Annotated in this window: 34 protein-coding genes and 7 pseudogenes; 12 read left to right on the forward strand and 29 right to left on the reverse strand. The window is 32.5% G+C overall.

What is annotated here, in order from left to right:
• Positions 1-107: 107 nt before the first annotated feature.
• Complete coding sequence (locus tag ABH960_RS28115; protein ID WP_404449698.1) at positions 108-1,487, reverse strand: erythromycin esterase family protein; 1,380 nt, start codon at positions 1,485-1,487, stop codon at positions 108-110.
• A gap of 451 nt (positions 1,488-1,938) precedes the next feature.
• Here ABH960_RS28115 and ABH960_RS28120 point away from each other — a divergent pair, with 451 nt between their 5' ends.
• A complete protein-coding gene (locus ABH960_RS28120; RefSeq protein ID WP_404449700.1) occupies positions 1,939-2,253 on the forward strand; it encodes a hypothetical protein in 315 nt (104 codons plus the stop codon).
• 155 nt (positions 2,254-2,408) lie between these two features.
• Here ABH960_RS28120 and ABH960_RS28125 read toward each other — a convergent pair whose 3' ends face one another.
• Complete coding sequence (locus ABH960_RS28125; protein ID WP_061689708.1) at positions 2,409-2,645, reverse strand: hypothetical protein; 237 nt, start codon at positions 2,643-2,645, stop codon at positions 2,409-2,411.
• 362 nt (positions 2,646-3,007) lie between these two features.
• Here ABH960_RS28125 and ABH960_RS28130 point away from each other — a divergent pair, with 362 nt between their 5' ends.
• Positions 3,008-3,313 carry a hypothetical protein gene (locus ABH960_RS28130; RefSeq protein ID WP_061689707.1) on the forward strand — a complete coding sequence of 102 codons (306 nt, stop codon included), beginning with the start codon at positions 3,008-3,010 and terminating at the stop codon, positions 3,311-3,313.
• A 394-nt stretch (positions 3,314-3,707) separates the two neighbouring features.
• Here ABH960_RS28130 and ABH960_RS28135 read toward each other — a convergent pair whose 3' ends face one another.
• The 14 genes and pseudogenes from ABH960_RS28135 to ABH960_RS28200 all read right to left on the reverse strand — a co-directional run bounded on the left by ABH960_RS28135 (position 3,708) and on the right by ABH960_RS28200 (position 13,841).
• A complete protein-coding gene (locus tag ABH960_RS28135; RefSeq protein ID WP_404449702.1) occupies positions 3,708-4,466 on the reverse strand; it encodes a DUF975 family protein in 759 nt (252 codons plus the stop codon).
• A gap of 309 nt (positions 4,467-4,775) precedes the next feature.
• Positions 4,776-5,408 carry a type 1 glutamine amidotransferase family protein gene (locus ABH960_RS28140; RefSeq protein ID WP_404449704.1) on the reverse strand — a complete coding sequence of 211 codons (633 nt, stop codon included), beginning with the start codon at positions 5,406-5,408 and terminating at the stop codon, positions 4,776-4,778.
• A gap of 74 nt (positions 5,409-5,482) precedes the next feature.
• On the reverse strand, positions 5,483-6,445 hold the full coding sequence (locus ABH960_RS28145; protein ID WP_404449706.1) for a helix-turn-helix transcriptional regulator: 963 nt from the start codon (positions 6,443-6,445) through the stop codon (positions 5,483-5,485).
• Between the two features lie 63 nt (positions 6,446-6,508).
• Positions 6,509-6,766: pseudogene (locus ABH960_RS28150) on the reverse strand (helix-turn-helix domain-containing protein); the annotation flags it as partial.
• Between the two features lie 238 nt (positions 6,767-7,004).
• Entirely contained in the window at positions 7,005-7,139 is a 135-nt protein-coding gene (locus ABH960_RS28155) for an aspartyl-phosphate phosphatase Spo0E family protein (RefSeq protein ID WP_404449708.1), read from the reverse strand.
• 378 nt (positions 7,140-7,517) lie between these two features.
• A pseudogene (gene tnpB, locus ABH960_RS28160) lies at positions 7,518-8,639 on the reverse strand (IS200/IS605 family element RNA-guided endonuclease TnpB).
• Between the two features lie 142 nt (positions 8,640-8,781).
• A pseudogene (locus ABH960_RS28165) lies at positions 8,782-9,161 on the reverse strand (hypothetical protein).
• A 68-nt stretch (positions 9,162-9,229) separates the two neighbouring features.
• Positions 9,230-9,829 (reverse strand): hypothetical protein, encoded by a 600-nt coding sequence (locus ABH960_RS28170; RefSeq protein ID WP_071680161.1) that lies wholly within the window; start codon positions 9,827-9,829, stop codon positions 9,230-9,232.
• A gap of 222 nt (positions 9,830-10,051) precedes the next feature.
• Positions 10,052-10,846, reverse strand: a pseudogene (locus ABH960_RS28175) (RNA-guided endonuclease TnpB family protein); the annotation flags it as partial.
• Between the two features lie 89 nt (positions 10,847-10,935).
• Positions 10,936-11,130 carry a hypothetical protein gene (locus tag ABH960_RS28180; protein ID WP_404449710.1) on the reverse strand — a complete coding sequence of 65 codons (195 nt, stop codon included), beginning with the start codon at positions 11,128-11,130 and terminating at the stop codon, positions 10,936-10,938.
• Between the two features lie 234 nt (positions 11,131-11,364).
• The gene (locus ABH960_RS28185) at positions 11,365-11,556 is read right to left on the reverse strand and encodes a hypothetical protein (protein ID WP_404449712.1); all 192 of its coding nucleotides are present in this window, start codon (positions 11,554-11,556) and stop codon (positions 11,365-11,367) included.
• Between the two features lie 360 nt (positions 11,557-11,916).
• A pseudogene (locus tag ABH960_RS28190) lies at positions 11,917-12,195 on the reverse strand (hypothetical protein).
• Between the two features lie 548 nt (positions 12,196-12,743).
• On the reverse strand, positions 12,744-13,115 hold the full coding sequence (locus ABH960_RS28195) for an ArpU family phage packaging/lysis transcriptional regulator (RefSeq protein ID WP_404449714.1): 372 nt from the start codon (positions 13,113-13,115) through the stop codon (positions 12,744-12,746).
• A 138-nt stretch (positions 13,116-13,253) separates the two neighbouring features.
• Positions 13,254-13,841: pseudogene (locus ABH960_RS28200) on the reverse strand (Holliday junction resolvase RecU).
• A gap of 129 nt (positions 13,842-13,970) precedes the next feature.
• Between ABH960_RS28200 and ABH960_RS28205 the strand changes: the two are divergent.
• Positions 13,971-14,267, forward strand: a complete 297-nt coding sequence (locus ABH960_RS28205) for a hypothetical protein (protein WP_404449716.1) — start codon at positions 13,971-13,973, stop codon at positions 14,265-14,267.
• Between the two features lie 1,602 nt (positions 14,268-15,869).
• Here ABH960_RS28205 and ABH960_RS28210 read toward each other — a convergent pair.
• Positions 15,870-16,172 (reverse strand): hypothetical protein, encoded by a 303-nt coding sequence (locus ABH960_RS28210; protein WP_404449718.1) that lies wholly within the window; start codon positions 16,170-16,172, stop codon positions 15,870-15,872.
• A 239-nt stretch (positions 16,173-16,411) separates the two neighbouring features.
• On the opposite strand from ABH960_RS28210, the gene ABH960_RS28215 reads away from it, so the two are divergent.
• The 3 genes from ABH960_RS28215 (at position 16,412) to ABH960_RS28225 (ending at position 19,117) form a co-directional block, all read left to right on the forward strand.
• Entirely contained in the window at positions 16,412-17,197 is a 786-nt protein-coding gene (locus ABH960_RS28215) for a sulfotransferase family 2 domain-containing protein (RefSeq protein WP_404449720.1), read from the forward strand.
• Positions 17,198-17,562: 365 nt separating this feature from the next.
• Positions 17,563-17,664 (forward strand): YjcZ family sporulation protein, encoded by a 102-nt coding sequence (locus ABH960_RS28220; protein WP_000505688.1) that lies wholly within the window; start codon positions 17,563-17,565, stop codon positions 17,662-17,664.
• 892 nt (positions 17,665-18,556) lie between these two features.
• On the forward strand, positions 18,557-19,117 hold the full coding sequence (locus ABH960_RS28225; protein WP_404449722.1) for a helix-turn-helix transcriptional regulator: 561 nt from the start codon (positions 18,557-18,559) through the stop codon (positions 19,115-19,117).
• 87 nt (positions 19,118-19,204) lie between these two features.
• On the opposite strand, the gene ABH960_RS28230 is transcribed toward ABH960_RS28225, so the two are convergent.
• A complete protein-coding gene (locus ABH960_RS28230) occupies positions 19,205-19,747 on the reverse strand; it encodes a GNAT family N-acetyltransferase (protein ID WP_404449724.1) in 543 nt (180 codons plus the stop codon).
• A gap of 190 nt (positions 19,748-19,937) precedes the next feature.
• Complete coding sequence (locus ABH960_RS28235; protein ID WP_000875167.1) at positions 19,938-20,120, reverse strand: hypothetical protein; 183 nt, start codon at positions 20,118-20,120, stop codon at positions 19,938-19,940.
• An 839-nt stretch (positions 20,121-20,959) separates the two neighbouring features.
• Here ABH960_RS28235 and ABH960_RS28240 point away from each other — a divergent pair.
• Entirely contained in the window at positions 20,960-21,406 is a 447-nt protein-coding gene (locus ABH960_RS28240) for a CPBP family glutamic-type intramembrane protease (protein WP_404449726.1), read from the forward strand.
• An 81-nt stretch (positions 21,407-21,487) separates the two neighbouring features.
• On the opposite strand, the gene ABH960_RS28245 is transcribed toward ABH960_RS28240, so the two are convergent.
• Both ABH960_RS28245 and ABH960_RS28250 read right to left on the reverse strand, forming a co-directional pair.
• On the reverse strand, positions 21,488-21,682 hold the full coding sequence (locus tag ABH960_RS28245) for a hypothetical protein (RefSeq protein WP_098883859.1): 195 nt from the start codon (positions 21,680-21,682) through the stop codon (positions 21,488-21,490).
• Positions 21,683-21,775: 93 nt separating this feature from the next.
• Positions 21,776-22,117, reverse strand: coding sequence for a DUF4257 domain-containing protein (locus tag ABH960_RS28250; RefSeq protein ID WP_000961794.1), 342 nt, complete (start codon positions 22,115-22,117; stop codon positions 21,776-21,778).
• Between the two features lie 689 nt (positions 22,118-22,806).
• On the opposite strand from ABH960_RS28250, the gene tnpB (ABH960_RS28255) reads away from it, so the two are divergent.
• Positions 22,807-23,928 (forward strand): IS200/IS605 family element RNA-guided endonuclease TnpB, encoded by a 1,122-nt coding sequence (gene tnpB, locus ABH960_RS28255; protein WP_404449729.1) that lies wholly within the window; start codon positions 22,807-22,809, stop codon positions 23,926-23,928.
• Between the two features lie 418 nt (positions 23,929-24,346).
• On the forward strand, positions 24,347-24,883 hold the full coding sequence (gene lepB, locus ABH960_RS28260) for a signal peptidase I (protein ID WP_404449731.1): 537 nt from the start codon (positions 24,347-24,349) through the stop codon (positions 24,881-24,883).
• 149 nt (positions 24,884-25,032) lie between these two features.
• Here the strand turns inward: lepB and ABH960_RS28265 are convergent, their stop codons facing one another.
• The 5 genes and pseudogenes from ABH960_RS28265 to ABH960_RS28285 form a co-directional block, all read right to left on the reverse strand.
• Positions 25,033-26,901, reverse strand: coding sequence for an adhesin (locus ABH960_RS28265; RefSeq protein WP_404449733.1), 1,869 nt, complete (start codon positions 26,899-26,901; stop codon positions 25,033-25,035).
• Between the two features lie 16 nt (positions 26,902-26,917).
• A complete protein-coding gene (locus ABH960_RS28270) occupies positions 26,918-28,345 on the reverse strand; it encodes a hypothetical protein (protein ID WP_404449735.1) in 1,428 nt (475 codons plus the stop codon).
• Between the two features lie 699 nt (positions 28,346-29,044).
• Positions 29,045-30,015 (reverse strand): annotated as a pseudogene (locus tag ABH960_RS28275) (sigma-70 family RNA polymerase sigma factor).
• 22 nt (positions 30,016-30,037) lie between these two features.
• Positions 30,038-30,268, reverse strand: coding sequence for a hypothetical protein (locus ABH960_RS28280; RefSeq protein WP_000533695.1), 231 nt, complete (start codon positions 30,266-30,268; stop codon positions 30,038-30,040).
• A gap of 272 nt (positions 30,269-30,540) precedes the next feature.
• Complete coding sequence (locus tag ABH960_RS28285; RefSeq protein WP_404449737.1) at positions 30,541-31,854, reverse strand: DNA primase; 1,314 nt, start codon at positions 31,852-31,854, stop codon at positions 30,541-30,543.
• A gap of 2,877 nt (positions 31,855-34,731) precedes the next feature.
• On the opposite strand from ABH960_RS28285, the gene ABH960_RS28290 reads away from it, so the two are divergent.
• Positions 34,732-35,481: a MerR family transcriptional regulator gene (locus tag ABH960_RS28290; protein WP_404449739.1), complete on the forward strand. Its 750-nt coding sequence runs from the start codon at positions 34,732-34,734 to the stop codon at positions 35,479-35,481.
• A 25-nt stretch (positions 35,482-35,506) separates the two neighbouring features.
• Here the strand turns inward: ABH960_RS28290 and ABH960_RS28295 are convergent, their stop codons facing one another.
• From ABH960_RS28295 to ABH960_RS28305, 3 genes are all read right to left on the reverse strand, one after another.
• Positions 35,507-36,955: an FtsZ/tubulin family protein gene (locus ABH960_RS28295; RefSeq protein ID WP_404449741.1), complete on the reverse strand. Its 1,449-nt coding sequence runs from the start codon at positions 36,953-36,955 to the stop codon at positions 35,507-35,509.
• Entirely contained in the window at positions 36,955-37,389 is a 435-nt protein-coding gene (locus ABH960_RS28300; protein ID WP_064472955.1) for a hypothetical protein, read from the reverse strand. Before ABH960_RS28300 ends, ABH960_RS28295 begins: the two co-directional genes overlap by 1 nt.
• A gap of 575 nt (positions 37,390-37,964) precedes the next feature.
• Positions 37,965-38,651, reverse strand: coding sequence for a hypothetical protein (locus ABH960_RS28305; protein WP_404449743.1), 687 nt, complete (start codon positions 38,649-38,651; stop codon positions 37,965-37,967).
• A gap of 488 nt (positions 38,652-39,139) precedes the next feature.
• Here ABH960_RS28305 and ABH960_RS28310 point away from each other — a divergent pair, with 488 nt between their 5' ends.
• Positions 39,140-40,690 carry a replication-relaxation family protein gene (locus tag ABH960_RS28310; RefSeq protein WP_404449745.1) on the forward strand — a complete coding sequence of 517 codons (1,551 nt, stop codon included), beginning with the start codon at positions 39,140-39,142 and terminating at the stop codon, positions 40,688-40,690.
• Positions 40,662-43,736, forward strand: coding sequence for a type IV secretory system conjugative DNA transfer family protein (locus ABH960_RS28315; protein WP_404449747.1), 3,075 nt, complete (start codon positions 40,662-40,664; stop codon positions 43,734-43,736). The genes ABH960_RS28310 and ABH960_RS28315 overlap by 29 nt, the downstream gene beginning before the upstream one ends.
• Positions 43,737-44,028: the final 292 nt, after the last annotated feature.

Consider the following 44,028-nt stretch of genomic DNA (forward strand, 5'->3'; position numbering starts at 1 on the left):
CTCCGATCCCAATTTTCTCTCATTATACAAGAAATACCCTATAGAATAGACTTTTTTTTCAGTGTCTATTCTATAGGGTACATTTTATAGTAAGGATGCTCTTTTATTTATTTCAGTAAAGAAGGCGTCGTCTTTTCTAACCAAAGAATGCCATCATATTGTTCTGTCGGAACCATGATTTCTTCTTGTTCTTTGTCGCCCCAATAACTTGACGCAGTAGGAGTAAACATCCATGACGTTTCTGGTCGATTACTTTCTTCCTTTAGGCTAACAAACACGTTGGGGCTTCCCACCGTGCTGATTATTTTTTCAACACTTTGTTCTTCGTGTTCGTTATGTACAGTAATAATATCTTTATTGTTAGAACCCCAACTGCTTCCACTATAGGCAAATACGCCAATCGTGTACATTTGGTTTTTGATGCGCTGCGGAAGGTAATCCATCATATTTGGGGCTACATAATTGTATTGTTGTACCTTCATAAAATCTAATAACATTTTCGAATTTTGTTTTCGAATATGATAATTATGCCCCCATACAATGATTTTTTTGTTTTTATACTGCATTTCAGTAAGCCATGCTAAGTTTTGTGCCATTTTTTGATCTCGGATATAAAAAGAGTAGTCTGTAAGGGTAGGCGAGAGGATACCGCCTCTAGCTTTCATATCGGCATCTAAATGCGTTTTTATCGCATCAATTCGTATACTAATTGATTTTTCAAGGAAATTCACATCATACGTAGAATGAGGTGCAACCTGAGTCAATTCTGCTTTATGATTTTGAATAAACGTTCTTACGCTTTCAAATTTGTTGATTACAGGCTGTATGTCTCTTTTATATTGATCATAGGGATAGGTACCCTTTAAATTATAGTAATACTTATCTAGTCTAATCAACTCTGTTACTGCTGTATCAAATTCAGATGCCACTTCAGGGCTTAGTTTTTGCAACCATTCTTTTGCATAGGGATAAAAGGGTGAATCATAAAACAGATTTATATCAAATCCAGCTAATGTGAGTGGCGTTCCTTTTTCTTTTTGTTCTTTCATATAGATAAACAATTGTTCAATTTCCTCTGTTTGCCATACACCTTCTAACGATTGCTTCATTGCTTCCGTAGCGGTTAAGCGGTCAAAATTTTGCTGAACAGCTGATGCTTCCGCCAACCCTGATTCAAATGCAATCACATCATATCTCATTTCCTCATGTAAGTACTTAATCATTCGTATTTTGGATTGATTAATTTCTTTCGCACCATGTGTACTCTCGCCAAGTACAACAATACGCTTGTCTTTTACCACCTCTTTAAGAAATGATAAATCTTCTGTTGTTTGGGAAGTGGGTTCATGTAATTTTTTTGCATGCTCATGTAACCATTCCTCCCACTTTGGTTGATCAACTGGTTTTTCTGCGGCAAAAGCGACAGATGTAAAGGTTGTACAGGCTAGAAGTGTACTCATTAGCCCAAGTTTCCATTTTTTACGCACAACAACGCCTCCAAGAATCATTTTTTTAGAGATTGAATAGAATGAATATCAAAAATTAACTAATATACCATTATTTATAATAATACATATGCAGATACCGAACAATATAAATATTCTAAAAAATTAAAAATAAACTTCATATATATTGAAGAAACCTTCTATATATAGGTCGCACCCCATTAAGAAGAACAAGCGTAGAAATTTAATCTTTCTACGCTTTTAAAATTATTCAACTCCAGAAAAAACTGTACCTTTTCTTCTAGAGATACTAATTTTCTAGTTTTGATGTATTTATTCACCTTAGCTTTCTTCTGTTGTGGTGAAAAACCATTTTTAAATATAGATTCCAATAGAAATTTATATCACTCCTTCAAATAAATACAGAATTTGTAGCAAAACCATATATACTATATGAACGTATCAATTAAACATACTTAATGGAGAACAGAACATGATAAAACATATACTCAGTTTCATACTTGGAACATTTGTTATGTTAATTGGTTCTTTTTGGGTTATTCCCTACACCCTCGAAACCATTGACAGTAATGTAAGCTATATTACTCATGAAAAAAAGTATTTTAGTAAGCTATATGACTATGACATTAACCTTTGGTTGATTGCAATGTTTATATTTTGCATTTTTTCTGCGATTTCTGTTCTTATATTAAAGTTACCTAATTATAATAGGGGCAAAAACACTCATATAAAAAAATATAGTCAAACAAATCAGCGAAAAAAAGCAAAGAGAAGGCGTCGTAAATAATTGTGTTCTTGTATTAGGGTTTTTACTTCCAAAAATATCTTAGCGTATAATATCCGTGTTTTGACGTCGGTACCCCTTGATGGGACCCCCTATACTTAGTTAAAAACTCATCAATTACTTTAATTTCGCATTCTTCGTTTATAGTATCCATTGTCCTAGTGGAAATTTTCCGAATATGTACGTTTGAAAACATCACGCTCTGGAATGTGTTTGTATAGCATGTTTTCTTCTTTGACAAGAATATCATAAGAATGATAGTCGTGTTCAATCGAACCGCCAATATCTCTAATGTCAATTGTTCCAATGAGCATCTTATTTCCGAATTTAAACAATACTTTTTCACCTAATTGGAACTTCATTGGTGGAAAAGCTCTATCTTTTTTCCAATACATGTGTTTAACTCCTATCATTTTTTAAAAGCCAGGATACCGATATTAGATAAGCTGGTGGGATCCCGTAAAGAAATATTAAGGTTGTTTAATTTCGATAAGCGAATCGTTAACCCTAATTCAGCGATTATTTTATATTCTCAAGAGATATTCCCCTTCACTGCAACTCATTGCAATATGTCTACTTCTGTGAGACATTACACAATTGTACAGAGATAATAAAGTAATATGAAAAATAATATAAAGATTTTAATTTAATCCTATATATTTTTTATAAATTCTAAAAGTGAATTCCCTATTTTTTGTATAATAGATAGAGACTATTTAATTTCTTATGGATATTCTTGAAAAGGGAGTAATGCTGTATGAAATCAATAAATGTAAATGGGAATATATATTATATTGAATCTGTTCCTTTTGAAGATAAGAGTGAGCAGGATGAAGAGGGATACTACGAATATTTTTACAAAGGAGTCGATTTATCATTTCACTGTGGCAAAGAAATAATTAAAGCCCGAATTTATGATGATGAAGAAATAATATACTTCTTAAAAAATCCATCTCTTGCTTTTAGTAAAGATTTTGAAGCGATAAAAGCATATATAATTAGAGAATATAATGTAAATAAATTTAAGATCCCAGGTGGCGAAAAAGCCTATATAGAAATATAGACATAATCGATCTTTGTCTTTATCATGATAAATTAAATGCAAAAGGTAGGTAGTTATATGATTCATAAAGCTGAACTAAAGGACAATAATATAATTGAAAATCTAGATTAAAAAATTGGTTCTTCCCCAAAACGACAAAAATGAACTAAATGATCATAAATAATTGTAAAGAGATAAAAAATTTTGTTTAGGCAGACTTCATTACCGTAGCTTGAAAGCGATGTGGTGCTACACCTATTTCATCCAACTTGCAACATGTTTGCAGTACTCTTGCTCAAATCATAATAAACGTGATACATCCGCTTTTTAACATAATATTAAAAGCGGATATACTTAATTGCATATCCACTATCAAGAAAGTATATATTTTACCTTATACATACTTACTTCTTATTTATATACTTACCTTCGCTTCTCCAACATCCTGTTTTTTTATTAAATCTAAGTAAAAATGTGAGACAGTTGTGTTGTAATAAGGAGAAATGAAAATAAATGATAGATTAAATGTAAACATTCCTATAAATGCGGCTAATAAAAACCAACCAATAAATGATAACCAAAGAACAAATAACTTTAACTTTTGTCCTTTCATTATCCTTTTACTTTCTCTCAATGCTTCACTTGCTGTATAATCAGGATTCTCTACTAATATGTAATACGACATGGAATAAGAAAAATATTTTATAATACCAGGAACAATTAATAAGAGACTCCATAAAAAAAGAAAAATAGCTTGCAACAGGCCCAATTTTATTGATCTAAACAAATTGCTTTTTTTAAACCCTAGAAATACATCGTCCACTTTAGCGTCTTCATTTTCCCCTAAATGTAAGGTGAAAGCAGAATATCCATAATTAAAGATGCCTTGTATGGAGCTGTAAATTAAGAAACAAATAAGTCCTAAAAAAATATAACTTAGAATAAGTAAAACTAGTGCAGTAGGGTCTACTTGGGGTTGCCCACTAATTGAATAAACAAAGATTACATCCAAACCAATTACTCCAATAAACAGGCCAACTATTAAATACATGAATGTCGCGATTGCTGACGCACTAAGAGTAGGTACAAAATAGTTTAACGCTGATACTCCTATACTTATCCCCCATTTACCATCTAACGAATTAAGTGCTGCTTTCTTTAAATTTCTTGTCATACTTGTATTCCCTCCTTTTTTCTTATTTTCCTTTACTGAAAAAACAAAAAAACTTGTAGCAGGCCCCGCTACAAGTTCTTTTAGCTAAATACTTTAGCTCATCAAAACAAATTATTTATTCTACACAATCGGGGGTAATGCCTAAAATATGGTTTGTTAACATTATTATATAACATCATTATGAATTTTTGTTAAAAATTCTATATATTCAGACGGATAATTATCCGTTTTTTACTTTTTTGATTTTCATGTAGTTTTATCTATATTTTTATTTGAACTAATATAAAACTGCTAAGTTGATTTTTTAGCTCAGCTATTTATTGAATTCATTAACTGAAAGAAGTATTCAGGTTTATGAGTCTTATTTAGGTTATACCATGAATGTAATGTGTCGGGTGCAAATACATCTAATTTTTTCAGTACTTCCATCGCAAATTCTAGAGGAGCTATTCCTGATGCAGTAACTAAATTCGCATCAGATACCGCAGATCCCAACTCATAGAACTTTTCTCCTTTATAGTTAGGACATACCATTTTAGTGTATTCTAAATTATTACTTGTATGCTTTCTAGTATCTAAGTATCCCATATTTGCAAGTGCCTCAGTTGCACCACAAATTGCAGCAACAATAGTGCCAAGCTTTAAAGCTTGGCCAATTCTTTCCAAGATAGGTTGATGAATTTCTTCACTCCAAGTACTCCCTCCTGGTAAAATCAAAAGATTTTTACTCTCAAGAGTACATTCATCAAGGGAAATATCTGGTTTTATGCTCAGTCCTCCCATAGTAGTAATCATTTCTTTATTAGCTCCTACTGTAATTACTTTTAAAGGTGCTAAATCTTTTTTGAAATATCTTCCTGAGTTTAGTTCAGCAATTAAATATCCATATTCCCAGTCCGACATTGTATTAAATACATATAGAAAAGCTTTTTTTGTTTGCATCCAATAACACTCCAATCACAATTGATATGGCTATTATAATATAACTTCCCTGACAGTTAACGTCAGGGAAGTTATCATACTTGATGAAATTTTATTAATTCCGACAGAACTTCAATAAGTCTTTTCTTAAGACTTATTGGCTCAATAACTTTAATAGATTTATTGTACGGTAAAAGTAAATAAGGTACATATGTATGTATCATATCTTTTTCAAGAAGAAAAACTGCTTGATTTGAAGTCCGTTCTTGTAAATAATGTCCTAAAAACCAATGTTGGCAAATATCAGCCAATACACTTTTATCCCCATGAATAACCAAAGAAATAATCCCTTCCTTATCTTCTATAGTTGGAAGAAGATTTTTTATAAAAAAGTCACGTGCTGAAAAATTTACTGGCCGGTTAAACTTATTTTCGGTTAGCATTAGACTTTCAATTCGATCTACTCTAAAACTACGGATATCATTCCTAAGATGACAAAATCCAATTACATACCACTTATTATTCCAATAGATAATTCTGTACGGATCGACCAATCTATAATTTAATTGCTTTTCGCCACTTTTATAGTAAAGAATTTTTACTGAGTACCCGTCAGCTACAGCCTGCTCCAACTCCTTCAAAAAAGGTTCCATAGAGAGTGAACTTAATCGACTTATTACTTCTAGACTAGTTAAATGTTGGTTTATCTTTGCTTCCTGCTCTTGATTTGAGTATTTACTTAGTTTTGAAATGGCCCTATTTAGTGCTTCACCTCCATAATATCCGGCTTCTTCTGCAAAAACAGCAGCGTGAAATAGTGAAGTTTGCTCCTCAAAATCAAAAAAAAGAGGAGCCTCAATAAAATTGTTCAATAAAGTGTATCCACCGTTATGTCCTGGTTCTGAAATTATAGGTACGCCACTTGTTGAAATTGTATCAATATAACGATACACAGTCCTTATATTCATCTCTAACTTTTCTGAAATTTGTTTTGCAGTAATTTTTTTACCTGAGCGAAGCATCCATAGAATTGCTAACATATTGTCAATTTTAGGCATATAATTCCACCTCTATATGGAATTTATTTTCTATTATATATTTCTGATTTTTGGTATAACTCATCAACTGTTCCTTTCCAATAGCTTTCTATATAATGAGGCCCTAGACACATTTGTAATTTCACAAATGTGATTTACAGTCATATCTCCCTCTTTATAAAACTTTACTGCATAATTCTTTCCTGCATGATTTTTATGGTACTTCTTTAACCGACCTTTAAACTTTTCTCCTTTCTTAGCCAGTTCAATCCCTTCACGCTGCCGCATACGGATAAGATCACGTTCTAATTGGTTTACACCCGCCATAATCATAATTAAGAATTATTGGTGTCTTCTTTTATATGAATTAGTTTAACTGCTTTCTCTATTAAATCTGTTCTTAATTTTATAATAGTAATCACATCACTTTTCAAACGAATATAATTAATTAAGGTTTTAAACTTTCTCAATATTACAGTATCAAATTTCTTATATAATTAAATTATTCTCTTTATTTATTTTATGTATCTGTTCCCTTTGAACCCTACCATTATAGGGTTCCTTTTTTATAATCATATATTTATTTATTAATTAATTTATCAATTTCCTGACTTAAATAGAGGACTTTCGTATGACCAAAGCCATGGTTATTTACCAGTTCTATTAATTCTAATTTTTTATTTTCTATTAGATCATTTAACTTCGCCACTAACATAAACTTTTTTCTTTCACACTCCCCCTGAGCAAAATAAAAAGAGCTGCTCCCAGCTCTTGTATACTAAAAATCTTTATTATTGCAGTGTAAAATTTCCATATTCTATTATACATTAATATACATAAAGCCAACAACAAAAATTTTAGTGTATTAAGAAATAAAAAAGCAGCAATATTTCATTACTGCTACAACTTCTTTATAAATTCATTATTTATAAAAACATATTCTTCCGGTCCATCAGCTTCACCATACCAAACTTCCAGCTTTATAATATGTTCTGCTACTTCTTTTAATATCACATTCTTGAACTACCCCCACTTTTACTTCGTTTAGAAGAGGGGGATTTCTAAGTAAAGAGTTCTATTGAACTCTAATTTATTAGGCTATCTCCGCAGTCCTTGCGGTTAGAAGCCTTATCGCTTCATTCTTTAGATTGATACTTGCGTTAATATCCCTATCATGGTGTGTAAGGCAAGAAGGGCAGTCCCATTTACGTAGGTTTAGATTTTTAACGTCTTTGTTTTGATATCCACAACAAGAACATAATTGGCTTGAAGCAAATGTTTTCGATACGACAATGATTTGTTTGCCGTACCATTTCGCTTTATATTCCAACATGGTTCGAAACTGTGACCATGATACCTCACTAATTGCTTTTGCTAACTTATGATTCTTTAACATATTCGATACTTGCAAATCTTCTATACCGATAACATCGTGGTTTTTGATGATTTCAGTTGAGATTTTGTCCAAGTAATCTTTTCTGGCATTTGCCATGTATTCATGAATTCTAGCTACCTTTACTCGTTGTTTATTCCAGCGAGAAGATCCTTTCATTCTTCTAGAAAGAACACGCTGTGCTTTTACCAACTTCTCTTCTAACGATCGAAAAAACTTTGGATTTTTATAGATTGTTCCATCTGACAAAATGGCGAAATCTTTTAGTCCTACATCCATTCCAATGTAAGAATTTGTTTTCGGAAGTTCTTGTACTTCTGTTTCAACTAACAATGACACAAAGTATCTGCCAGAAGGGTTTCGTCTAACTGTAGCATTTAAAATACGTCCCTTTACTTCACGACTTTTGGCAAATCGAACAAGACCGAGTTTTGGCAATTTCATTTTGTTTCCTACAACGGCAATGTTTTCATTTGTTTGTTTTGTGGTGTAAGATTGTACGTTGTTTTTCTTAGATTTGAAATGCGGGGCACTGTTTTATTTTTTGAAAAAGCGTGTATAAGCATCCGCAAGGTTGCGAACAGACGACTGAATCGCAATACTATCCACTTCTTTTAGCCAAACAAACTCTTTCTTCATGGCAGGAAGTTTGGCAGAGCATGTCCCATATGTCAAACCTTTTCCTGTTTCTTTGTATGCATTATCCCATAGAGATAGGAAATGATTGAATACAAAACGAGAACAGCCAATCGTTTTATTGATTAGGATCGCTTGTGCTTTATTTGGATAGATACGAAATTTATATGCTTTATTGATTATCATTCGTCCCACTCCCATTTCGATATGTGTCTATTATACAACAAACGTATATTCGATAGGTAGTGAAGTAACAGTTTATGCATGTCGAACAATTAAGATGGCTTCCTGCCATCCCCTGTCCGAAGCCAATTCATCTCCCACCTACTCACTTCGCGTTCCTTGAGGAAGGAGTCTTCTTGGCTAAAATGATAAATGATGTAATAGGTGTCACGTTATGTTCTGTATCCCTGTAATTCTTTAGATTGGCTATAAATGACCATTCAAACCTTTTAAATTTGTATAATAGTCAGTCTCTTCTTCCCAGTTGCCTACGTGCCACCTCATATATAGAAAATCATCTTCTGCTAATGCTTCATTTATCTGTCCCTTTGTAAATGGAATGTCTTTACTTTGATTAACTTTTATATATTCTTTAACGAATGGAAACTTTAAAGCTGCTTCTTCCCAGCTTCCTGTATTTATCAATTCCACTAATCCTTTATATTCATCCTTTATAATTACTTTAACTCGAAAGGCTGTATACATTTCAAAAGACAATTTTTTCACCCTCTTAAATTCATTATGAATTTAATTAACCTATCCTATATACTTAACTACACAATAGATGGTTTTAGAAATCGCACTACGTTTCCCTTTTCACTAAATTCACTCTCATTGTTACAATTCTTTGAGGTAAGATCCACTATATAACTCTCTGAAATTTTAAAAGTTCTTTCCTCATTAAACATTGTCAAAGGAACTGATACTCCAACATTATTATCTAAATGACTTAGTACCATTACAGGGATAGTTTCTCCTTTTAATAAATCAACATATGAGGTCTTAACTTTATAATAATGCCCTTCTAAAAAATGCATTTTTCCGTTTATTAAATCCACTGCAACTCCGTTATTACAGTACGCTAAGCTTTGATTTGAAAAATGGATGTCATCCGATACTTTAATAAATTTCATCGTTTTATTATCAAATATATAGTAACCCTCTCTTACTACAAAGAGATTATGCGGATTGATAAACTCTAGCAAATAATGTGTGATTTCAAAGCTAGTATCTCCCTCAATCATTTCTCTGTATTCTACATAAAGTTTCTCTAACTTTTTAAATGTACTTAGTTTGATCCCCTGATTTGGTCTTGATGCAAGTGTTAAGTCATCTAATACCCATTTAGCCACGTATGTTGACGTTGGAATCATTTACAATATACCCCCTTCAAAATTCTATATATGAACATATAAACTATTTAAATTTAATAAATTGGGCTCTACTTAAAGTATAGGCAGAATCTGTTTAATAACTAAGATAATTCTCTAACTTTTTCATATTTACTTCTTTTGAACTACTCACCACTTAACATCCTCACGGACTGTTTGAAGTGGGAGATTCCTAAGTACAGAAACCTAACGGTTTCTAATTCATTAGGCTATCCCCGTAGTTCCTACGGTTAAGAGACGAATTGCTTCGTTTCTAAGATTGAGCGCTGCATTTCGATCTCTATCGTGATGTGCGCCACAAGAAGGGCAATCCCACTCACGAATTTTTAGATTTTTAACGTTTTTGTTTTTGTATTCACAATTGGAGCATAATTGACTAGAAGCAAATGTTTTAGATACTATAACAACTTGTTTGCCATACCATTTTGCTTTATATTCCAACATAGTCCGAAATTGTGACCAAGATACTTCATTAATCGCTTTTGCAAGCTTTCTATTTTTGAGCATGTTACTGACTTGTAAGTCTTCCGTACCGATAACATCGTGGTTTTTGATGATTTCAGTAGAAAGTTTATGTAAGTAATCAGCTCTTGCATTTGCAATATGTTCATGGGTTCGTGCAACTTTCACACGTTGTTTATTCCAGTTCGAAGAACCTTTTGTTCTTCTAGAAAGGAAACGCTGTGCTTTCGCTAACTTTTCTTCTAATGTACGGAAAAATTTAGGGTTCTTGTATGTTGTGCCATGAGAAAGAATGACAAAATCTTTTAATCCAACATCAATTCCACAAGTGGATTCAGCTTTTGGAATTTCTTGTACGTTTGTTTCAACAAGGATAGATACAAAGTATTTACCACTTGGGTTACGACGAATCGTTGCATGCAAGATACGTCCTTCTAATTCACGACTTTTAGCAAAGCGAACAAGGCCAAGTTTCGGTAATTTTATATTGTTGCCTACAATTCCAATATTTCCGTCCGTTGTGTTCGTTTGTTTTGTTAGTCCTTATCCTTCCTCAACAAATAAGACCAGAAAATCCATGTACAAAAAAAAGAGCGCTTTTCTTCAAAGCCCTCTCCAATAGGAATTTACCAATCCTTACGCTTATCACAATCACAATCACAGTCACGATCATGATTACGTCTACGACGACATTCATCACAGTCACAGTCACGTCTACAACGACGGTCATCACAATCTCTATGTCTGCGTCTGCAGAACATTAAATCATCCCAAAATCTATTACAATCTCTGCAATGTCTGAAATTACAATTACATCCCATAAATATGATTACCTCCTCTTAACTTTAAGATTCATCATATCTTATGCTAAAAAAAAAACAGCTTGTTTACTAGTCTACTTTCTGCATTTTAAAGTAATAATATTATTATCTAATCTTTAAGCTTCAAATCCATTTCACCCCTTATCTTTCCTTAACAACAAACAAGACGCCACCCAGATTACGGCAGCGTCTACGATAATTGCTATTGGTTTAATCGATTTATTTACCCTCACGTCATTTATTTCTTTGCTTCCATACCCCATTCTCTTTACGATAAGTATTCTTACCATTCATGAAGTCAGCTGTATTACCAGGAATGCTATATTTTTCATTGTTTTTCTTAGCCTTCTTCTTCAGCCTCTTCTCTTCTTGAACAGCTCGCAAATCCGCCTTCCATTGTTTCAACAAATCCTTTTCACGCCGCATCGAATTTGTACCCCTTGGATTAAAATGTGAATCAAATAATTAGATTCTATCTATTTATATAATCATTTAATTCAAATGTCCATTTTGTACAAAATAAAGAGCACCTTACGATTGCAGGTGCTCAAATATATGAAGTGGGGCTACCCCATACTCCAATATATGCTTGTCCTTATAAAAGGTGCAAAATAAAAAGAGTACCCGTCCATTAGGTACCCTTCAACAAATAAGTATGGCGCTCCAAGTTTCACCTCATATGATAACTCGTCCCACGAATTCATCATATGCTTGTCTTATTAGAATTTTCACTGTTTTAATGTGTAATTTTTATACAACAAAGAAAAAAGCATCCATTTCGGATGCTTAATGTGCACTAATATTAATATTGAATAGCTTTATTGATAGACTTTCTAGAACAATGAATATACTAGCTGAAGCTGATCAATATCCAATATTTTTTCCTGTAACATTAATAGTAATCTCCGCTAAATGGGTTTGCACATCATCTTTTTCAAAAATTTTATCTTCAACCTTTTCAATTATTGCTACATTATCTACTTCTTTAAAAGTTTTCAGCAATTTTGTTTCTAATAAAGTAAAATCAAAATTTTCATCTTTAACCACATCAAATTTAATCTTCATTTTTCTTTCCCCATTTTTAACTAGTTAATATATTAACATTAATATAATTATATATATTTTTATTAAGTAATTCAAAAGTTATGCTTTACAAAACTCCCCATAGTTCACATATCTAATGGAGAGAAATAAAAAAACAAATCGTAAAAGTTCCTCTTCCAAGGTCAAGATAACTCTCAACCTTCTCCAAGCCACCGCAACACTATATATTAGCTACACGCTTCACATTTGGTTAGTTCGGTGACTGAGAGAAGACTAAGAATCTTCTCGTTTATACTCCGTGGAGCCGGCTCAAACAAAGAGTGGAAGCTCTCTGCTCGTTTAATCATTTAAGAAGAACAATCTGACTTACATTAGTTATTGTTGTAAAATATAAATAATTTCGGGAAGCTCTTATTCCCTCTAGCCTCCGCGTCACCGAGTAACGTTATTATAATGGGAACGCTATCCCAAAAACGTATTCTTTTTTCAAAGAACTGTTTATAGGAATAGCTTATAATTTTTACGTTTTTATTTAGTCCCCCAAAAAGTTCGCGTTTTGTTCGCACTTTTTAGATTATTCCCAGCGCTGTAGCAATCAACTTAACCCCACTCTGCTTCTTCTCATAGAAGTATGTCTTCTTGAGTAATAGATTGTGATAAACATCTGAATCCTTTACTCTCTCATTTGTCAGCAACTTTCGCTCTACAATATTACGCTCATCCTCATCTAATAAGTTATTAAGTGCCTTTTCAACCTGCTGCACCTTCCATTTACTCGTATTCCTTGAATCACGTAACTCAGGAAACAAACTGATCCCTTCTTGCTCCACGTCATTGCTGAATCGCATTTTGATTGCTCTGTATTCCTTTAATACGCTTACTACTTCCTTCGGTACTTTCTTATCATCGATATTCGGTGACAAAGTCAATTGTCTCTCCAAGTTGGAATCCTCCTATTTCAAATTTCGGTTTTTACATTTCCATCAGGTACGTGAAATTTTACTGTCAAACTACTGAATAAGGGAATGATGACTACAATACAGCCCCCACCACACTGTTAGTCATTGTTCCGCTATCCATTAAGCCTTTAGCAATTTACGTTTCTTGTTATTTATCTTCTCTTTTGCTGCCTCAATGTTATTTGCTACCCTTGTATGGTCCTGATCAATTTGAATCATGCCCTCTAACATTACTGGAATTAATCCTTATTCATCGATGTATTGTAAGTAATCTACAGTTGCTCGCTCCGTCTGATTTACCAGGTACCCATAAATATCAAAGTCTGCTCTTGGTATCGACTTCTTACCTTTTGGCTGCTGTGACATCCTTACATAAGCTTGAATGACTGATAGTGGTACCAGAAATACTGACTTGTCCTTGCTAAATTCAATAAGGAAGAAACAAACCGCTCCCATCTTCTCTGCTTTCTTTAGGTAATCCAACTGATGCTGAGCAATGTTCTTTAAATCAAATCGTGTAGCATTCTCTGTAGACTTCGCTTCAAACGCAATAGCTCGTCCCTTATAAACGCCATCATAGTCCACTGTACTTTTAGCTTCATAGAATCCATTTAATACACGGACACCTTTACTCTTTAACACCTTTACAGGAGTCGGACGCTTGTTTATAAGCATTTCAAATGCCATTTCACGGTTTCCTAGTCCCATTGTTATTCCTCTCTTTCTATTCAGAGGATTATTTTGTTAAAAAATTCATTTCGATTTATAACCGCTATCTTTTTCTTTAATTTCCCAGTAAAATTAAATGGAAATATTTTAATAACATAGGAGGAAGCAATGAAGTATAACATCAATCTATGGTCCTTTATATGTTCTTTGATTTGCGTTGGACTATTCTGTTTATATTTTGAAATTCCACTTGAACTATTCAAATTTTTCACGGATTCATTACACATTCACCCTTTATTTATATTACTAGTTTTAACAATAGGAACTTTTTTTGCTGGCATTATAGGATTTTCTAAGATGAATAATTGGATTGCGATGCTTAGGAGTATAGCAACAGTCTTACTAACATTGTTATTATCAGTGTTTTTAACACTAACTTTGATTGTGCGCTATGCATTAAGTTAAACGTAGTTTTTTATGAATAAAACTCAATATTCCGTCAATAATATAGATGACATTAGATTTTTCTCCTTGTTCCCCCTTGGAGAACCGAGCAGTTAGCTTTTGCTAGCTGCTCTTTGTTTGTAAAAAGCACTCAATTAATTGGGCATACATATAATATTCTGTGTTCCTTTCTCTATATATTGAAATAGTCTTTACAAATGGATAATCTCGTCACGAGAGCACTTTATTAAGTGCTCTTTTTGGGTTTTAAACTAATACAAAATGAAATTTTTGTTTTAGTTCCCACTCCTCCAGCATATTTTGTACCGAAGGGTGTTTACCTAAAAAGTTACCTCCTTATCGATGAGCACTCACTTATGTAGTGCTCCTTTTCATGTTGTATAATTCTGTTTTACTTGTATAAACTACAGATAGTTTCTTTTTTGAAACTCCCACATTCTTTCTTTACAAGTTGCAATGGAACAGTTAGATTTTTTCTAACTGTTCTTTTGTTAGTTGTCACTTTTTAGGCAAACGTTCATATATTAACTGTGAACAACGGCCGATAGAAGATTGACCCTACCTCTCTAAGAGCACTTTTCACGGTGTTCTTTTTAAATAAACAAATTAGATACCAAATAGCGTTTTTGTTAAATTTCTTTCACCTTTTAACTGGACGAGCATATGTTATTGTATAGAGATTCTCCACTCATAGATTCCTACCTTTCTAAGAGTACGCTTAAGAGTGTGCTCTTTTCATTTGTTACTGTTGCGATAGGTAAGACTTTGAAGTTATCTCCATCTTTTCCCCCGCTTAACACTGTACGTGCGACTTTCATCGCATACAGCGCCCCATCTTATTCTTCTATACTAAAGCAACTAGATTACAAACAATGTTGTACTCACCAACGTATTAATTCCCCTTTCTTACGAAAGGTCACATCATCTTACTCGATCCTGTGAGTTACATCTAATTGATTTAGTTTTCAAAGAACAAGACTAGGGACTATCCCTCCACATTTATTACATGCTTCTTCGGTACTATGTCCCCACCTTCACAAGAATAAAGTAATTTCGGTTCGTTAGAACCTTATGTGCACCTGTCTGCTAGTAGGCGTTGATGACAGTTTCTTGCTTACCACGTTCCAATTGACTTAGCTATACATATATCCTTAGGTGCTTGCTTTAAGCCTGTTATCTTTACACCCTCATCGTTAGATGTTCCGAATTTCATATCATTTACTCTTACTTTTCGGTAGATAACGTCGTCATTGACGACATACACATTTCTAATGTATTAAGCGTTTAGACCCGTACATTCGCAAGTTCGCCAGTCCATTTGGACATTCTCACCATAGATATTTTGTAGCATCCCGACCTATCCATCACCATATGATTTTTCACTTAGGTTTTGTTCAGCCGACTTCACCTAGCTTCATACAATTTGTGACTACTATCACGCCTTGCATGTAGGAGTATCAGATAAGTAGTTTCAGCTCAACCTGACGGCTTTCATTCCTACTTTCAGTCAATCAGTTGTTGTTATCAAATTGATAACCCTCCTATTTCGTGTTTGCACACTTATGAGGAAACGTGTCGCACAAATAACGCTTTTGTTTAGTTTTATTTCTTTAGAATTCTTTCTGGATCAATCTCCCAATCTTCACAAATCTCACATAGATCAAATGCAATACAATCACTTTTAAGATGTACTTCCATACCACCTTCATCAAAATGACTAGGACCTAATAACTCAGTAAACTCTTTTAATTGGTCAAAACGAAGCCATATAATAAGTTTGTCGTCAATCCAATCCATTTCTTTATCTTCACAAAAAATATATAAGTCTAATGCATCCATTTCCCATTCCCCTTTTCGTATAATCTTTTTTATATCGTACATACTACCTACAAGCCGACTTCCCACGGCTTCACTCTTTTCAAATCGGAGCTCTCTCCTCCGTATTGTTTTAGAACATGGCAGGTAACTCAGTCAATTACCTGCCATCTTTACGTATAATTGTAAAGATTCTTGTACAAAATAACGCTTTCATTTCAAAATTATATTGTTTTAAATTATCTATTCTACTTCTCTTTTCTTGTTCATATGCCAAGTTCTTTATTCATACACTAAAAATAATTAACATAACTGAATGGGGGCTAACTATGTCTTTTGCAAATATTATTAAACAAGGACGCGTTCCCCACTTTAATTCTAACTTCCCTTTGATTTTATTTTGGAGTCAGAAAAGTGGCTGTACTTCTCTTGCACATTGGTTTTTTTATCAAATAAATTTATTTAAACAAGCCATAAAATACGATCCCTTCATCCATAATTATGAAAATGAAATATACAAAAACTCCTCGGACTACTTTATTGAACTAGCTTCAGCTTTACATACAAACAGAAAAGATACCTATAAATTAGTGAGAAACCCCTATACAAGAGCTGTAAGCTCATTCTTTTCACTAATTCCTCCCCCTTACATAGAAAACCCAGCATGGAATCCTATTCGGAATTTTTATTATGGTAATGAATTTTGTAATAAACCCATTTCATTTAAAATCTTTCTCTACTACTTAAAAGCGCAAATGACAGATTTAGAACAAGTAGATCCACATTTAATGCAGCAATATGAATCAGGTGAAGAGGAGTTTGTTACAAAGTATATCTACCTTGAAAATTTCTCTAACGAAATTGTGCGCCTAGAACAAATATATCAACTAAAAACTTCTCCTTTACACATACTAACCAAGTCATGGCATCATCAGAATGACAGGGCGATTTTTAGAGGTAATTTTGCAGATGCTGATATTACTGATCCTTTATTCCCACGCCTCCCAACATACGATAGTTTTTATGATCATGAAGCTATCCAATTAGTACAGGATATTTTTAATAAAGACTTCAGCACGTACAAATACCCATTAACTCCTTTAAAAAATAAGTGATTTTCTAATTGCAGTTTCATATATTATAGAGAAACTTAAATTCACCTATTTAAGTTTCCTCATAAAACTCTCGTAGTAAGTTGGGACACTGGAGGCAGTGTCTTTTCTTTATAAAATTTACATTAAATTAATAAAACTTTATAAACAGTTGTAGTAAAATAGAATTAGGTGGGAACCCAGATATATTTGTGCTGTAAAAAGTTTTATGTAGGTCAAGTAGAGAGAGACACTTTGAAGGCGGTGTCTTTTCTTTATTTTCAAAAGGGACCTGCTCAATTAATGCCTAAAAACATAAGGTAAAGTGAACCCGTTAAAATACATGAATGACCCCGTGTTTTCCCCTCCTATCTAAAGGAGGAACTATTATGGGATTTGGTGGTAGTTGTAGTAGTTGTGGTGGCGGCTTTGCTTTATTAGTTGTATTATTTATTTTATTAATCATAGTTGGAGCTAGCTGCTTCTGCTAAAAAACTATTGGGAAAGACACTCTTATATGGGTGTCTTTTCTTTATGCGTTAAAAAGCCCACCTATTTCCGTAGGTGGGCTTTATCTTTATTACACAATACCAAAGTATACTCTCATTTTCTCGTAAACTTAATGCAATTATACATATTCGGTAAAATTACACTAAATAAATATTACACGTAGTAAAATATCACTTGTGGACACGTTCTATAAAGCAGATTCTTCGATTAGAAGGCGTAACACATCTCAACTATATAGATGTGGCGTTGCTTTAATCTAGCCAAACAAATGATCTCGATTCTCTTGTATTTGTACACTAACAATCTGGTGAAAATAAATGATTCTGTTTTATAGGACGTGTTTGCTTAATGTCAAATACATATTATTAAAATTAAAGTGGTTCAAGTCGGAGGAGGGCACCTTAGGGTGTCTTTTCTTTATTAATTCAATTTGTAAATTAATAAAAAAAGACTAGCAGCATATACTAGTCTTCTAAATGAGGTATCACCACACCGCTATCAAGTTAAGAAATACATTCTTCCCCAAAATGAAAAAAACGAACTAAATTTCTATGGACAACTATGAAAAGATAAAATTTTCGTTTTGGGGACACTTCAAAATACTAGCTTGATGGACATGGGGTACTAACGGCAAAACGCAGATTTTATACGCTAAGACAGTTCCTAAAAGTGAAATCCCATCATTGCTAATATAAAAAACAACTAGCCCCCGCAAGAGGTATTAGTTGACGTAAAATTCGTTGTAGGAAGTAAAAATAAAGAGAAAATCGCATGATAAAACATTTTTACACTTTAAAATCACGTTATTATAAAGAAATTTGGTAGTCTTTAATTAGCCTTTAACTTAACCTTAAACTTAAGGGAGATGTATAAATGAACATTGGTAAACAGATACAATATTTTCGTAAACGGGATAGTATGTCCCAAGAGGCGTTAGCAGAAAAAATTCATGTTTCCAGACAATCTATTTCTAATTGGGAAAATGAAAGGAACTATCCAGATATTCATAATTTATTAATGATGAGTATTCTTTTTAATGTCTCCCTGGATGATTTAGTTAAAGGAGATGTAAAGATCATGAAAGAAGAACTTCAAAAATCAACTTTCTTTAAGTGGAGTTACATTATGTTAGTATTAATGTTTATACTTCCTATTTCTATTGCACCTGTATTTCACTTTTTTGGTTATTATGGCCTTATAATACCTTTGGTACTCACGATTTTGCTTATGCTTTCATCACAGCAAGTTGAAAACATAAAAAAAGAGCATAATTTAAAAACTTATCGTCAAATAGTTGATTTTATAGAGGGAAAACCTATAAGTGAAGCAAAGTCTAATATAAAAGATAAATTATTAAAAATAGGTTTGATGCTTGCAAGTGCTTTAATTAGTTATAGTTTGATTTATTTGGGATTGAGTGTATTTGGAAGATAACTTATAAAACTATTAAAAGTCCTCCGGATTGTTTAACTGGAGGACTTTCGTGTTCACATAATTCTCGATATCGGAAGTAGAATGATTTTAATTATTCCACTCGCTTTTTAGTAGAGAATAACTGATAACATCGTTCGGATAATTATTTTGATACATATATTCTCTTAATACTCCATCTTGTTTAAAACCAAATTTTTGTACTGACCTATGTGAGGCGACATTGTCTGTAAAAATAATTGCACCAATCCTATTTAAATCCGATTTATTAAATCCATATGTAATAACAGTTCTTACGGCTTCTGATATATATCCTTTTCTCCAATAATCCGGATGAATCTCATAACCTATTTCTGTACGTTTATGTTGAGGACTCCAAGCATGAAACCCTATTGTTCCAATGAATTTATTTTCTGTTTTTGTAACAATTCCCCATCGAATTCCTTTTTTATCATGAAAAGCACGCTGAAAGTTCTCGACAAGAGTCTCTGCTTCCTTTAAATCTTTAAAAGAATTCATACCGTAAAATCGTGTTACATCGTCTTTTGAAAAGTAATCAAAAATAGCTTTTGAATCCTCTTTTGTAATTTCTCTTAATATTAATCTTTCTGTTTCTAGAACTGGAAATGACATAATAGTTACTCCTCCTTTTGTATTTAGTTTATTTCGCTATGAATATATTTAAATCCTATGTAAATAATGACGAATACTATATTCATGTGAAGTTAACATAACGTCTCATTATCGGGATTCAATGTATTTAGAAAACTATTAAAAGTCCTCCATATTATTTAACTGGAGGACTTAATATCACTTTTTTGCTTTATTTTTTCTCACTAATTTTAAGCCGTTTTGCGTTTATGAAAAATGCGCTTCCAATTGTGAATATAACGGAAGAGATATACATTGTTATCCCTGAGTATTTATTATCGAACATTGTAATATTAAGTAAATTAATGAACATCATCAATATAAGTGATATGTACAATCCATTAATATATTTCACTTATGCCCCCCCTTCCATTTTACTTTTCCCTATTTTATCACTTAATAGAGGTGATATGTTGTTTGTTTGCGGTTGAATATTGTATACATACTTGGTTAACATAATGTCCTATTATCAGTAGCAAAGAAAAGGAGGAACCTAACTCTCACAAGGGAACCTCTTTTTTTCGTTCTATGGACCTATGCATTTTTTTATACATTCCTATCCTGGCGCGGTTTTAGGGTTCTTGTTTATTACTAAATCAGCCGAAAATTCGCATGGAATTTTGCATACTCTTAACCTGGGGGGGTTCTAAAAACCTGACAATACCCCTCACATAAAATCTCCTTTTGTACAGAAATAATAGAGTTATTGTAAAAATGCTGGTCATATTATTCAGTAATTGGGCCAGGTTATAGAGTGATTTTATTAATTGTTTCGTTAAGATTGTGAAGAAGTGTATTTAAGTCAACGTAGCAGTTTATTTTAAATGAGGGAGGATTTATCGAAAGACATTATACAATCTCAAATTATGCACCACATATAAGAAGAAAAAACATAGCTCTAACCAGAACACAATAAAAATTATATATATGCATAATTGCATTTAAAATCACCAATGATAATGTTATACTAATATCAACCAAGAAGCATCCAACAAACTATGATTAATCACTACATTTTCTTTCAGAATAGGTCAACGTATAAAAAGGCACTATATATAGTGTCTTTTTATATACCTAAATTATTACTAGATTAGAAGTACACCTATTTATAAACCGTAAATAGGACACGGCAGTATAGGAGAATATATCAATAATTCAGAAGACACAACATTATTTTTATCATTTAAAAACACTATGGTTTATTCTGGTCATGACTTTTGCATCTTTCTTGTTACCAATCCCCACCAGTTTTCTACCAGGAGGATTACAAAAAAAACCATTGAAGATGAATATTTATGGATTCAAATAGTGGATGGCATAGTCATTGCACCTTTATTAGAAACAACTCTATACCAAATGTTTATATTTTGGATTTTAAAATTAATCCCCGGTATGGAAAAATACAATAAATCAATTATCTTTATTTCAGCTATTATATTTGGATTGAGCCACAATTTTAGCTATACTTATATGTTATATGCTTGCATTATGGGTTTGGTATTTGCGTACTCTTATTGGATTTATACAAGAAAATATGAGAATGGACATCCAAAATTTCCACCATTTTGGATTGTATGGTGTATACATGTTTTACATAATATTGTTGTATTTTTATTGAAAATTTTCTTATTCTATAAATAATACTTAATAACATGTTGCCCGATAAAGAAAAGAAGCTGGTGGATAAATTCTCCACCAGCCTCTTTCTATCTTGCTATTCAATTAGAAGCTAACCGTCGCTGCTTCCTCTCCTGAACTAATCATTCGTTGTTCAATCTTTCCTAGCAGTTCCTTTATCTTATCTGAATAAAGTTTAACTGCTTTCGTAGATTGAGCATTCTTAAGCTCTTCTGTCCATGCTGCTAAATCTTCCTTTTCTTGATCATCTAGATAATCAAAAACTTCCTTTCGAGACATGGGGCTCACCTCAACTCAATTCTCTTTATTTGGCCGTTGCATAACCAAATCTCCTCATCTCTCTATTTCTATTTATACCAGATTACTCCTCTTTTATTCCTTATTCTTTTTTTCGAGTTCGTTCAATTTCTTTGAAATCGACTGAATCTCGTCGGTTTTTACTTGTTCCGTTGCCAAGCGATTGTGCAGCAGGAAGGCTTGCCCTGAAATCCCAGCAAGAATACTCACCTTAAGAATATCCATCATTGTTTCAGGGTTAAACATTGCAACACCAACGAGTGAAGCAATACTGCCTACAAACATCTCTCCCAAGAAACCCGGGTGAAATGCAAGCTTGCTCTTACGAGGCAACAAGAACTTTTTATTTGTGATGTAATGACTAGCCAATCCTGAGACCATACCAGCCACAACTGACACAATTACTGTAACCAACATAATATGCACCCCTTTTTGAAAAACTTTTGATATTGCAGCAGCAGTTTCTATTTAATAATTAGTTCCTATGACATAGCATCACCCCTTTCAGGCAAAAACAAATAACCTTCCAGGAAAATGAATTGTTTACACAATGAAATAAAGTAACATAAAGTTCCTTTTTGTGTAATTTCATTAACCCGAAAGGTTATAAGTAGTTAGTGATATAAAAAAGAAAAAGAAAAAAATGCAACTAAATTATATCACAATGAAGTTTGTTTTATCTTTAAATTCAGAAAATTTATTCTGTTATTTAACTTTCTCAAGTTAACAAATCAAATTCTTTGATACCTTTACACTTTCTAATAATTCGAAAGCCTGATTATTATTTATTTTTTCAATCTGCCATCAATTATGCTGTATATTACACTACAATTTTGATGAATATAGAATTCCAGTATCTCAAATGCTACCTTTTTATCCTCTACATTTTCAAAGTTACATAAATTTATCATTTTAGCCAAGAAGACTCCTTCCTCAAGGAGCGTGAAGGATCACAGTCCAGTGAGTAGGTGGGAGATGAATTGGCTTCGAACAAGGGGTGGCAGGAAGCCATCTTAATTGTTCGACATACATAAAGTGTTACTCCACTATCTATCGAATGTACGTTTGGTATATAATAGTCATATACCGAAATGGAGGTGAATGAAATGATGATCAATAAAGCCTATAAGTTTCGTATCTATCCAAATAAAGCACAAGCAATTCTAATCAACAAAACGATTGGTTGTTCTCGCTTTGTATTTAATCATTTCCTATCCTTATGGGATCACGCATACAAAGAAACAGGAAAAGGCTTGACCTATGGTACATGCTCTGCCAAACTACCTGCCATGAAGAAAGAGTTTGTTTGGCTAAAAGAAGTGGATAGTATTGCGATTCAGTCGTCTGTTCGCAACCTTGCGGATGCCTATACACGCTTTTTCAAAAAACAAAACAGCGCCCCGCGCTTTAAATCTAAGAAAAACAACGTACAATCTTATACCACAAAACAAACAAATGAAAACATTGCTGTTATAGAAAACAAAATTAAATTGCCAAAACTAGGGCTTGTTCGATTTGCCAAAAGTCGTGAAGTAAAGGGACGTATTGTAAATGCTACAGTTAGACGGAACCCTTCTGGTAGATATTTTGTGTCATTGTTAGTTGAAACAGAAGTACAAGAACTTCCGAAAACACATTCTTACATTGGAATAGATGTAGGACTAAAAGATTTCGCTATTTTGTCAGATGGAAGAACCTATAAAAATCCGAAGTTTTTTCGATCATTAGAAGCTAAGTTGGCGAAAGCACAGCGTGTTCTTTCTAGAAGAGTGAAAGGATCTTCTCGCTGGAATAAGCAACGAGTAAAGGTAGCTAGAATTCATGAATACATTTCAAATGCTAGAAAAGATTACTTAGACAAAATCTCAACTGAAATCATCAAAAACCACGATGTTATCGGTATTGAGGATTTGCAAGTATCGAATATGTTAAAGAATCATAAGTTAGCAAAAGCAATTAGTGAAGTATCTTGGTCGCAATTTCGATCCATGTTAGAATACAAAGCAAAATGGTACGGCAAACAAGTCATTGTCGTATCGAAAACATTTGCTTCCAGCCAATTATGTTCTTGTTGTGGATATCAGAACAAAGACGTTAAAAATCTAAACCTACGTAAATGGGACTGTACTTCTTGTCGTACACACCATGATAGGGATATTAACGCAAGTATCAATATAAAAAATGAAGCGATAAGGCTTCTAACCGCAAGGGCTGCGGGGTTAGCCTAATCAATTAGAGTTCAATAGAACTCTTTACTTAGGAATCCCTCACTTCTAAACGAAGTGAAAGTGGGGGTAGTTCAAAAAGGTGTTATAAAAAACAAACATCATAGCTAAAACGCCTAACACTAAAAATAATCTCTTAATCTTCATCCTTTCACAATGTGATGTTCTCCAAAAAACGCTAAAAAGCCCTTTTCGGAGTTATGTTTAAAAAGTAAGTAAAAATAAAAAACTTAAACTATCTTTGAAAATCGAAACCCCGAAAGGGCTATAGTAGTTATAGATATAAAAAATTGAAATTAAAAAAGTATACTTAATTTTAACAAATTACACCTACAAAAACAATAATATTCAGAATATTCAATCCATTAAATCTATGTTATGATGAATATTATAAACCTTCAGAATGGAGTTTGATCTTAAATTGAAAAAACGTCTAATTTCTGTTTTTCCAATATTAATATTTATAATTGGCGTTACCTTACTTTTACTAAGACAGTTCGTTTTTTTTCCATATAAGGTTTCTGGAGTTTCTATGGAAAACTCCTTATTTAATAATGACAAGGTTTTAATTAATCACCTCACCCATTCAATAGAAGATCTGCAAAGATTTGATATAGTTGTTGTTAATTCCCCTCTAGAAAATACTTCTAATAATAAAACAATTATAAAAAGAGTAATTGGTTTACCTGGAGATACAATAGAATATAAATCACAACAGCTTTATATAAATGGACTTGTGGTAAAAGATCTATACTCAAAAGGTAAAACAGCTGATTTTTCATTAAAAAGTATTTATGGTTTCGATAAGGTTCCGAATGATACTATTTTTGTATTAGGAGATAATCGCGAGGAAAGTTTAGACAGCAGATTTAAAAAAATAGGCTTTATACCTTTGAATAATATAGAAGGCAAGATAGTTTTACGCTATAAACCATTCAATAGACTCATGAAATTTTAATACAATTAATTAAACATTAAAAAAAAGCTCCAACTGTAGGACAGTCGGAGCTTTTTACAATATAATTTTGATTAGTTAAGTTTTACTGATACAAAAACTTATAGATGAACCTTCTAAAATCTTCGCTATTATAATTTTCCGCTAAAATCTTATTTAGCTACATCATTAGAATTTGATGCAAGTAATCCATTACCCTGCTCTTTAGAAGTTGTTCCTGCAGTTTTCTGTTCTGGCTTTTGCTCTGGTTTCTGCTCTGGCTTCTGTTCTGACTTTTGCTCTGGTTTCTGTTCTGGTTTCTGTTCTGGTTTTTCTTTCTCAAGAACTACCACATTTACTGTTTCAGTTGAGCTGTTTCCTGCCTTATCGGTTGCCATTACTTGAACTGATATTGCGCCCGGCTTACTTGTATCATACGCTCCTACTGTTACTACTGGATTTGGATCTTTATTATCTTTTACACTCACTAAACTTCCTGGACTTAATTTATCTCCTACATGTACTGTTACACCTTGATTCGCTGTTATTATTGGTGCTTCCGTATCCTTCTCTTCTTCCTTTTCCACTACTGTTACCGTTGCAGTTGAACTGTTACCCGCATTATCTGTTACCGTTACTTGAACTAATATTGTGCCTGGTTTACTTGTATCATACGCTCCCACTGTTACTACTGGGTTTGGATCTTTATTATCTTTTACACTTACTAAACTTTCTGGACTTAATTTATCTCCCACATTTACGTTTACACCTTGTTTTGCTGTAATTACTGGTGCTTCTGTATCTTTTTCCTCTTCTTTTTCAACTACGTTAACAGTTACTGTTGTACTTGAGCTATTTCCTGATGCATCTGTTGCCGTTACTGTTACTTGAATTTCCCCTGCCTTACTTGTATCGTACGTCCCCACTGTTACTATTGGATTCGGATCTTTATTATCTCTTACTTCTACTAAGTCTCCTGCATTTAGACTATCTCCTACATGCACTGTCACACCTTGCTTCGCTGTAATTACTGGTGCTTCTGTATCCTTTTCTTCTTCCTTTTCTACTACTTTAACGGTTACTGTTGTACTTGAGCTATTTCCTGATGCATCTGTTGCCGTTACTGTTACTTGAATTTCCCCTGCCTTACTTGTATCGTACGCTCCTACTGTTACTACTGGGTTTGGATCTTTATTATCTTTAACTTCTACCAAATCTCCTGCATTTAAGCTATCTCCTACATAAACAGTTACACCTTGTTTTGCTGTAATTACTGGTGCCACTGTATCTTTTTCAGGTTTCTCTGGTTTTGTTGTACCACCATCGTTACCATCCCCACCCGTTGGTGGTTCTGTACCTCCTCCACCATCGTTACCATCTCCGCCTGTTGGTGGTTTTGTATTTCCTCCACCATTATTACCTTCACCACCTGTTGGCGGTTTCACTTCCCCGACACCTGTGTCACCAGAAGTTGGTGGTTTTTTATCATTATTAATTGGAGGTATTGAGTTATCTGCAATAGCCACTCCATCATTGATATTTAGATCGCCACCAAATACAAAGTTCTTACTATCCTTATTATCCGAGACAGAAGGATTATTTGTTGCTGATGCTATAGAAGAATTTAAATCCGAAAAACGATTACTTGATTTATCACCGTCAATAACTGATGCTAAGTTTCGGTCTGAATTTATAGCTGCGGTTGCAATTGAATCCGTTAAATCATCAAATTTCTTTTTAGTTTTGTTATCTTCAATGATACTGGCTAAATTTTGATCAGAGCTACGTTTTGCATTATCAATGATTTCATCAAAATCATTAGCATTTAAATTTTCAGTTTTTTCATTCTTACTTTCATCTTTTTTCTCATCTTTCTTCTTTTCTTTTTCACTATCCTTTTTCTTTTTAGATACTGATGCTGTTTTAATGCTCTTTTTTTCTGAAGAAAACAGCGAGCAGCCTGTAACTACCCCAACACTTAAGGTAGTTACAGTAGTTGCAAGTAAAACTTTCTTGAAGATTTTCGAATAATCTAAAGGCACAATCAATTCCTCCCCATTACCAACCTGCACTTATAGTTGCTACAGAAGTAGCAGAACTATTAGGTGTAGAATTATTAATTTTTTCGAGTAAATCTTTATTTCCAACCTTTTGAGCAAACTTTTTAGCTTCCTCAGATTTATTTAATTTCAGATAACTATTAACAATAATTCCTTCTCTTCTGCCATCAAGTGGCACTTGATCTATTAATTTGATAACTTCTTCATGTTTGTTATCTAATGCAGCAATTTCAAAATTAATTAGTGGATTTTTTGTTTTTAATTCTTTTACTTTTTTCAAATTATCTACAGCTATATAATATGAAACTATTGATTCTGCAAAATCTTGTTCTAAGTCAATTGCCTTTTGTGCTTTACCACTTAATAGATACGTAAATAAAACTGCCTTTTTATCTTCTTTTCCTAACTTTTTATAATCGACTTTATCAAATTCCAAGGCAGCATCTTGATATTTTTGAACTGCAGATAACCTTAATCCATTTATTAAATTTGCATTAACTTCTAAACTATTTACATTATTTGCAGATGCAGCCTGTGAATTTTTCATATCGCTAAAGGCAAAACCTGCTACTAATAATAAAACAATTGATGCGACTCCTATAATAGCGTACTTATACTTTTTCATATTATTTAAGATTCCTTTTTTATCGATTACTACTTTCTCATCCTGTTCAAATTTAGTTACATTTGCTAGATTTCTTTCCTTATTTAAATTAATTTCATCACTTTCTGGTTCCCTTTTAGCCACAACTATTTTTTGTCTCTTTTGAGCTTCTTCTATTTTCTTTTCTTCCTCTAATCTTCTTTTTCTTACTTCTTCAAGTTTTTTCTCTTCTTCTTTCCGTCGTGCTTTTGCCTGTTCCCTTGCTTCTTCCTCGGCCTTTCTACGTGCTGCCGCTTCTTTACGTTCCCTTATTTCTTCCTCGGCCTTTCTACGTGCTTCCTCTTCTTTACGTTCTCTTGCTTCTTCCTCTGCTTTTCTACGTGCTTCTGCCTCTTCACGTTTCCTTGTTTCTTCCTCGGCCTTTCTACGTGCTTCTGCTTCTTTACGTTCTCTTGCTTCTTCTTCCGCCTTTCTACGCGCTTCCGCTTCTTCACGTTCTCTTGCTTCTTCTTCTGCTTCTGGTAGTTCTATATTAAAATCGCTTTCAGAAGTGCTTGATTGTTTTTGAATTGTTGTAATCCAATCAAGAGCCGGATTACTATTTGAAGCTTCATTTTTAGGTGTATTTAAAACTACACTTTCTTCTCTATTTTCACTTTGTTTCAACGGTTGATCTGAATGCTCTTGTTGGAATTTCTCACTTACTTGATGCTCATGGGTATCCCCATATTGTTCTTCTTCCTCAGCTAGTAATCGTTCTCGTCGCTCTTTTTCTTGTCTAATCCTTTCCTTAATTACGTTTCTTTTTCTATTATTTTGCATATAACAACAATGGCCTCCTTTCTATCGGTACCTCATTAATGAGAGTAATTAAATTATTAATCCTTCATAATTAATCATGAGATATTTCTACAGAAAAACTAAGGGGAATTAGAGATAATATTATTTTTTTAAGCATGATAAATAAAAAAAAGGATAAATAGGTAGCACCCATTTATCCTTTTTTTATTTATCATCTATTGAGTTTATCGTTTTCCGACAGAAAACTCCTTCCTCAAAATGTGAAAGTGTGAAACACCAATTTTAGGTGGGAGATGAATGTCGCATGGCATAAGCCAACATGTTTACTACCATTTACTTGTACAGATTGCTCTTTGAAAACTGAAGATATGAGGTTGGTTGCAGAAAAATGTTGCAACCGTAAAATCTTCAACGTTCTTGCGCCCCACGTTTGCCGAAGTTGCGAAAACCAAGCTAAAGTAGGAAGCGTGGTGAGTCAACGTACAAGATACTTATGTTTTCACCGTAGGGACTACGGGCAGAGCATGCTAAGATAACCGGTGGATACATCGGTGTTCGCAGGAATCTCCCACTTCAAACAGTCCGTAAGGACGTTAAGTGGTGAGTAGTTCGAAGTACATGTTATACCCTTAATACATCAATTTGTTTCCAACTTTTAGATACAAAAAGATACAACACGCTCTTTATACTGTATATTCCGAAAAATATAAATATATATTTTTACGCCATATTAAGTTCATCCATTACTTTCAACTTTTCATGTAGTAGATTAAAAATTTCATCTTTATAGTCACATTTCTTCAATTTTTTAATTGCTTCATCCTTTATTTGTGACACTCTTTCCGTTGTTATCATAAGTGCTTTTGCAATTTCTTTATGCAAATACACTTTACCATCTAGAAGACCAAAACATAGATTTAGTACCATCTTTTGCTTTGGATTTAATACTTCATCAAATATTAACCATATCTCGTAATTTAAGTCCTCAATTACCATCTCATTTGTTGACGGAATTGCTGAACTATCATCATAGAATGGATTTGATATACCTATATCTTCATTTATTGTATCTATATCCAAAGTCATAGTAGTAGCTCGCTTATAATATACGTTGTGCCTAATGACTGTTTCGCTAGTTACATTTAACTCTTTTACTACTTCTTCCACTGAAGGGGTTCTGTTGTACATTTGTAGATATTTATCTTCTAACTCAACATATCTTAAATTAAATTGATTCACAGAATTAGGGATTTTAAAAGGCCCAGACTTTTTTTTACATATAATTCCTAACATACTTTTTTTATCCACCAAAAAGCGTACGTGGAAAAACAATAACCTAAAGCCGGATTAAAATCTTCCATTGCCCGTAACATTCCCTCATTACCTTGTTGAACCAGATCCTCAAACTCTATATCAGGGTGCTTGTTTTTGTACTTTCTTGCAATAGATAATACTAGTCCTACATTCACATGAAACAAATAATCACGTAAATCCTTTTCACCATGTTTGTACCGCTGAAATAATTTTAAACTTTCTTGTTTTGATAGTACCTTATAATTCCCAATTCCCTTAATTTCAAAAGTGTTTCCTTCTAGATTAGCCATTGGCTTAATACTTCTTGCAGTAGAACCTTGTGTTATAGTTTTATTTAATGACTCATCGCGATTCAAGCTGCTATATGATTGATTCATACCCATTCCTCCCTTCTCGTTTTTAACGAATTGTTTCTAAAAACATCTTTGTCTCCTTTTGTACGTTACTAATCAACTTACAATTCCTTGCGCATGTATTGGCCACTTCTTTATGTGCTTTCGTTTTTCTCAATTCTATATAAATATCGCATCCTTTGCAGATGCTACCAATACCTTCCATTATTTCTAATTGTCTTCTTCTTTCATATAAAAACTGCTCTTTCGTTTTCTTCTCGCTTACCCGTCTCCCCATTTGTTTCACCTCGTATACATGAATAGTATTATTTAGTAATTAAAAACTACTATCGATATTACATAGATACGAAACTTCGCCTTCAAAACTCTTCCAAATTTCTCCTGTATGTATATGATATAGGATTATAACAAAATGTAAAATGAATTATTCTAAAAATTAAAAAAATTACCGATATATTAAAATATCCATCATTTCCTTATAATTTAACTAATTATATTTATATAAATCTTAATAATCATCAAGGTTTATATATACAATTTAAATAGCATTTATCTCACTTTCTCTATTGCTGGAATATAATCGTTTAACAATAAATCATCTAGCCCCTTTCCAAGATTAATATCCCAACTTGCATAATTAATGCTTATCCCTTCTTGATAAAGCGCTTGCGCACATTCTAATAAAGACCGCTGAACATCTGAATTTGTAATCATATCCATATCTAAAGCGAACGTCGCCTGTTTAACTCCCATTTTTTTTAATGGTTCAATTAATATTCTCCATACTTTAACCCCAGGTATTGATACAACTGTGGTACCATACATTACTTTTTCCTCATTTGTTAGAAGCTCGTCTAAGTTTTCAGCAGAAATATCAGACTTTAGACTCCCTTCTGAAATCCATACATTATCCTTTTTTATTAGTTCTCCACGTTCCAAACTTTTCAACTCTCGACTAGGTACTGCTACATGTATTGGCAATGGGTTCCCAGCTCCTGTTCCATGGAATTTCCCACCTGAGCTGATCCAAATATATTTACTTTCTAACTTTAATTGTACTTCACCTAATTTTTCACCTTCATAATTAATTTCATACCATTCTTTAACATCGATTTCACCTTTAAATATAGACTCTATCTTCCCATTAATTTCATAGGTCACCTCTATAGTATTGGGTTGCTCAATAACTTCTGCCTTAAAGCTTGGTTTATGATTTTTTACAACTGTCATATATTCAGGATTATCAATTCTACATTGAAAACCGCATATCTGATTATATATATTTCTCTGCGGTATTAATAAAGAATCTCTCCTTCCTGCAAACGTGAAATATCTTCCATCCATTGTTTCTTTTGCATAAAATCCTGGAATTCCAACAATATAGCTTGTTTTCCCCCCTACTTTGTTTATTAGCTCTTTCGTAGTATCCCAAGGTTTAAGAGGAAAACTTTTGTAATTTCTAACATTTATTACTTCTCTTGTAATCCTGCGTTTTGATCCCCTTAACATTTTAATATGTTCATCTCGCACGTCTAGAAATTCTAGGAATAAAGTGTAAATAATATCAAGAGTGTAATCATTTTTCTTCCTATGTTCCTTAATCATTTGATTTTGAGAAAATTCATATCCCCTTTTTTGATCCTCAGCTACTATATGTAAATAGCCTGCTTCCCCGAATTTTGTTTCTGATGAAATTCGTCCGCATATTATTTTGGTTTCAGAATCATTAACCATGCACCATCCTTGCTTACCACATATAGGGCACGTTGTTCTATAATATTCAAACCATCTCTCATTACTCCCCTTATTCATGCTTCTCACTGGTCTTAATATTCTACTTGCTGCTAACTTTTCAATTGACATCACATATCCCCTTTTCCCTTAATCAAATAAAAAAGCCCTTTGGAATACGGAGGTTAAATACCACACAAACGTGTAATTTAATCCGTAACCCGAAGGGCTTTATGTAATCACTAGAAAATAAAAAATTTACAAGTTATAACAATAATATACTAAAAATTCTTAATTTAATCAAATAATCTCCAGATTTTATTAAACTCCACACCAAAATTATACATGAGCATCTCACTCCTTAACCCCTTTTGGACTCTTTGAAGTGAGAACTTCTTCAGAATCAGATGCTATTTTAGCAATCTATATTTACCAAGCTATAAGGATCCCCGTTATTAACAGTTCATTAATGTTTCTCTGCTGAATTTTTTTGATACAGTATATTCCCTACTAACCAATTAATTGCGCTATTAAACGCATTACTGTTTACCATAATATATCCTTTGTAAACAATCATCATAACTTTATATTTTGTCCAAAATTAATTAGTCCTACTTAAAAACAATTTAGACCAATGACTATAAAACAATCATATAATTATCAATCTCATGTCAATATCCACAAAAAATCAATACATCTTCCCCACATTTGACATTGACATATCAAATGAGATTAACATGTTAAATGAAGCGCGCCAACTTTATCACTAGTATTCACCGATTAACATTAGCAAGCGGACACTTATCAAAAATATTTATACCTATCTAAACTGCAAGATCTATATTAGTTGAACATTAGTCTATTGCAGCAGATTGTACGGTAGTATGTTAATTAATAAACTAGCCTTGAAAATATTTTAATGCTAGTAAGATATAAAAAAGAAACAACATGAAACTATCAATCTCATGTTGATACCGATGAAAAGATAACTGATTTTTAACCTCTCATTTGTTATTAACATATTAACTGAGATTGACATGTTAAGCACTTATTTTCTCTTGATATCAACATCATTCCGATTAAGATTAACATGACATTGACAACCTGGTGTTAAAAAGAAGAAATGTTTATTAATTTCAAAATTTCAAAGTCTATATCGGCTGGATTTTGTCTTCTGTGGTAGTTTTCTCTAAGTGAATCTAGTGTCAATTCATCCTAGAAAATGTTTCGATACTATCAAAACATAGCTAAAAAATCAATCGAGTAATAAATGATGACAGCAATTCAATGATTTTCACCCTTTATTTATCATTGACATATAGTTAAAAAATAACACATAGAAAGGAATACTATCTGTATTGTTAATCTTATATCAACAATTCGTATTTAACATTAATATAACATTAACAATTAAGTAGTTGAAATACGCAAAAATACAGATCTCGAAGACCCAAGATCTGTATTGGTTAAAAATTTATCTACCACAACAGATTTCTATCGAAATATCAAAAAACACTCTAAAAGTACACTAATCGTGATTAGGAACTAACAAAAAATCAATAATTTTCCCTTTATTTATCATTAACATGTAGCCTGAAATTAACATGTTAAGTGCTTATTTTCTTTTGTTATCAATATTGTTCTAATTGATATTGATATAACATTAACAATAAGTCGCCAAAAAAGAAGAAGTGTTTATGGTCTTCAAGATTTCAAAATCTATATTGGTGAAAATTTTCTTCTGTGGTGGTTTGCTCGAAGCGAATCTAGTGATGATCTATCCTCGAAAATGTTTTCACACTATCAAAAAATAGTTAAAATTTGATCGTAACAATAAATGACGACAGCAATTCAATGTTTTTTCAACCTTTGTTTATCATTGACATATAGTCTAAAAGTAAAGCGTAGAGAGAAATGATATCTAAATTGTTAATGTTATATCAACAATTTTCGTTTAACATTAATATGACATTAACAATTAAAAAGTGCATAGAAGCAGATTTGGGGATTTCAAAATCCGCATTAGTTAAAAATCACTCTAAAAGAACTATAGTTATGGTTAGAAACTAGCAAGAACTTCATACAATCGATAATTTCTTATTAGCGTCAAAAAAATAACAGTTTTCTCTTTATTTATCATTGATATATAACCTGAGATTGACATGTTAATAGAGTTTGTTGTCCGTTAGTAATAGTGTCATATCAATTATCATTAACGCGTATTGACATAACATTAACAATTGTTGATTCTAACGTTGAAAATATACATACAAATAGAGTTTTAGATTCTATATCTATTAAGAGGCCTTTTTTATAACAAAATCCCCCGGATAAGTCGGGGAGGATATCATTCTTGAAGGCATTTTGATAGTAGCCAAAAATAATAAATCGCTTTTTATTACTTCCGATCTAAAAGTAGCAATTGTATAAATCAATTTTGATTATATAGAGATTCCTTGTAAAGGGCGGTTCCTCCTATAAAAAATGAGTTTATATTAAAAGCAATTCAATAACCTTCATGTGCATTCTAAAGACCTACTGAGGCCAATAAACTATACATTTCTTAGCTTTCTACTACCGAGTATCATAAATTATAATAAATATAGCCCTTTATTTATTATTAGTATGGGCTTTTTGTTCTACATTTATACATACTTTTTAGCTTTTAAGTCTTTAAGTTTAATGCTATATCCTCATAATTTATTTACAAATCACTAATATTTTCTTATCATTAATATATTGTAGGCTAATTTGTTAATTTCATAGCAATAATAATCATTAATAACTAACGGATTATTAACAGGACATTAACAATAGTTAATTCAAGATCTTGATTTATCAACTTCATGTTAACAAGTGATACTTTATATATCAATGACACATTTCATGTGAATGTCGATCAACAAAGGTATTGAGGTTTATATCACCGAAAGATACTTAACATGTTAATCTCATTTTATATGTTAATTACATTTTGCTATGGCCATTATATTTCAAGGAGGTATAACGATGATTGAACAAGATAACAAAAATACAACTGAACATATGGAGTCCAATAATACAAACTCTAGTCATGAAGATACTTTTGAAAAAGCTTGGCGAATAACAGAGTTTTCTAAATTAGTAGGTCGACATCATAACACTGTATACAATTGGTTCAATATCCTAGAGGAAAAGGGGTTACACGGAACATTAAGAACCAATAATACAAACGAAAAGTTATATAACACACTGGATTTAGACATAGCTTTATTTATCAAACTAAAAAGGGATGAAAAGTGGTCGCTAGATGCAATTATTGAGCTTTTACCACATCAATTTGAACTAAGACCAGTTTCTCCAGAAAATCAAACCAGTGAAGTCTCATCCCAATTAAACATGCAGGAAGCTGCAGCGACTATTGAAAAAATAGTAGAACAAAAAATTCAAATGCATTTACAAAACATTGAATTAGAGTATCAAGGAAAGTTCGAAGATGCTATACGTGCGGTGCTACCTGCACCAGAAGACCCTGAGAGGTTAAAAGAGCGCCAAAGACAAGAAAGACTAGATAATATAATTATTCAACATAGAGCGCGTACAGAGTTAAGAAAACAAGCTGAAAAAGAATGGAATACACAGCCAGAAGAAACTCGTATTAAAAAAGTTGGTTGGTTTAAAAAAGAGGAAGATCTTGCGAGAAAACAACTTTTCATAGAAAACTATATTGATGAGAACATGATTGAATACATGCAAAATGTAATGAAAACAGAAAAATAAGCCTGGAAAATTCCAGGCTTATTTTTTATTTTGTTCCGAACATCTTATCAGGATCCATAAATGCGGCTAATTCTTCATCATTTAGCGTTTGCGGTTCTTCATCTTTCTCTGGTTCTAATTCAAAGTAATCACCAAAGTTAATATTGAAATCATCGTCCGAGTCTTGCGCTTCAATAGTAGTAATTTGAGACTTTGTATATTGAATTTGACTTTGTTTTTCCTTGAATTCATTATATTCTTCTACTAATCCTTTAGATAATCGAGATGGTAGTGCATCTGTCTTATAGAAAGTATACACGCTACTCATAAAGTCATTTTTACTAACTAAATAACCATTAAAAACAGTTCCATTGATTGGTAGTTTATTTGTTACTTCTACTTTTGCATCATCCATAAATGAATCATCAAGGTTCTTCTGTTCATCTAAAATTGCTAACATCCCAAAATGATGTACCTTTGATGCCTCTAAATCTCCATTTTCATTTGTCTTCATCAGATCAATAGGGTGATGGAATGAGCTTCCTTTCAATGATTCTGAGAACATATCTACAATTTCTTTACTGTTTTCAATTTGATTCATATTACGTGAAACCTTATTAATTACTAAACAGCCTGTTCTTTCTAGTAAAATTCGTTTAAAGTCCTGAGAATCTAGAATTACTGATGTTCCTGAACCGTTTGCAGCTGTATTTAACTCATGAATAATATCTCCAATACGCTGATTTGCATAGTCTCGTGAGTTTCCGATGCCTTTTTTCTCATTCTCGTTTAATCCCTTAAACTCATCATAGAAATGTTGGTTATCTGCAAATACAACAAATGCAACGCCTTTCGCTGGATCATTAGCTAACTTCCAAATTTCTTGTGAAAATTTATTCACCTGTCTTAGTACATCCGGCCCATCTGCTCTAACTGGAAGTGTAACCACAATACCCATTTTAATAAAATCTTTACGTTCAATTGCATTATTGAAAGCAATTCTTGCATACTTTTGTTGATTTTTGATTAATTCTTCTCTAGGAATTTTCATTGCCATACTTTTAAGTTCTTCAGCAATTACAGGTTTATTATGAAAAGCAGAGAATTCTTCAATTGCTTGAATAATTGTAGATGTACCTGTACCACCACCTAAACCTGCAAAAAATAGCACTAACTCATCAGTTGGTCTGACACGTTGCGTTATAAATTCTTTTAGTTTGTCCTTAGCTTCTTCATTAGATTCTAACACCTTTACAGCACGCTCAGGATTCTTACCCAAACCACCTAATTTTAGTGAAACTTGGTTGCTTTTTGGCACGTTTTTCAGTTCTGCTAAATCCCCATCATTACTATTCAATGCTAGGCAATTATAAACTGCTGTACCGTCTGTATGCTTATACTCAGCAAACTTATCTACCATTCTAGTTCCAGCTTGACCAAAACCAACCATAGTCATTTTCACTGCTACTTCGTTTTTCAGAAAGTTTTTTGCCATTATTTTATCTCTCCCTTATTCTCATTACTTTTCTTACGTTTGCTTAATTCAACTAATACTTGCTGCCCCCTAATAGTTGAAATTAAAAACTTATACGGATGCATAATTTTTTCTGTTATTAATGACATTGAAGCTAAAGTAGCAACACTACCTTCCGCTGATCTTCTTGAAATGTTAGTTCTTTCAAGTTCTAATGAATAGGATTTACCCTTAGGTTTCTTTACTCTCCTATCAATAACAACACTTTCTACTATCTCATTTATTGAAATACCTCTCATATATTTTGTTTCTTGGTATTGTTTGTTTACTTGAGATCCTATGTAATGAAATACATTGTAGAGTATTTCGTCTTCTTCAATAATGTCTGCAAACATTTCCACAACTTCTTCAGTAAATTTGTTTTGTTTATATTTTTCACTTAATACCTCGTTCAAGTTGTTCCCCCCTTAAAACGTTGGTTAATTATTCCTAAAAATATATTACACCATTGCAAGACGTATATCAAGTCATTATATATAAGACTTATATCAAGTTGTTATATATAAGGCTTATATAAGATTCACAAAATGTAAAATTGAACTAATGTCTTATATACCAACAACAATTATATAAGACTTACATGAAAGTCGTTCATATAAGCAGTGAACAAAACATGTTAATATCAGGTTTCATATAACTAACAATAACTATTAAATTATAAATATGGGTGCAGTATTTATGTATATTTTTATCTAGAATTATAATTCCGATATATAATACTTCTAAAATAACATTCTATTATCATGGTCATTAGATTTATACGTCTTATATATAAGAACTACATATAAGATGTACAGAAAAACACTTATCATTAAAGGTTTTATATACTTTCATATTAATTTCATGTCAATAAAATATTACCAAGAAATTTCATACGTCATATTTGAAAGACTTATATAAAAGACTTATAAATAAGACGTGTATATACCCCTAAAAAAAGAGTAATACTTCTTGAGTATTACTCTTTTAACTATATAGTTTTATATAAAACACTTAGTTTATTAAACAGATCTTTATGATCCCGCTTCTTTTTTAATAACTCACTTTTCTGTTGGTTGTCTACAGAAAGGAAAGGGGATGTCAATGTCATGTTATATGTAGTTATTTCTTTTATTAATTCGGAAGTTATTTCTGAGATTTGTAGGAATAGCACATAAAATTGTGATTCATTTTCATTCATTTGATTCTCTTTGAAATTAAGTTCTACAAACTTGTCAGTATAACTTGTCAATTTCATATCAATATAATCACTATAACTAACATGTAAGGTCATGAAGCGATTAAATTCAGATGCACTAATTAATTTCTTTGTTAAGCATAGATGCACTAAATATATCCTATATACAGCTTTAAGTGAAATAATATATTTAGTTCTTTTTTTTCTTAATTGGATGTATTCACCGTATTTGTTGATTAGAAATCTTAATTGATTAGATTTTATCCTCAAAATTCTACTGACTTGTGCGGTATTATACGTTTTATAAGGATCTAGAGCTGCAAACTTTAATGGGATTATCTCATGTTCGTTACATAATGTGTTGATTACTTTGGTATAAAGAAGGTCCGTTTCAAATTCACTTTGTATTATCTTTGTTATTAACCCATATTCTGTGTTCCAATTCCGCATTTTTTCACCCCTTAAATCAGATTGTAACATGCAAAATATGAAATATACACAATTTTCATTTACTTTATTATGTTTATTTACTTATTTCTTTTATGATGTAATTTTTCCTTCTGATAAACAAATACCTCTACAGAATTAAATGCAATTCTGTTTAATACTTAGTTTCATCTATGCAAAAGTATATTCACTGTACATTTTATCTATTTTAGATACTCTACACATATATGACGGAATACATATGACGAAGTACATAAGACGAACTCTAATAGCAAATTTCTACTTGATAACATTGAATTTTATTACTCACACCTGACGAAATAATATGTGTTTTTAAACCGAGAGTTCATAGGGGATAATGGGTTACTTTTTTGCAAATTTCAGTTAAAATATGCATTAATCATTTTTATGTACTGAACTGCTTATTTTATCCAACATTAATTACTTTCTTTTCATGATAATTGCACTCGATTTTATGCAAGTTTCCGTATATTTTTTCCATATCAAGGGAGTGTTTAAATTTGAAAAAATCATTTGATCATGCTGTTAAATATATCGTTGGAGAAAATGATCGTGGAGTTTATTTTAATCGTTCTGATATTTTTACAGTTTTATTTTTATATGAACAGCGAACAGTATCCCAAATTCAGTTACGTAAATTTTATGAATTGATAAGTGGGGAACCTATAAGTCGAACTACATTTTCATCAAAGTTAACTAAGTGGGCAAAAATGAAATTAATAAAAAAGGAAAATATAAGTGTGAGAAAAAAGCGGGGCTTTACACTGGACTTTGTTTCTATCTCTTTGAAAGGAGCTGAAATATTATATCGATTAAAATTGATTTCTGATTGTAGTACCTCATTTGTTACTAAAAGGCAATATGAACATAATATAGCAATCACGCAATTTGTTTTAAATTTACTTGAAGCAGAATCAAACAATGAACATGCCGGTGCAATTGTAGGCGGTAATGGGGATTATCTCTTTCCGCTAAGCCCAATTGTAAAGCAAAACTTACATTTGCCCAACCTAATGTATTCCGATTCAAATAATGTTTACTTTTTATACGAAGATGAAGAGTATCGCGAAATGTTTCAGCCAGAACTTCAACCCGTTTCCTTCCAACCAGATCTACCTCAACTCGTTTATTCATTTCGTCCATCTAAAGAGTTTTATCCCGATTCAAAGGGAAACCCTTTAATCATTCCTGATTGGGTTCTTACTTGTAACGATTCTATTATCAATATTGAAGTTGATACTGGATCAGAAAACATTCCATTTTTAGAAAATAAACTAAAAAAATATCTCGATATCGCTGCTGCTAACCCATCTAAACAGTTTTACGTGTTATTTTCAGTGATTGATGACTCCTATCACACAATTTCTACTTACAAAAAAAGGACTACACGTGTAACAAATTTAAAAAAAGCTTTCAGCAATATACCACGTTTAAGTGTAGTGAATAACCTAAATGTCTACGTATGCAATATGGGTGGATCGGCACTTGTAATAAATAATATTCTTCAAGAAATTCGCGAAGTTAATAGTTTAAGCAAAAGTCATATGCTCAAAAAAATCACTGAACGTTTAAATATAAATTCTTCTTTCCCTTATTCTGTAGAGTGGATATCTAATAAAAATGAAATGCAAGCGAAAGGGATTCAGCATTCTAAACTACTTGAGCTAACAGATGACATATTGGTATTACGAAAAAAATCACCTGATGAAGAAAAAAACCCTTTAGATTACTTAGAAATATTATGTATATTAACAATACTTAAGGTAGGGGAGGTTAACACACACTTTAAATTACAACACTTATCAGGATTGTTGGCCATGCAAAATCAACACCGAACACTAAACCCAATTAAGATTTTGGGGATATATGAAGCGGATGAATTAGAGCATGGGCAGCAAGCCATTTTTACTGATTTGTATCACAATTCCATAGCACCAGAGAATATATTATTGGCTACTTCTGCTGAATTGCTTAATTTCACCGCTGCTTTTTATTCGTTAAAAGAGAGGGTGAAACAAGAATTTGGAGAATGCAGTTCAAAAAAATGCTGAACTCAATAATGCACCAGGTAATGGGGAGGATCCAAAAGCCGGAAAGAGCAAAAAAAATTCCTATACAGTTACAATCGACATTACAAAAAGCTGGAAATATCGTTTAGCAGCCCGCTCATCTTACTATATTGTGACATTACTACTTCTGCTAGCTTGGTATTTTGCTTTTAGAGGAATATATAAATACGCTTCTTTCTGGTCAATACAAATGAGGGCTCCATTACCTACTTTAAGTATCTTCGGTAATCCGTTTGAAATTAATTATTACATTGAAACCTTTTTTAGCTTTTGGATTTTAATTTATACTTGGCAACTATCAACCAAGGTTAAGACCTATCAGGAGATAAAGCGTAGATGGTTTATTTTCTCGATGATGTTAATTGGTATAGTTGCCCAGTACTTATGGGCGTTTAGTGTTCCATTAGCTAAGATATTTATTCCATTCTTACATTCGAAAGCTGGAGAAGTTTCACTAAATGACAAAGGATTAGAGGCTACTATACTTTCAAATTTTAGTAATATCATGCACCTTGTATTTGCTATACCTGTAATTATTATTATTCTCGTACTCTTATGGCTCTTTAAGATTTTTTATGAACATAAAAAAGAGCTTTTAGATGAATTCGGAAAATGGGAATACGTATTTAAAATACCTGGTTGGATGCTTTCCTTTTTGAATGATGATCGTCAACGAAAACTTGCTACTTCATTACACAGATTTTTCACTGAAAAAAATCCATCAAAATTGCCAGAACCCGATATCTTTCTTGGTCCTAACAGTGCTACACGGGAAATGGCAGTAATACAAGGCAAGTCTTTAACACTTAATATAATGATCATCGGTAACATTGGTACAGGTAAATCAGCTGCACTAGGTTTACCAATTGCTAATCAAATTCTTGACTATATGGCTTCAATGATTAATAACTTTAAAACCTTATATGCAAGAAAAGATTATCATTCAGAGGATGTAAAAGGAACGCAGGTAAATGGTCTTACAGTTATCGAGCCATCTAATGACTTCTGCGAAAAGGTATATAACTTGGTATTGGCACACAAGATTCCCAATAGTGTTATTTTCTATTTAGATCCAACAAATCCTGATACCCCTTCAATAAATTTCGTACGTGGTCCAGTTGATAAAGTTGCTGAGATGTTATGTTCAGTATTAACGGGGCTCTCTGATAATGGAGCAGGAAATCCTTTCTTCGTTCAATCTGAGCGTTCCCATCTTAAACAACATATTTACTTGTTAAAACTCCATGATTCAAAATTTGAAGCTAGATTTGAACATTTAATTGATATGTATAATGATGCTAACCTCGTTTTTGAGATGCATCTCAAGTTAAAAGGGCGACTTCCAAATGATATTGAATCTATACCTGATAGAGATGAGAGAAATCATTGGCGCATAATGAAGCAAGTTGATGAATGGTTTGATTTAAATTATGTGCCTGAAATTTCTGGCGGTCGTGGGGGAGGGGAAGTTGTTTATCATACTGAAGGGAAATACTATGGGCAGCCAAAGATTATCGATAAACAAGAAACCTTCGTTCGTGGTTTACGAAACACATTAAATGATATTTCAGCTCAACCTCTGCTCCGTCGTGTATTATGTGGTCCATCAGATTTTGACTTTGAAAAACACTTGGAATTTGGAGGCATCCTTTTAATCAATACAGCGAAAGGAGAACTTTCTGATCTATCTGATGTATTCGGTAAATTATGTTTGTATGCCGTGCAGAATGCCGTTTTCCGTCGTAAGCCTAACGTATCTCCTTACCATCCTGTTTTAGTCGATGAGTTTGCTGATTACATTTATAAAGCATTTAAAAGTTTTCCTGCTCAATCACGTAAATATAAAGCACCTTTAATTGTTATTGCACAAACAATTAGTCAATTAGCAATTGAACATGGCCCAAGATTCATGGATATCCTGTTAGGTACATTTCGTAATAAACTTGTTTATGGTGATGTTACTAATGAAGACGCTAAATTGTTTAGTAAGCTTATGGGTACGAAAACAATTTATGAAGCACGTGAAGGTGATCAAGAAATTGATATGGTAACAGCTGAAACGAAAACACAAAGTACACGTAGAACATCCTACTCTTATTCGAAAACAGAGGTACCCATTCTTTCTGAAAATGATATCTTAATTCAAAAAGCATTCCAGTGTGCTGCTAAAATTGTAAAAGATAATGCTCCTCAAGGGGGCATACAAGTAAATGCAAACTTTGTTCCTGCCACTGAGTTTAAAACAGCTAAGATTCAAGTTGATGCAGAAGCAGCTGCTTACTGGCTAAAAATTCGAGAAGAGTCATTGAATGTGGAAATTAAATATGATGATTATGTCACAAATACAGATGTTGATAGTGAAGAAAATGTAATTGAGGAATTGAGTACACCTACAACAGCGCCTACTGCAATAGAAGGTTGGTTACAAGCGTTAAATCCTGATACTTACGATTATTACAATAACGAAGATGATACTGACAATGAAGATGAATTAACAAATAATCAGCCTGTGCGAGATTACTCAAGAAAATCTGCTTCTAAGCTAGAAAAAGAGGATACTACAGTATCAATTCCTACTTCTAATACAACAGAACACGCAAAAATTAATGAAGTGATCAATGTGCAAAAAGAGAGTGTACCAGATACAAGTAAACATAGAGAGCCTATTGAACTTATCAAGAAAGCACCCGTTATTACTGAAACTCCAATAGAAGTGCCAAGGGCGAAGCATACACCACAATATAGAGAGCCTGCTTACACATCGACTGTAACTCATAATCAGCAGGAACAGGAAATTCAACGAACTGCAGAAATCAATGGTAAAAATACAACATCTAACTTAACAATGCAATGGTTACAACAAATGGCTGCTACTGCTTCTCAAGATGTTGAAAATACATTACCTTTAGATGAAATGGACGGAGGCTCTCGTCTTCACAATCGTAAAGTAGCAGAAGTAACTCCAGAAAGTGCAGCAATTAAAGATAAACTCCGTAAATATATTGAAGGTGACATTGATCATGATTGATACACTATGCATATAACAAATATTATTACCGGTAAAAAGGTGTGGGTTGTATACTCATACCTTTTTATTATTTCATACGCCACTTTCCCCAAGGAGACCATTTCTTTATGCTAAAATTTAATTGAGTTTGTGAAGAAACAGAAAATGGTGTACAGAGATAATAAAGTTGTTTAATTTACAATAAAGTCGTTTAAAACATAATAAAGTTGTTTCTGTAGTGCTTAAAGAAATCAAAGTATTATTTTAATGAACTACATGCTACTGAATTAAGTCTATAATTTATAGTTGTAAG

This window comes from Bacillus sp. RC252 (assembly GCF_044909215.1).
GTDB lineage: Bacteria > Bacillota > Bacilli > Bacillales > Bacillaceae_G > Bacillus_A > Bacillus_A mycoides.

Coding starts and splice junctions, on each gene's coding strand:
- ABH960_RS28230 (WP_404449724.1), bottom strand. CDS start 19,747: ATGTCATTTCCAGTTCTAGAAACAGAAAGATTAATATTAAGAGAAATT.
- ABH960_RS28185 (WP_404449712.1), bottom strand. CDS start 11,556: ATGCGGCGTGAAAAGGATTTGTTGAAACAATGGAAGGCGGATTTGCGA.
- ABH960_RS28220 (WP_000505688.1), top strand. CDS start 17,563: ATGGGATTTGGTGGTAGTTGTAGTAGTTGTGGTGGCGGCTTTGCTTTA.
- ABH960_RS28240 (WP_404449726.1), top strand. CDS start 20,960: ATGGTTTATTCTGGTCATGACTTTTGCATCTTTCTTGTTACCAATCCC.
- ABH960_RS28215 (WP_404449720.1), top strand. CDS start 16,412: ATGTCTTTTGCAAATATTATTAAACAAGGACGCGTTCCCCACTTTAAT.
- ABH960_RS28295 (WP_404449741.1), bottom strand. CDS start 36,955: ATGGCAAAAAACTTTCTGAAAAACGAAGTAGCAGTGAAAATGACTATG.
- ABH960_RS28305 (WP_404449743.1), bottom strand. CDS start 38,651: ATGTTACAATCTGATTTAAGGGGTGAAAAAATGCGGAATTGGAACACA.
- ABH960_RS28125 (WP_061689708.1), bottom strand. CDS start 2,645: ATGTATTGGAAAAAAGATAGAGCTTTTCCACCAATGAAGTTCCAATTA.
- ABH960_RS28145 (WP_404449706.1), bottom strand. CDS start 6,445: ATGCCTAAAATTGACAATATGTTAGCAATTCTATGGATGCTTCGCTCA.
- ABH960_RS28140 (WP_404449704.1), bottom strand. CDS start 5,408: ATGCAAACAAAAAAAGCTTTTCTATATGTATTTAATACAATGTCGGAC.
- ABH960_RS28290 (WP_404449739.1), top strand. CDS start 34,732: ATGATTGAACAAGATAACAAAAATACAACTGAACATATGGAGTCCAAT.
- ABH960_RS28225 (WP_404449722.1), top strand. CDS start 18,557: ATGAACATTGGTAAACAGATACAATATTTTCGTAAACGGGATAGTATG.
- ABH960_RS28135 (WP_404449702.1), bottom strand. CDS start 4,466: ATGACAAGAAATTTAAAGAAAGCAGCACTTAATTCGTTAGATGGTAAA.
- ABH960_RS28205 (WP_404449716.1), top strand. CDS start 13,971: ATGAAGTATAACATCAATCTATGGTCCTTTATATGTTCTTTGATTTGC.
- ABH960_RS28280 (WP_000533695.1), bottom strand. CDS start 30,268: ATGGGGAGACGGGTAAGCGAGAAGAAAACGAAAGAGCAGTTTTTATAT.
- ABH960_RS28180 (WP_404449710.1), bottom strand. CDS start 11,130: ATGGGATGTAATTGTAATTTCAGACATTGCAGAGATTGTAATAGATTT.
- tnpB (WP_404449729.1), top strand. CDS start 22,807: ATGATGATCAATAAAGCCTATAAGTTTCGTATCTATCCAAATAAAGCA.
- ABH960_RS28170 (WP_071680161.1), bottom strand. CDS start 9,829: ATGATTCCAACGTCAACATACGTGGCTAAATGGGTATTAGATGACTTA.
- ABH960_RS28250 (WP_000961794.1), bottom strand. CDS start 22,117: ATGTTGGTTACAGTAATTGTGTCAGTTGTGGCTGGTATGGTCTCAGGA.
- ABH960_RS28285 (WP_404449737.1), bottom strand. CDS start 31,854: ATGTCAATTGAAAAGTTAGCAGCAAGTAGAATATTAAGACCAGTGAGA.
- ABH960_RS28120 (WP_404449700.1), top strand. CDS start 1,939: ATGATAAAACATATACTCAGTTTCATACTTGGAACATTTGTTATGTTA.
- ABH960_RS28155 (WP_404449708.1), bottom strand. CDS start 7,139: ATGTTAGTGGCGAAGTTAAATGATCTAATAGAAAATAAAAAATTAGAA.
- ABH960_RS28245 (WP_098883859.1), bottom strand. CDS start 21,682: ATGTCTCGAAAGGAAGTTTTTGATTATCTAGATGATCAAGAAAAGGAA.
- ABH960_RS28270 (WP_404449735.1), bottom strand. CDS start 28,345: ATGCAAAATAATAGAAAAAGAAACGTAATTAAGGAAAGGATTAGACAA.
- ABH960_RS28130 (WP_061689707.1), top strand. CDS start 3,008: ATGAAATCAATAAATGTAAATGGGAATATATATTATATTGAATCTGTT.